Origin of the sequence: Actibacterium naphthalenivorans (assembly GCF_014196965.1) — a bacterium.
Classification (GTDB): Bacteria; Pseudomonadota; Alphaproteobacteria; order Rhodobacterales; family Rhodobacteraceae; genus Actibacterium_A; species Actibacterium_A naphthalenivorans.
The window spans coordinates 1,121,061-1,175,594 of sequence record NZ_JACIEQ010000001.1 but is presented as its reverse complement, the minus strand read 5'-3'; the positions used below and the strand labels follow the sequence as shown (position 1 = coordinate 1,175,594).

Genomic DNA, 54,534 nt, shown 5'->3' with positions numbered 1-54,534 from the left:
CGTTTGCCCAACCAGCCGGCGGTGATGGTGCCCGCTATATTCGCCAGACCGATCAGCGAGATCGAGATCGCCCCCAGTGCCGAGGTCGTGGAAACACCAAGCGCGGCCAGGGTGCCCGACGGGTCGATCGCGCCGCACATTTCCGTGACGAAGGCGGGGAAATGGGCGGTGATGAAGCCAAGCTGATAGCCGCACGAGAAAAAGCCCAGGAAGATCAGCGTAAAGGACGGGTCGCGGAAGGCACGCATCAGGATTGCTCCCATGCCTTCTTCCGGTTCCGCGCGGCTCGCGGTCTGCGGCGCGCGCATCATCGGCAGCGCCAGCAGCGAACACAGGATCACGGCGGCGAAGATCAGGAACACCTGCTGCCACCCCATCATGCCCAGAAGCCATTCCGCGGTGGGGGCGCCGAACACCTGCCCGGCAGACCCGGCCGCAGTGGCGATGCCAAGCGCGAGCGAGCGGTTTTCATCGCTCGCCGCGCGGCCCACGACCGCAAGGATCACGCCAAACCCAGTGCCGGCCACGCCGAATCCCACGAGAATTTCCAGCAACTGGTGCTGCCCGGGGGTGACGGCATAGGACGACAGCACCAGACCTGCCGCATAGGTCAGGGCGCCCAGAATGATCGCCTTGCGGTCTCCGAATTTCTCGGCCATGGCGCTGAACAATGGCTGCCCGATCCCCCAGGCGAGGTTCTGGATGGCAATCGCGAAGGAAAACTCCTGCCTGGCCCAGCCGAATTCCGTGGCGATCGGAATCTGAAAGACACCAAAGCTGGCGCGGATGGCGAAGCTTGCCATGATGATGATGCATCCGGCCACCAGAACCGGTGTGACAAGTGGTGTGCGCGCTGTGCTCATTCTGTCTTCCCTGTGTCGCGACAGGGTTAACCCGCCAGCATACCGCGTCAATCCGGATAACGTATTGGCTGCGCCATCTTTTCATATCTGGCGTGGCGTTTTATGGGTGGGCGCGATGTATGATACGCTGCGACAGAAATATGACCGCCTGGTGACAGAGGGGGCGCTGCACGGCGACCCCGGCCAGATGGCCGTGCTCGACCCTCTGGAACGGGTCCGGCGCGGGCTGGAAAGTTCCGCCGCCGAAAAGCGCGGGTTTCTGCTGCGCCGCAGAAAGCCAGAGCCGGTCAAGGGGCTGTACCTTTGGGGCGGGGTCGGGCGCGGCAAGTCGATGCTGATGGATTTCTTCTTTTCCAACGTCGCGATTCCGGAAAAGCGGCGGGTGCATTTCCATGCGTTCATGCAAGAGGTTCACGCCGATCTGCACAAGGTGCGGCAGAAGGGCGAACAGGATGCGCTCAGGCAGGTCGCCGCGCAGATCGCCACGGACCTGCGGTTGCTGTGTTTCGATGAGATGCAGATCACCGACATCACCGACGCGATGATCGTGGGGCGGTTGTTCGATCTGCTTTTCGAGCATGGCATCACGGTCGTCACCACCTCGAACCGGGTGCCGGACGAGCTCTACAAGGACGGGTTGCAGCGCGATCGGTTCCTGCCGTTCATCGAGGTGCTCAAGCAAAAGCTCGAGGTGCATCACCTCGCCTCGCCGACCGATTACCGGCAGAACCGGCTGTCGGGGGGGGAGGTGTATTTTACCCCTGCCGACGCTGCGTCGCGAGAGGCGATGGCGGAGATCTGGCGCGATTTCACTGATGGCCGGGGCGCGCCGCTGACGCTGACCGTGCAGGGCCGCGCGGTGGAGGTGCCGCAGTTTCACAACGGGGTGGGGCGGGCGACCTTCTGGGATCTGTGCGCCAAGCCGATGGGCCCGGCCGATTACCTTGCGATCGCGGGTGCGGTCCGGGTGCTGATCCTGGAGGATATTCCCTGCCTTGGCCGCTCCAACTTCAACGAGGCAAAGCGGTTCGTGACCCTGATCGACGCGCTTTATGAAGCCAGGGTGCGGCTGATCTGTTCCGCCGCGGCCGAGCCGGAGATGCTATACCTCGAAGGCACGGGCGCCTTCGAGTTCGAGCGCACCGCAAGCCGGTTGCGCGAAATGCAGGATGCCGAATGGGGGCAGGAGTAGGAAGAATTTTCACGAAAATTCTTCGGTCTGAAAAATCTTCGTGAAGATTTTTCTTCCTGCTCAGGCGTTTTCCTGAAGCACGTCACCGGCCAGATACAGAGATCCGCAAATCAGGATACGGGCGTGGGGATCGGTGGCGACGATATCGGAAATCGCTTCGTGAACGGTGTTCGATGTTTTCGCGGCAAGCCCGACTGACGTTGCCGCGGCGGCTGTGTCACCGGCCGGCAATGTCGCCGTCGCGCCGGGAATGGACACCGCGTGCAGGGTTTGCGCGACGCGCGCGAAGGGGCGCAGATAGCCGCTGACATCCTTGGTGTTCAACATGCCGCAGATCAGGTGCAGTGGCCGTGCGGGCAGGCGGGTCAGCGCCTCGACCAGCGCTTCGCCCGCTGCCGGGTTATGCCCGCCGTCGAGCCACAGCTCGGCGCTGTTGGCGGCCTCTGCCAACGGGCCGCGGCGCAGGCGCTGCAGGCGCGCGGGCCAGCTTGCCCGGGTCACTGCCGCCTCACATTCCGCCTCGCCGTAGCCCAGCAGGCGCAGGCCGGCAAGCGCGGCGCCGGCGTTGATCACCTGATGCGCGCCGATCAGCCCGGGCAGGGGCAGATCCAGCAGGCCGGTTTCATCCTGATAGACCATGCGCCCGCGTTCTTCCCACACATGCCAGTGCTGGCCATGCGCCAGCAGCGGCGCGCCCAGCCGGGCGGCCCGTGCCTCGATCACTTCCATCGCGTCGTCCCGCTGGGGGCCGACCACGCAGGGCACGCCGGGCTTCAGGATGCCGGCCTTTTCGCCGGCGATTTCGCGCAGCGTTTCGCCGAGATACTGCTGATGGTCGATCGACACCGGGGTGATGACCGTCAATGCCGGCTTGTCGACCACATTGGTGGCATCCAGCCGCCCGCCCAGCCCGACCTCGAGCAATGTGTAGTCGGCCGGGGTTCGGGCGAAGGCCAGAAGCGCGGCCACGGTCGTGATCTCGAAATAGGTAATGCCCTCGCCGCCATTGGCGCGTTCGCATTCATCCAGAAACGCGGTCAGGGCGGCGTCGGTGATCACCTGTCCGGCCAGGCGGATGCGTTCGTGAAAGCGTACCAGATGCGGAGAGGTATAGGCATGCACGCGCTTGCCGGCCGCCTCCAGCCCGGCGCGTATCATTGCCTGGGTAGAGCCCTTGCCGTTGGTGCCCGCGATATGGATCACCGGCGGCAACTGGCGTTCGGGATGGCCGAGCGCGGCCAAAAGGCGCCAGACACGGTCGAGCGTCAGGTCGATGATCTTCGGGTGAAGGGTCATCATCCGTTCCAGGATGACATCGCTGCCGGGCCGGTTCACGCCTTGGGCTCATCCGTTTGCGGGGCTGCCACGTCTTTTGCCGGAGCGGGGGCCGCCGGGATGGGCTCGGGCGCGGGCAGGCTGCCGCGCACGGCGGGGGGCAGGCCCATCAGCATCCGCACCACGGTAATCAGCTCTTCCCGCAGCTCGGTCCGGGCGGTCACGCGGTCGAGCATGCCGTGGTCCAGCAGGTATTCGGCGCGCTGGAACCCTTCGGGCAGCTTTTCGCGGATGGTCTGTTCGATGACGCGGGGGCCGGCGAAACAGATCAGCGCGTTGGGCTCGGCGATCTGCACATCACCAAGCATCGCGTAAGAGGCCGTGACGCCGCCCGTGGTCGGATGGGTCAGCACGACGATATAGGGCAGCCCCGCCTCTTTCAGCATTTCGACGGCCACGGTGGTGCGCGGCATCTGCATGAGCGAAAGGATGCCTTCCTGCATCCGCGCGCCGCCGGCGGCCGAGAACAGGATCAGCGGCCGGCCAAGTTCTACCGCGCGGGTGGCGGCGGCGATGATGGCATTGCCCACATACATCCCCATCGATCCGCCCATGAAGCGGAAATCCTGCGCCGCGGCGACAATCGGCGCGCCGCCGATCTCTCCTTGTGCCACCAGCATCGCCTCGGCCTCGCCGGTGCTTTTCTGCGCGGCTCTCATGCGGTCGGGGTATTTCTTCTGGTCACGGAAATGCAGCGGGTCTGCCACCGGCTGTGGCACGTCGATCTCGGAGAAGATGCCGCCGTCGAACAGGGCGGCGAACCGGGCGCGCGGCGCGATCGGCATATGGTGGTTGCAGTTGGTGCAGACGTTCTGATTATCGCTCAGCTCGCGGTGGAACAGCATGGTTCCGCATTCGTCGCATTTGGTCCAAAGGTTCTCGGGCACCTCGCGGCGCGAGAAGAGCGAGTTGATCTTCGGACGGACGTAGTTGGAAATCCAGTTCATCGGGCGGGCCCATAGCTGTTCGGTCGCGCCCGAGATAAGCCGGGCCGCGACGAATTGCAATCTGACTAACGCAACAGAACGAAGCGCAGCAGCCGCCAGATCAGCACCATCATCAGCAGATTGAGCACCATGTCCAGCGGAACCGGGCCCGCGTCGGAAACGGTGTAGGGCGTGACATACAGCGACAGACCGGTGATCGTTCCCTGCGTCGACAGGAACAGCAGGCTGACGCTGTTGTTGATGAAATGCAGGCCCATCGCGGCGCCGAGGCTGCCGGTCTGTTCGGTCAGATCCGCCGCGATCAGCGCGAAGGCCAGGGTGACGGCGATGATCATCCAGGCGTTCAGCCCGGCCTCGGGGTTCCAGTGCAGCGATGCGAACAGAACCGCTGGCAGCCCCATCCAGATCCAGCGCGCGGTAAACCGGGCGGCAAGCTGTTGCTGCAGGTAACCCCGGAACAGCATCTCTTCGGCCGAGATCTGAACAAGCAGCAGCACCAGCGCCAGCGGCAGGCACCGCAGCCACAGGCCAAGCGGCAGGTTGAGTTCCGGCGCCGAAAACAGCCACGAACCGGCGGTCACGATCGCGTAGACGGGGATCAGCGCCCCGACCGACACAAGGAAATCGCGCCGCACGTCGGGCCAGGGGCCGAAAAGAGAGCCGGGCCCGCGAAAGTGGCAGGCCGCGGCGGCAAGGACGACGCCAAGCGCCATGCCGACAAAGCTGAGCAGGGCAAACAGCGTGGGGGCAGGTTCGGAGGGCGCGCGCAGCTTTTCCAGAAAGCCGAAATACCCCTCGGCCCCGATGACGGGATAGAGGACAACCAGCATCAGCGCGAAAAACGCGAAGTAGATGAATCCGATCAGCAGAATGCCAATAAGCAGCCGCCAGATCTGGGGATAAAGCCGGGCGGGGCGGATATAGGCCTCGAATTCCGGGGCACGCATGGGCTGTCCTGACTGTCTGCTCGCTTTCGCGGAAGGCTAGCCTGCCTGCCCGCGACCTTCAATCGCGCTTGTGAAAGCGGAATGTGGCGGCTATTCCCGATGCAAGCCAGACCCGAGGAGGACCTCATGCGCAACAGCCGTTTCGACAAATCCACCCTGCCCAGCCGCCATGTGACCGAAGGCCCCGCGCGCGCGCCGCACCGGTCGTACCTTTATGCGATGGGGATCAGCGAAGAGGAGATCCACCAGCCGCTGGTCGGCGTCGCCACCTGCTGGAACGAGGCGGCCCCCTGCAACATCGCGCTGAACCGACAGGCCCAGTCCGTGAAACAGGGCGTCAAGGTGGGCGGCGGCACCCCGCGCGAGTTCACCACCATCACCGTGACCGACGGCATCGCGATGGGGCATGAGGGCATGCGCTCCAGCCTCGCGTCGCGCGAAGCCATCGCCGACACGGTGGAACTGACGATGCGCGGTCATTGCTATGACGCGATCGTGGGCCTTGCCGGCTGCGACAAGTCCCTGCCGGGCATGATGATGGCGATGATCCGGCTGAACGTGCCGTCGGTGTTCATCTATGGCGGGTCGATCCTGCCGGGCCGTCTGAACGGGCGCGACCTGACCGTGCAGGATGTGTTCGAGGCCGTGGGCCAGCATCAGGCCGGCAACATGTCCGACGCCGAACTGGATATCCTCGAGCGTGCCGCCTGCCCCAGTGCCGGCGCCTGCGGCGGCCAGTTCACCGCCAACACCATGGCCTGCGTGTCCGAGGCCGTGGGCCTTGCGCTGATGAACTCCTCTGGCGCGCCCGCGCCTTATGAGAGCCGCGACCAGTATGGCGAGGCTTCCGGCCAGGCGGTGATGAATCTGGTGGAAAAGAACATCCGCGCCCGCGATATCGTCACCCGCAAATCGCTGGAAAACGCCGCGCGCGTGGTGGCCTGCACCGGCGGGTCGACCAATGCCGGGCTGCATCTGCCCGCGATGGCGCATGAGGCCGGGATCGATTTCGACCTGTTCGACGTGACCGACATCTTCCGCGACACGCCCTATTTCGTCGATCTGAAACCGGGCGGTCAGTATGTGGCCAAGGATCTCTACGAGGCCGGGGGCGTGCCGGTGGTGATGAAAGAGCTGCGCAAGGCCGGGCTGATGCACGAAGATTGCATGACGGCCAGCGGCCGCACCATGGGCGAAGAGCTGGACCTGATCGCGCATGAGGCCGATGGCCGCGTGATCTATCCGGTCGAAACCCCGATCAGCGCCACCGGCGGTGTTGTCGGCCTGAAGGGCAACCTTGCGCCCGAGGGTGCCATCGTGAAGGTGGCGGGCATGAGCGAGGAGCAGCAGGTGTTCACCGGTCCGGCCCGTGTGTTCGAATGTGAGGAAGAGGCCTTCGCCGCCGTACAGGCCCGCAGCTACAAGGAAGGCGAGGTTCTGGTGATCCGCAATGAAGGCCCCGCAGGCGGGCCGGGGATGCGCGAGATGCTGGCGACCACTGCCGCCCTTTCGGGCCAGGGCATGGGCAAGAAGGTGGCGCTGATCACCGATGGCCGGTTTTCGGGCGCGACGCGCGGCTTTTGCGTAGGCCATGTCGGCCCCGAGGCCGCGCATGGCGGGCCGATCGCATTGGTAAAGGATGGCGACGTCATCACCATCAACGCGATCACCGGCGAGATTTCCGTCGCGGTCAGCGATGCCGATCTGGCCGCGCGCAAGGCCGATTGGAAGGGCCCGCGCAAGACCAACTATGCCGCTGGCGCGCTGTGGAAATATGCGCAGCTTGTGGGCGATACCCGCCGCGGCGCCGTCACCCATCCCGGAGCGAATGCCGAGACGCATGTCTATATGGACCTCTAAGATCAGGGCGGCGCTGGCCGGGTTTTCGGCGCTGGCGCTGCTTTCGGGCTGCACCGACGGGGGCCTTCTGGCGACCACCGGCCTGGGCGGGCAGGCGTTTTCGCGCCAGGCGCCCGAGCGTCTGCCGGTGCCGGGCAGTGCCGTCGTGGTTGCGGGGCCTGCGGGCTATTGCATCGACACGGGCGCGTCCAGCGTCAGCGAAGGCGACAGTTTCGTGCTGCTGGCAAGCTGCGCCGCCGTGACACACAACCCAGAGGCGCGGCGGCCGCTGTTTCCCGCCCTGCTGACGGTTTCGGTTTTCGAACCGCCCGTCGGCGATACGCCCCTGACGGACGAACATGCGCAGCTTGCAGCCTTTTTCACCTCTGACGAAGGGCGTGCCGCGTTGTCGCGCGATGGCGATCCTGCCACGGTCGAACTGATCAGCACCGATACCCAAGGCGGCGCTTTTTTCCTGCATGCGCGGGAACAGAACAGCGACGCCCGGCCGGGGCTGGGCGCGGATCACTGGCGGGCAATCTTTACGGTGAACGGGCAGCGCGTTTCGGCATCTGTGCTGTCGTTGCGGGATCATCCGCTGGCGGCGGGCGCGGGACGTGGCACGCTGAACACGCTTGTCGCGCGCATCCGCCGCGAAAGCCGTTTGCCCAAAGCGCAGCCGGACGCGTGAGAAGCGCCTGCCAATTGGATGATTTCCAGAAACAAATCAACATTGAGCGGGTGAATCGTTCACTCATTTGCCCTAATGTCGATTCACCGGGTAACACCTTCTGAGCGGAGACAAGGCAAGGCGGAATGGCGGCGAAGTTCGATTCTCTCTTTGACCGGCTGGTGCAGCGGCGCAGCTTGCGACGTTGGACTGTGGCGGCCGACCATGCCGGAGAGCTTGACCTGCAGTCGCTGCGCGCGTTGCGGACCCGTGCCCGGCAGCTGCGCCGGCAGGTGAACCGGCTGATCCATGTGGCCGACGGCCGGCTTGCCCTGCCACTTATCGGCTCGAACGCCTTTCAGCGACCGATGGGTTCTGACTGGGCCTATCGCCCCGAACTGTGGCGTGGCCCGCTGGATTTGCCGGGTGCGGCGGCCGTGGAAAGCAAAACCCAGATCGGGCAGGAAGCCGCCATTTTCCACGATTGCAAGGTTTCGGAACTGACCATCCGGCAGATTCGCAACACGCGCGAGGAGGATCTGGCGCCGTTCGGCCTGCGGATGGATGTCTTCCGTTTCGACGGCTCGTTCCTGTCGCTCGTGATCGAGCTGCCGCCGGACGCCGCGCAGGGGCTGAAACGTCGCCATCTTGTGCGGCTCGATACGATCGTGGAAATGGAAAAGCCGCTGGAGATCTTCGCCCGGCTGAACATCAAGCACGGGCCGAATGTGGAACAGATCGTACGTGAGCTGCCGCTGACCGCCGATGATGTGATGGTCGAATTCGATCTGGCCTATACCAAGCTGAACGAAAAACGGGTCGAGCGCATGTGGCTGGATCTGATCTTCGAAGGGCCCGAAATGAACCAGATCATCCTGCGCGACGTGGCGTTGAGCCGGCGTCCGCGGGCAGAGCTTTGACAGGGGGCGGGATGAGCGGAATGGAGCTTGCGAAAACGCGGATACGCGCGGGTGTGTGGGAAGGCGTTCTGACCGTCTCCGGGCCGCACCGCAGCCTTCCGCAGATCGAAGTGCTGCATCTGGAGACACCGCTCGAGGGCGTGTTGGTGACGGCGGATGACAGCACGCCTGACAGCTATCAGGTGAAGGTGCCGATTCCCTCGGCTCTGTTGTCGGACGGGGTGCAGACCTTTCTGATTCGCACCGCCGGCGATGGCCAGACGCTGGGCAGTTTCACCATCGTCACCGGCGAACCGCTGGAGGATGACATCCGCGCCGAGATGGATCTGCTGCGCGCCGAGCTGGACATGCTGAAGAAGGCCTTCCGCCGCCATTGCCTGGAAACGATGTAGCGCGGGGCCGGGCCATTCGGGGCCGCCCCGAAATATCTGCGCCAATGTCGCAATCTGGCCGCAAACCGGGCCCGCCGGCGTTTCCCCCACCATGACGATCCGCATCAATACCGCAGTATTGTCGGTCGGTTTCCGCATTCTCGCCTGATTTGGCCGCCATAACCTGCGGCAACAATGCGTGTGTTCGAAGGGCTTGAAATGGATCGACTGACCGAAATGGAAGCGTTCGCCACGGTAGTGGATCAGGGTGGTTTCACAGATGCCGCCAAAAAGATGGGGATTTCGAAATCCGCCGTCTCAAAGCATGTATCCTCGCTCGAGGCGCGGCTGGGCGCGCGACTTCTCAACCGGACGACGCGCCGCGTCAGCCCGACCGAGATCGGCCTTGCCTATTACGACCGGGCCCGCCGCGTTCTGAATGACGCGGGCGAGGCGGATGCGCTTGTCACCTCGATGCAATCGGCGCCTTCGGGCCTGCTGCGCATCTCTGTCGCCACGGATTTCGGGGTGAACCACCTGTCGCCGATTCTGGGCGACTTCCTTCAGGAATTCCCGGAAATCACCGTGAACATGGTTCTGAACAACCGCTATGTAGAGCTGATTTCCGAAGGCTTCGACATGGCGATCCGCGTGGGTGAGCTGGAAGACAGCACCCTGCGCGCGCGTAAGCTGACCGACACGTCAAAGCGGATGATCGGCGCGCCGTCGTATTTCCAGAAATACGGCCGGCCGCAGAAGATCGACGATCTGAACGAGCACAAGCTGCTGCATTATTCCAACCAGTCGAGCGGCAATGTCTGGAAGCTGACAGCGCCTTCGGGTGAAAAGCGTCAGGTCCGCACTGCGGGGTGGCTGACGGTGAATGACGGCCAGTCGCTGTTGAACGCCGCGATCTCGGGGCTGGGCATCGCCTATCTGCCCAATTTCCTGTTCCGCGACGCGATGGAACAGGGGTTGGTGGAAGAGGCCATTCCCGACCTGCCGCATGAAAACCTTGGAATCTATGCCGTTTATCCGCCGGGCCGGTTTACCCAGCCCAAGGTGCGTGCCTTCATTGATTTTCTGGTGACGAGCTTTGCCAACAAGACACCCGACGCTTGGTAGTCGGGCCGGTTCTCGGAAGAAAGACGAGGGATTGGTTAGCGGGTCGAGGTCAGGATGACTTCGACCCGTCTGTTTTCGGTGCGGCCCGCGGCGGTCTCGTTGCTGGCCAGAGGTGCGAGATAACCTACGCCCTGTGCCTTTACACGGTTGGCCGACACGCCGAATTCATCGACAAGCCGGCGCACGACCGATCGCGCGCGCCGTTGCGACAGGGCGATATTGCCCTCCAGCCCGCCAATGGCATCAGTATGGCCGACCAGAACCACCGAATGCTCGGGATGGGCCAGAAGATAGCTGGCCAGGGAATCGAGCGATTGGAAATTGCCTTCGCCCAGTTCGGATGACCCGCTGCTGAATTCCAGATCTTCCAGAACCGCGCGGCCGTAGGCCTCGAGCTGTGTATTCACCGGGGTGGACATCAGGTCGGGGCCGGGGGGCAGCGCCGCCGCCTCGGGCTGCGGGGTTTTCGTCGACACGCTGAAGGCCGTGGCCGTATCTTTCTGCTCGGGGCCGACGCGCATCACCTGAACGAAGCATTTCAGCGACGACCGGCTGACCACGAGGCTGACATATTCAGGCTGTTCCGCGCCCATGCGCCGGGCCGACAGGAAACGGTAATCGCCGAGATCGACATGCATCTGCGGCTCGGGCAGCACGTCCGTGGCATAGCGGAAATCGAAGCCGCCGCAGGCGTCGGCATCGCATTCGAACAGGATCTCGAACCCCATATCCCGAAGCTGTTGCCGCAGCGGGGCCAGTATCTGCAGCGTGGTCATCCCGCTGGTGCGGATCTGCCAGGCCTGCCGCGTCACCTCTCCCTCGGCGCTGATTGCCTCTATCCGGTCGTCCTTCCACGGGCCCACCGGAAGCCGGTAGCTGGCCAGCGGATCGACCTGTTCGACCGCCCGGATGGCGGAATGCGGGAATTCAAGGCTCTGCGCGGCGGCGGCAAGGGGCAGCAGCGCAATGGCAGAGGAGAGCAGGGTGGCGCGGATCATCATCCCAAACTCCCGCACAGGGCGGCGCAGTAGTGCATGGCTGAAACATGGGCATCAAGGCGCGCACAGGGGCTGAAATGCACCTGTGTCTGTTTGCTCGGCGGCCAGACCAGATGGCCCGGCACGATTGCGTTTTTGCCTTTGTTCTTCACATGCCCGGCCTCGTTGGGCCCTCACCCGATCCTATAGTGATAGTGTCCCACATCCCGCATCCCCAGGGAAGCATAGAGGGCACGCGCGGGCGCATTTGCCGCTGTGACAAGCGCGCAGAACGTGGTTGCTCCATGATCTTGCGCCCAGAAAGCCGCCTCTCTCATCATATTGACGGCGGTTCTTTGCCGACGCTGCGCCTGTGTGACCGAAACCGCGTGAATCACGGCGATTCCCTGATGAATCGCGACAAAACCCGCCCCGGCCGCGCGATCATTGACCCGGCCCAGCACGGCGGTTTTCGGCCCCGTCACCCGGTCCATCACCGCCAGCCGTTCCGGCCCGATCCCGGTTTCGGCCCAAAGCTCTTTCATGATCGCCAGCGGTTCCCAGATCGTAAAGGTCGATGTGGCGGGCGGATGTTCGGTGGCGATGGCGGCCACCGGCGCGGCGCAGATCACCACCGGATCGATCAGGCGATAGCCGGCGCCGGCCAGCAGGCTGTCCAGCGCGGCGTCGCCGTCACGGATCATGAACAGGGGGGGCTGACCCAATGCGCGCATGGCGGCCTCGGCCGCCGGGATGTCGTCCTGCGTGATCGGGGCATGGGCAGTGGCGGCCGAGACACGCTTGCCGCCGCCCCGGCCTTCGCGGATCGTCCAGGGGCCAGGCGTGTGCGTGCTGGCCGGGGGCCATGTCGCCTCTGCCGCGTCGTAGAACGCTTTGATATCCGTCAAATCACCGCCTCTGGGAACAGCTCGGCAAGCCGGGCCATCGCCGCGTCGATCATCGCCGCGTCGCTGCCCCGGACCACCACATTCACGCCAAAGGCGCCGTCGCGCTGAAACGGGTAGGAGCCGATGGACAGCGCCGGGAATTCATCCGCCAGCGCGGCAAGCTGCGCGGCGATCTCTCCCTCTCCACGGTCGACGCGGATGCTTTGGCTCAGCAGCGGCGCGCCGCCCGTCAGTGTCGGCAGGACAGAGGCCACCATCGCCTGAAAAATCACCGGCACCCCGGCCATCACATGCACGTTTTCCAGCGTGAATCCCGGTGCCGCGGAAATCGGATTGTCGATCAGCGTGGCGTCTTCGGGGATACGCGCCATGCGCAGCCGGGCCTCGTTCAGCTCTGCGCCGGAGGCTTTGTAATGCGTCTCGAGAATCGCGCGGGCGTCGGCGCGCACGTCGATCGGCTTGCCGAAGGCGGCGGCGATCGCCTCTGCGGTGATGTCGTCATGGGTGGGGCCGATCCCGCCCGAGGTGACGACCGTGTCATAGGCCGCGCGCAGGGCGTTGACGCCATCGATGATTGCCTGCCGGTCATCCGAAACGATCCGCACCTCTTTGAGGGCGATGCCGTGTTTCGTCAGCGCGCCGGCAAGATAGTGCATGTTGGCATCACGCGTGCGCCCTGACAGGATTTCATCCCCGATCACAAGCATTGCAGCGGTTGGGTTGGACATGGCGTGCTCCTTGTCGTGGCATGTCTGTGGGTATAGGTGGCGCCCATGCGCTTTCAAACCCCTCTTGTGCCCGGCCGGCTGATCCGCCGCTACAAACGCTTTCTGGCCGATGTGCGGCTGGAGACCGGGCAGGAGGTGATCGCCCATTGCGCCAATCCCGGTTCGATGATGGGCCTGTCCGATCCCGGGCTGCGGGTCTGGCTGGAGCCGAATGACGACCCGCGCAAAAAGCTGAAATACGGCTGGCGGCTGGTCGAACATGCCGACGGGCATTTCACCGGGGTTGATACCGGTGTTCCGAACCGGGCATTGCGCGCTGCGTTGGAAGCGGGGCAGGTGGCCGGGCTGCCTGTTGGCGGAACGCTGCGGGCAGAGGTGAAATACGGCACCAACAGCCGCATCGATTTCCTGCTCAGCGAACCGGGCGGCCCCGATACCTATGTCGAGGTCAAAAGCGTGACGCTGAGGCGCCGCGGCGACTGGGCCGAATTTCCCGACAGCGTGACCGCGCGGGGCACCAAACACCTTGAGGAGCTGACGCGCATGGTGGCCGAAGGCCATCGCGCCGCGATGCTCTACCTTGTCCAGCGCACCGATTGCACCCGGTTCCGGCTGGCCGGAGACATTGATCCGGCCTATGCCCGCGCCTTCGATGCGGCCCGCGCGGCAGGGGTGCGGATGCTGTGCCTCGGCACACGGATTTCACCAACCGGGGTCGAGGTTGCGGGCCCCCTGCCGGTGGATCCGGCGCCCCAAGGCTGAGCCCGCCTCTGGCGTTCGGCGGAAATCGACACTATCTATCGGGAAAGCAGGATGGAGAGCCCATTGGATGAAGGCGCGCGAGGCCGTCTGACGAAAGACGGTATCAGAATTTACGAAGCCGGCGATTTTGCCGGGATGCACGAGGCTGGCCGGCTGGCCGCCCGGATCCTGGACGCGGTGACGCCGCTTGTGGTGCCCGGGCAGACCACCGGCGAGATCGACCGTTTCATCACCGAGCAGGTCGAAGAGGCCGGGGCGACCTCGGCCACCATCGGCTACAAGGGCTATCAGCACGCCTCGTGCATTTCGATCAACCATGTCGTCTGCCATGGCATCCCCGGCGACAAGCGGCTGAAGGATGGCGATATCCTGAACATCGACGTGACGGTCATTGTCGATGGCTGGTTCGGCGATACCAGCCGGATGTATGTGGCGGGCAAGCTCAGCCGCAAGACGGAGCGGTTGATCCAGGTCACGCATGACGCGCTGTTCAAGGGGATCGAGGCGGTGAAGCCGGGCAATACGTTCGGCGATATCGGCTATGCGATCCAGAGCTTTGTCGAAAGTCACCGGATGAGTGTGGTGCGCGATTTCTGCGGCCACGGTCTGGGCCGGGTGTTCCATGCCCCGCCCAACGTGCTGCACTACGGCCGCCCGGGCACCGGGGCCGTGCTGGAAGAGGGCATGTTCTTTACTATCGAGCCGATGGTCAACCTCGGCCGCCCCGAAACCAAGGTGCTGGCCGATGACTGGACGGCGGTCACCCGCGACAAATCGCTTTCGGCACAGTTCGAGCATTCGGTAGGCGTTACCGCCACGGGGTGCGAGATTTTCACGTTGTCGCCGGCCGGCCGGTTTCACCCGACCTGGGGCTAGGGGCCGACCGCTCGCATCAGGGTGATATGCGTATCCCCGTATTTGCGCCGGTCGAGCAGTTCGTACCCCTCGGGCACGTCCTGCGGCGCGTTCTCTTCCCAGACCACGAGCGCCCCGTCGGCCAGCCACCCGCCCGCGCGGGCGGCGGCCAGCGCCTTTTGCCCCAGCTCCTTGCCATAGGGCGGATCGAGAAAGATCAGATCGAACGCCGCATCGCGGTTTTCGCCCAGCCGTGTTGCATCGCGGCGGTTGAGCGCGGTTTCGGCCTGTGCGCGGCATTTCTCCACATTTTCGCGGATCAGCGCGCGGGCTTTCACGCCATCGTCCACGAAGGTCACATGGGCCGCGCCGCGCGACAGCGCCTCCAGCCCGAGCGCGCCGGTGCCGGCAAACAGATCCAGCACCCGCGCGCCGGTCAGCGGATCGCCGTAGCCGCCGTTCACAAGCAGGTTGAACAGGCTTTCGCGCACCCGGTCGGATGTTGGGCGCAGATGCGCCGCGGCATCGCCCTTGCCGACGGAGGCCAGCGTCAGGCCGCGGTGCCTGCCCGCAATGATCCTCACGCCTTGAGCAGCTCCTTGAGGTCGGTCTCGGGATCGGCAATGGCCGTCGGAGAGGGGGATTTCCCCTGCTCCAGCATGCGTTTGCCGATCATGTAGGCGCGCGGATCGTTCATCGCATCCACTGCCAGAAGCGTGTCACCGGCATAATACCAGTTGGATTGCGCCGCGCCCGCGCCCGGGCGGACGACCACGTTGTCATAGCCGGTGTTCAGCCCGGCGATCTGCAGTTTCACGTCATACTGATCCGACCAGAACCACGGATAGGGCATATAGGGCTTTTCGGCGCCCAGCATGTTCGCGGCGACGAGTTCGGCCTGTTCGATGGCATTCTGCACGCTTTCCAGCCGGATGCGCCCGCCCTTGTAGGGGAATGACGCGCAATCGCCCGCCGACCAGATCGACGGGTCCGAGGTGCGGCCGAACGCATCGACCGCGATGCCGTTGTCGATCGTCAGCCCCGCTGCCTCGGCGAGCTCCGTTGCCGGTGTGACCCCGACGCCGGCGATGACGAAATCAAGCTCCAGAATGGTGCCGTCGCTCAGCTCGGCGCCGGTGACGCGATCTTCGCCCAGCAGCCGGGTCAGCCCGACCCCTTCGCGCAGGTCCACGCCATGCGCGCGGTGCAGATCGCGGAAGAAATCGGATGTCTGGGGCGCCGCCACCCGCTGCAGGATGCGGTCGCCCATTTCCACCAGCGTCACCTGCAGGCCGAGCTTGGCGGCAACCGCCGCCGCCTCCAGCCCGATATAGCCGCCGCCGACGATCAGAACGCGGGCGCCTTCGGTAAAGGCGGGGGCCATCGCATCCACGTCGGCCAGGTTGCGGACAACATGCACACCGTCAAGCTCGCCGCCGATGCTGCCGGGCAGCCGCCGCGGCACCGATCCGGTGGTCAGGGCAAGCTGGTCATAGGGGATGGCGGCACCGCCTGCGATCACCACCTTGTCCTTGCGGTCGATCGCGACAGCGGTTTCCGACAGGTGCAGGGAAATTCCATTGTCGGCATAAAAGCTTTCGGGCCGAAGGTAGAGCCGTTTCAGCTCCAACTCGCCCATGAGATATTTCTTGGAGAGCGGCGGACGCTGATAGGGGGGGGCGGCTTCCTCGCCGACAAGCGTAATGGCGCCGGCAAATTCGAGAGAGCGCAGTTTCACTGCCAAGGCGCTGCCCGCCTGGCCGGCACCTATGATAACAATATTCGACATATGAGATGCCCCTTAAGTCTGGTCCGAAGTCCGGCGCACCCTATACTTTGCGGTGATGGCAAGGCAATCCGTGAGGGGGAACGCGCAATGACAATTTCGGTTGGAGACAAGCTGCCCGATGCGACGATGGTGACGATCGGGGAAAACGGCCCCGAACCCGTAGAGCTTTCGGCGAAGCTGGCCGGGCGCAAGGTGGTCGTGTTTGGCCTGCCCGGCGCCTATACGACCGGCTGTTCGACCGTGCACCTGCCAAGTTTCATACGCACGGTCGACCAGTTCCGCGACAAGGGTGTGGACGAGGTGATCTGTGTTTCGGTGAACGATCCGTTCGTGCTGGATGCCTGGGGCCGGGAGACAGGCGCGAAAGACGCGGGGATCACCTTTCTTGCCGATGCCGACGGCAGCCTGACACGGGCGCTGGACATGGCGTTTTCAGCGCCGCAATTCGGGCTCTATGGCCGGTCCGGCCGCTATGCGGTGGTGGCGGATGATGGGGTCGTGACACTCGCCCATATCGACGAGCCCGGCGTTTGCGACGCGTCCACCGGCGAAAGCCTGCTGGAGGCGATGTAGCCGGCCGGGGCACCCGCGCAAGGGCGCCCCGCCACCGTCACGCCTCGGCGCGGACGATCGTCTGCGTGGGAAAGGGGATTTCCACCCCCGCAGCATCGAAGCTTTCCTTCACCGCGCGCGTCAGGTCGAATTTCAGGTTCCAGTAATCGGCCATGTCGCACCAGACCCGCACGGTGAAATCCACCGAACTGTCACCCAGGTTCGAAACCTTCACGAAGGGCTCGGGATCTGTTTTCGCCCGTATGTCGCTTGCAATGCACTGGCGGATCACCTGTTCCGCCTGCTTCAGGTCCGAACCGTAGGAGACGCCGAAAACCAGATCGCAGCGCCGCTGCGCGTGGAAGGAATAATTGGTGATCGAGGATGACCAGACATCGCCGTTCGGCACGATGATCTGCACGTTATCGGGTGTCGTCAGCTCGGTGAAGAACAGGGACACTGCCGAGACCGTCCCCGCTTCCCCGGCCGCCTCGATGTAGTCGCCCACCTTGAACGGGCGAAAGCCGATCAGCATGACCCCCGCCGCCAGGTTCGACAGCGTGCCCTGCAGTGCCAGGCCGATGGCCAGACCGGCGGCACCGATCAGCGCGACCAGCGATGTGGTCTGGATGCCGAAACGGCCCAGAATGAAGACGATCGCGAAGACAATGATCGCATAGCGCGCCAGACTGCCCAGAAAGCTCATCAGCGTCGGGTCGAACCGCGGGTTGCGTAGCGGCAGTTCCGTGATCCGCCGTTTGGCCGTGCCGCTCAGCCAAAGGGCCAGAATGACGATCACGAAGGCATAAACCAGGTTCAGCCCCGCGCCGATGACCCATGCGATGTTTTCTTCCAGAAGTTCGGTCAGGTCTTGCAGATCAAGGTTCACGCCAGCTTGTCCATCTTTGTTGCCAGTTTCACATCACGTTCGGATAACCCATCCACGTCATGGCTGGAAAGGGTTACGTTCACCGTCTTGTAGACATTGAACCATTCGGGGTGGTGGTTCCACTTCTCCGCCCAGATGGCGACGCGGGTCATCCAGCCGAAGGCGTCGATGAAGTTCGGGAAGGTGAAGGTTTTGGTGATGGCGTCGCGCCCCTCCACCATCTGCCAGCCCGCCGCCAGCAACGGGGCAAGCGCGGTGGCGCGTTCCTGCTCGGTCAGTTTTTCGTTCATTCGTCCTCCGAGAGTGTTTTGCGGAATGGGCCGTAGCTGGTCAGCACTTCGATCTCTTCGTCCACGGCCTCGCGTTCGGCCTTCAGATAGTCGGCGATGGCGCGGGCAAAGCTGTCATCAGCCACCCAGTGCAGCGAATGCGTGGCCACGGGCAAATACCCGCGCGCCAGCTTGTGCTCGCCCTGCGCACCGGCCTCGACCCGCGACAGCCCGTGGGCGATGGCAAAGTCGATGGCCTGATAATAGCAGGCTTCGAAATGCAGGCAGGGGTGATCCTCGATCGCGCCCCAATAGCGGCCGTAGAGCGTGTCGCGCCCGATGAAGTTCAGCGCGCCGGCGATCGGGCGCCCGTTGCGTTCGGCCAGCACCAGAAGGATGTCGTCGCGCAGCACCTCGTGCGCGATGTCGAAAAACGCGCGGGTCAGGTAGGGGGTGCCCCATTTGCGCGATCCGGTGTCCTGATAGAAGCGCCAGAACGCATCCCAGTGTTTGGGTTCGATCTGGTCGCCGCTCAGCGCGCGGATCGTGCCGCCAAAGCCCCGGGCCGTGGCACGCTCTTTCCGGATGTTCTTGCGCTTGCGCGACGACAGCGAGGCAAGGAAATCGTCGAAGCTGCCGTAGCCCGCGTTTTCCCAGTGGAACTGTTGGCTGATGCGATGCATCAGCCCCATCTTTGTGCCCGCCTCGGCCTCTGCCTCGGTGCAGAAGGTGCAATGCAGCGATGATACACCGTTTTGAAGCGCGAGCTTCACCGCGCCCTGAACAAGGGCCGGCAGCGCAAGCTCTTCATGCCCCGGGCGCAGCAGAAAACGGCGCCCGGTAGCGGGGGTGAAGGGCACGGAGATCTGCAGCTTGGGGTAATACCGGCCCCCCGCGCGCTCATAGGCATGGGCCCAGTTATGATCGAAGATATATTCGCCCTGGCTGTGCGATTTGGCATAAAGCGGCGTCGCGCCGATGGTCACGCCCCCCAGCCGCGCGATCAGATGACGCGGCTGCCAGCCGGTGCCGGGCCCGACCGATCCGCTGTCTTCCAGCGCCTTCAGAAAGCGGTGCGTGGTGAACGGATCGTACGGCCGCCCGCCATCCGCCGTTTCGGGGCAGGCGCAGGCGTCCCACTCCTGTGCCGGGATGTCGGCCAGGCTGGTCAGCACGTCAATCTCGATCCGGGTGTCCCGCATGGGCCCTTTGCCTTGGTTCCTGCTTATTACTTGTGCCGCACTGCGGCGCGGTCAAGCGTCGGGATGGGCGGCGGCGTAGCCCTCGAAGGTCACGTTCTGCGCGATCCGCCGTGCCTGCGCCTCGGCCTGGGGCGAGCGGATCGTCCAGCACAGCACTGCGGCACCGGCTGATTTCAGCGCCGCAACGCGGGCGCGGCCAAGGTCTTTCGCGTTGTGGCTGATGAACGAGGCACCGACCGCATCGAAATCGGCGATCGCGCGCAGCAGGGCGCGGGTGGCGCGGGGCAGGCGCGGCCAGTCCTTCATCTGATAGCCGCAGGTTGTCAGCCCGCGCGGGAGATCGCGCGCGGCCTCGGCCAGGGTGGCCACGGCATGCGGGTTGAACGACATCAGCGCGACATCCCCGCCATAGCCGCGCAGCACGGCGGCGACGGCCCGTTCCAGCGCGCCCACCTGCGGCCCCATCGCGCCGTCCTGATCCTTGATCTCGATCAGCAGGGGCACGCGGCCCGCCACCTCTGCCAGCACCTCGGCCAGGGTGGGGATGCCCTCGTCGCCGCCCAGCAGGCCGATCTTGGCCAGTTCGGACGCCTTGCGCTGCCGGATAGCGCCCTTCGCGCCGGTCAGGCGCTTCAGATCGTAATCGTGAAACACCATCGGTTCGCCATCGGCGGAGGGCTGAATATCGATCTCGATCCCATAGCCGGCGGCCACCGCCGCCCGGATCGCGGCGCGCGAATTTTCGGGCCGGCCCGCCCTGATGTCGTGAAAGGCGCGATGCGCGACGGGGTGGCGCAGAAAGGACGGGGGCAGGGCGATCATCTGATCTGGAAGATCCCCTCGATCTCTACCGCCACGCCGAAAGGCAGCGACGCGGCGCTGACGGCCGAGCGGGAATGGCGGCCCGGCTCGCCCAGGGCGGCGACCAGAAAATCGGAGGCGCCGTTGATCACCTTCGGCTGGTCGCCGAAATCGGGGGTGGAGTTGACGAAACCGGTCAGCTTGACGACGCGGAGCAGCCGTTCCAGATCGCCGCCGCAGGCCGCCTTGAGTTGCGCCAGCAACCCGATGGCGCAGGTCTTTGCCGCCTGCGCGCCCGCCTCCACGGCCATATCCGCGCCCAGCTTGCCCTTGATCAGCCCGTTTTCATCCATCGACACCTGCCCCGACACGAAGACCAGATCGCCGGCCATGACATAGGGCACGTAGTTGGCCGCCGGGGCGGGCGCGTCGGGAAGTGTTACGCCCAGCTCCGCCAGCCTTGCTTCGAATCCACCGCTCATCCTGTCGCTCCTTCTTGCATTCGCGCGAAAGCTAGCGGGGCGGGGCGGCGTGGGAAACCCGGAAATCAGGTCTCGCGGAAGGCCCGGTTGAAATACTCCGCCAGCGGCTTGACCAGATAGGCCAGCGGCGAACGGTCGGCGGTGCGGATGAAGGTTTCCACCGGCATGCCCGGCACGATCTTCAGCTCGCCCAGCTTGTCGGCCTCACCCTCGCTCAGGATGATCTCGGCCCGGTAATAGCTTTGCTGGGTGCGGTCATCCACGAAGGCGTCGGCCGACACTTTGGTGACCTGTCCGAAAAGTTCCGGTGTGGTGCGCGCGTCGAAGGTTGCGAACCGCAGGTTCACGGGCTGGCCCACGAAGACCTCATCCACGTGAATCGGATCGACGCGGGCGGCGATGACCAGCGGCCGGTCTTGCGGTACGAGATACAGCACCGGTTCGGCCGCGCGGATCACCGAGCGGGGGGTGAACACCGTCAGCCCGTAGACGATGCCCGACACCGGCGCGCGGATTTCCAGCCGGTCAAGCTGTTCGAGCAGGGATTGCCGGCGCTCGGCCAGCTCCAGCTCGCGGTACTGCAGTTCGCGCAGCTCGGTGATCGCCTCCTCGCGGCGGGTCGTCTGCAACTTCAGGATCTCGATGTCCAGCTCGGTGATTCGCCCCTGCGCCTGCGCGACAGAGGCGGTCAACTCGCCGACCTCGCCGCGCAGCCGGGCCTCTTCGCGCTGCAGCGACAGCACGCGCGAAGCCTGGGCGAGGCCCTTGTCCAGCAGGCCTTGCTGGGTTTCCAGCTCCTGGCGGATCAGTGCGAGCTGGCTTTCCAGCGCGTCTTGCTGGGCGACGATGCCGATCACCTGATCGGCGATCTGGCCACGGCGTTTCTCAAGCTGCGCGCCTTCCTTCGCGAGGGTTTCGGCGCGGGCGGCGAACAGCCGGCTCTGGCCATCGGTCAGTTCCTGTACCTCGGGGCGGGTCGCGGCGATCTCCATCAGGTCATCGTCGAACCGCACCGATGGCGCCCCGTCGCGCTCGGCCCGCAGCCGCCCGCGCCGGGACATCAGTTCAAAGAGCTGGCTTTCGACGATGGACAGTTCGGAATGCAGCAGCGACGCGTCGAGCGCGATCAGCACGTCGCCCGCTTCGACCAGGTCACCCTCTTCCACCTCGAGCCGCGCCACGACGCCGCCGTCGGGATGTTGCACCACCTGCCGGTTCTGGTCCACCTCGACCCTGCCGCTGGCCACGATCGCGCCCGAGATGCTGGCGACAACCGACCATGTGCCGAACCCGCCGATCAACAGGGCCAGCGCCAGGAACCCGATCAGAAGCGGCCGGCGCGCGGGCCAGGGTGTTGCGTTGGGGCGGGTCATGAGACACCTCCGGTGCCGGTGGATCTTTGGATATCGGAGTGGTTCTTGACCGTGCCGCGCAGCACCTCGTCGCGCGGGCCGAAGGCCTTGCGCGTGCCGCCGTCGAGCACCAGCAGCAGGTCGCATTCCTGAATGGCCGCCGGACGGTGCGCCATGATCAGGATCGACGCGCCCTCGGCTTTCATCTGGCGGATCGCGCTGTTCAGCGCCTGAGAGCCTTCGTTGTCGAGATTCGAGTTCGGTTCGTCCAGCACCAGCAGCACCGGGTCGCCATACATGGCGCGGGCCAGGCCGATACGCTGGATCTGGCCGCCCGAGAGCCGCCCGCCCGCAGTGGTCACCCGCGTGTCATAGCCATCGGGAAGCTGCACGATCATGTCATGCGCCGCCGCTTTCTTGGCCGCGGCCACCACTTTTTCGGCATCCGGCTGCAGTGCCAGCTTGGCGATATTTTCGGCGATGGTTCCGTCGAACAGCGTCACCCGCTGGGGCAGATAGCCGATATGGCTGCCCAGCACATCGGGATCGTATTGATCGAGCGTGGCGCCATCCAGCCGGATGCGCCCGCCGGCCGGCCGCCAGACCCCGGTCAGAGCCCGTGCCAGCGTTGATTTTCCCGATCCCGACGGGCCGATCACGCCCACGGCCGTGCCCGGCTCCAGGCTGAACGACACCATCCGCAACGAGGCCTGATGTTCGCCCGGCGGCACGACGGTCAGCTGTTGCACGTCCAGCTTGGCCTTCGGGCGGGGCAGGGCGGTGCGCGGTGCCTCTTGCGGCACGTCCGACAAAAGCTCTCCCAGGCTGCGCCAGCCCTTGACCGCGGTCTGCAGCAGGGCCCATTGGCTGATGGCCAGCTCGACCGGTGCCAGTGCCCGGCCGAGCATGATCGATCCGGCGATCATGCCGCCGGCGGTCATCTGCCCTTGCAGCACCAGAAAGGCGCCCAGGCCCAGCATCGCCGACTGAAGGAACATGCGCAGCGTCTTGGTGAGTACCGAAAACCCGCCGGCGCCATCCGACGCGGAAAGCTGAAGCTGCTGCGCGCGCAGCCGCGCCTGCTGCCAGCGCGAAAAGGCCGCGCCCTGCATGCCGAGGCTGCGCACGGTTTCGGCCTCTGAGCGCAGCTGCCCGGCCATGTGATCGGCCTGCGCGGCGGCGGTGCCGGCCTCGAGCACCGGGTTTCTGGTGCGGATCTGGTTCAGCAGCGCGATGATGACCAGCGTGACCCCGCCCCCCAGCGCAAGCACGCCTAGCCAGGGCTGGAACATGAAAATCGCGAGCAGGAAGAAGGGCGTCCACGGAACATCAAAAAACGCCATGAGCGCGGGCGAGCCCATCAGCCGCTGCACCGCCTCCAGCTCGCGCAGCCCGTTGCCGGAGGATTGCGTGCCCTTGGCCAGCGCCGCCTGCCGCAACACGGCGGAAAAGACCCGCCCGTCAAGCAGCGACTGGAACCGCGCCGCCGCGCGCGCCATGACGCGCCCGCGGGCATAATCCAGAAGGCCCATGATCAGAAACAGAAAGGCCACCAGGATCGACAGCGCCAGCAGGGTCTCTTCGGACCGGCTGCTGAGCACCCTGTCATAGACCTGAAGCATATAAAGCGGCGCGGTGAGCATCAGCAGGTTGACGAACGTGCTGAAGACCAGAACAGCGGCGAAAAGCCCGCTACCGGACCGCCGGGCCGCGCGCAGTTCCCTCAGGCCGTTGGACGGGTTCGAGTGTCGCTCTGCCATTCACAGTTCCGCTTCTTGCGTGCCATTGATGCAAAGACCCGCCTATGTCACCTGTTCGCCACAGCGCGCAGTTGCATCACCATTCGCTCTGGGCTTCTTTAGCCTCATAACTATGTTGCACTGATCAATGAACCCCATCTTGAGTTTTCCATTGTTTAATCCCACACAAAAATGCAACGTCCGTATGCTGCGTTGGGCCGCCGTCCTTGCGGCTGGGCTGCTTTCCGCCTGCTCGTCGCCCGAAGGGGCGGCAGAGTTTCATGATCCGTTCGAAGAGCAGAACCGCGAGGTTCACAACGCCAACCGGGATCTGGACAGGACCGTGGTGCGCCCGGTTTCGCGTACTTACGGTACGGCTGTTCCGGCGCCGGTGCGCAAGGGGGTCAGCAATTTCTCGTCGAATCTGGATCTGCCCGGCATGGTCGTGAATGACCTGCTGCAGTTCCGCCCGGTGGATGCCATGACCAATGCCGCGCGGTTCCTGTTCAATTCCACCGTCGGTATCGCCGGTCTGTTTGATCCGGCAACGTCGATTCACCTTTACGAACGGGATACCGATTTCGGCGAAACCCTGAATGTCTGGGGTTTCGGCGAAGGCGCCTATGTGGAACTGCCGCTGCTGGGTCCATCGACCGAGCGGGACGCGGTGGGCAAGATCGTGGATGTCGCCCTGAACCCGACTCGGCTGTTCCTGCCCGTGGGGGTGCGGAACACGGGCACCGGGGCGGGCATCGCCAAACAAATTGGTGATCGGTACGAGTATTCGGATACGGTCGATTCCGTCCTATATGAAAGCGCAGACAGTTATGCCCAGGCGCGGCTCTTGTACCTGCAGAACCGCCGCTTTGAACTGGGCGCCAACAGCGAATCGGAACCTGACTATGCCGACCCCTATGAGGATCTCTATGCTGAATAACCCAAGCCGCCGCGCAGCCCTGGCTGGCCTGATCGCCCTGCCTGCCGCATTTGCGCTGCCCCGTTCGGCCTTTGCCCTGAACACCGCCGAGGCCCGCGCGCTGATTGACGGGCTGGTGGCCGAAATCAACCGGGTGATCAATTCCGGCATGTCCGAAGCGAAGATGTTCGTGGCATTCGAGAATATCTTCATCAAATATTCGGATGTGCCGATCATCGCGCGCTCCGCGCTTGGCATCGCCGCGCGCAGCGCGACCCCCAGCCAGATGGAGGCTTTCACCGTCGCGTTTCGCGGTTATCTCTCGCGCAAGTACGGGCGGCGGTTCCGCGAGTTCATCGGCGGGCGGCTGGAAGTCAACGAAGCCCGCGCCGTCAAAAGCTTCTACGAGGTCAAGACCACCGCCTATCTGAAAGGCGAGGCACCGTTCGACGTGACCTTCCTCGTCTCGGACAAGAGCGGCCGGGATCTGTTCTTCAACATGTATATCGAAGGCGTGAACATGGTCGCCTCGGAGCGGACAGAGATCGGCGCGATGCTGGATCAGCGTCGCGGCAATATCGATCTGCTGACCCAGGACCTGCGAAAGGCGGGCTGAGCCGCCACAGGCTCAGCGTTTGCCCAGTATCGCGTCCAGCACCTCGCGCAGGATGCGCTCGGGCTGATTGGCCGCCGGCCGGCCCGTCGTGCGGGCCGCGGTGTTCTGCGGCGCGGGCGCGGCGACCGGCGCGGGCACATCCATCGGCAACGGTGACGCCGGCAGCCCTTCATGCACCCGTACCATGGTTTCGTGCCATATCTCCGCGGGCAGCCCGCCGCCGGTCACGCCGGTCAGCGGGGTGTTGTCGTCATAGCCCATCCAGACGCCCGCAACGTAGTCGGCGGTGAAGCCGATAAACCAGGCATCGCGCGCGGCCTGAGTCGTGCCGGTCTTGCCCGCGGCCTCGCGCCCGGGCAGTTTGGCGCGCTGGCCGGTGCCGCCTTCGATCACCTGATTCATCATGTAGGTCAGGCCGCGCGCCGCCTTTTCCGTAATCACACGCTCGCCCATGCCGCCCTGCTGATCGAACAGCGGCGTGTCATCGCCCTGAAGGCGCAGCTCGATCAGGCCATAAGGCTTGACGCTGCGCCCGCCGTTCAGGATGCCGGCATAGGCGCCCGTCATCTCAAGCAGAGTCGATTCAGAAGTGCCGAGCGCCAGCGCGGGGCCCGGCGCCAGATCACTCTTGATTCCGAATTCCGAGGCGATCACCCGCACATTCTCGCGCCCCACCGATTCCGAAACCCGGACGGCGGGGATGTTCAGCGAATGTTTCAGCGCTTCGGTCAGGGTGACCTTGCCCTTGAAATCCTTGGTGTAATTGCGCGGGGAATAGGGGCCGGAGCCGGGAACGTTGATGGTGATCGGCTCGTCCACCACGGTGGCGTTGGGCGTAAAACCAAGATCGAGTGCCGCGGCATAGACGAAGGGCTTGAAGGCCGATCCGGTCTGCCGCAGCGCCATTGTGGCGCGGTTGAAGGCGCCCGACACCCTGGTCTTGCGCCCGCCGACCATGGCGCGCACGGCGCCGTCCGCCGACATCACCACAATCGCCGCCTGCGCCTTTGATCCTTCACGCACCTTGTTTTCGAAGATGAAATTCATCGCGTCTTCGGCGGCCTGCTGCAGGCGCGGATCAAAGGTGGAGCGGATGATCACGTCTTCGGTGGTGTCGCGGGTCAGAAAGGAGGGGCCGCTTTCCATTACCCAGTCGGCGAAATAGCCGCCGGCACGGGCGGCGGCGGCGTCCGACAGCTCTGCCGGGTTGGCGCGGGCATCGGCGGCCTGGGCGGCGGTCAGATATCCCTGATCCTCCATCAGCCCGACGATTACGTTGGCCCGGTCCTGCGCGCGCTGCAGGTTGTTCGTGGGCGCGTAGGTCGACGGAGCCTTCAGCAGCCCGGCCAGCATCGCCGCCTCTGCGGCGTTCACCTTGTTCGCGGATTTGCCGAAATAGCGCTCGCTCGCGGCCTCGAAGCCGCGCGCGCCGGCGCCCAGATAGGCGCGGTTGAGATAGATCGTCAGAACTTCGTTCTTGGTGTAGCGCACCTCCATCGCCATGGCATAGACCGCCTCCTTCACCTTGCGCCAAAGCGTGGTGCGGCGGCAGTCAGCCTCATATTCCGCCTCGCTTTTCCACAGAGCGGCGTCAAAGGGCACGCCGAGGCACAACAGCTTTGCGGTCTGCTGCGTGATGGTCGATCCGCCATTGCCCGACAGCGGCCCGCGCCCTTCGCGCAGGTTGATGCGCACGGCGCTGGCGATGCCGCGCGGACTGACCCCGAAATGTCGGTAGAACCGCTTGTCTTCGGTCGCGATCACGGCGTTGCGCAGCGCGGGGGCAACGGTTTCGGCGCTGATCTGCCCGCCGAACTGATCGCCGCGCCAGGCAAACACCGTGCCGTACCGGTCAAGCAGCGTGACAGAGCCGCGTGTGCGGGCGTCGAGCAGCTCGGCCACAGGGGGCAGGGTCGAATGAAAATAGAACACCGCCGCCGCAAGCAGCATCGCCAGCACCGCGCCCATGCGCCAGGTCAGCCGCCAGACAAGGCGCAATATCCAGCCGAAAATGCTCTGAAAAAAGGCGATGATCGGATTTCGCGACCGTTTCCCGGGCTTTCTGGGGCGCCGCGCTGCCGAACGGGCCGGCTTGGCCGCCGGCTTTTTGCGGGCGGTCGGCCGGCGCTCTGCCACGAGCGCGGGTTTCTTCTTGCCTGTACCGCTCATGCGGACCTCGATTTTGTTTCTTCTGTTTGGCTGCAGGATACCCCGCCCCGCCGGATTTGTGGAGCGACGACGGCGCCCAGTTTCCGCCTTTTTATTTTGCACAAAAAACGCGCACCATGCCCAAAATGTGCAAAAGTTGTGCATGTCGTGGGCGATTCTGTCGCCAGATCGTTACACGATTTCTTGAGTCGTCGGCGGTAAGGCGTCCTTGTTGCCGACGTGAAATCCCCGCAGGGCGACCTGCCAAACGGAAGGGAAACGACGTGAAACTGATCATTGCAGCAATCAAGCCGTTCAAGCTGGAGGAGGTAAGGGAAGCCCTCACCGCCATCGGCGTACGCGGCATGATGGTGACCGAGATCAAGGGCTTCGGCTCGCAGTCCGGACACACCGAAATTTACCGTGGCGCGGAGTACGCCGTAAATTTCGTACCCAAAGTCAAGCTGGAGATCGTGGTTACCGCCGCGATGGCCGACCAGGTGGTGGACACCATCGCGACCACTGCCAAAACCGACAAGATCGGCGACGGCAAGATCTTTGTCCTCGACGTGAGCCAGGCGGTTCGTGTGCGTACGGGCGAAACGAATGATGATGCGCTTTGAGACGCTCTCGGGAAAGGATGTAATGCAAATGAAACTGACCAAGATCCTCACGCTCGGGGCCACACTTTCGCTAGTGTCGTTGCCCGTGCTCGCGCAGGAGGCCGATGTAACGCCTCCGAACGAAGAGATCGGCTATATTTTTACCACGTTCATGTTCCTGGTCACCGGCTTCCTGGTGATGTGGATGGGCGCGGGCTTCTCGATGCTCGAGGCCGGCCTCGTGCGCACCAAGAACGTGACCATGCAGCTGATGAAGAACGTTGCTTTGTTCTCGATTGCCGCGATCATGTACTATCTGATCGGTTACAACCTGATGTACCCCGGCGATGGCTGGTCCATTGACGGTGTTCTTGGCGCCTTCGCAAGCACCTCGCTCGAGCCGGTGGGCGGCAGTGCCGACACGGATCTGACCTATGCGTCGGTCGGGTCGGATTTCTTCTTTCAGCTGATGTTCTGCGCCACCACCGCGTCGATCGTTTCGGGCACCCTGGCCGAGCGGATCAAGCTGTGGCCCTTCCTGATCTTCACGGTCATCCTGACCGCGCTGATCTACCCGATCCAGGCGTCCTGGAAATGGGGCGGCGGTTTCCTTGACGCCAACTACGGCTTCCTGGACTTCGCCGGTTCCACCGTTGTGCACTCGGTTGGCGGCTGGGCGGCTCTGGCCGGCGCGCTGATCCTTGGTCCGCGTATCGGCAAGTACAAGGACGGCAAGACCGTTCCGATGCCGGGCTCGAACCTGACGCTGGCGACACTGGGCATGTTCATCCTGTGGCTGGGCTGGTTCGGCTTCAACGGCGGTTCGCAGCTGTACATGGACACGGCCGGTAACGTCGCCGACATCAGCCGTATCTTCGCCAACACCAACACGGCGGCAGCCGGTGGCGCGATCGCGGCGCTGATCCTGACGCAGGTGCTCTACAAGAAGCCCGACCTGACCATGGTGCTGAACGGCGCGCTGGCCGGTCTGGTGTCGATCACCGCCGAACCGCTGACCCCGTCGCTGGGCGCGGCGACGCTGATCGGTGCTGTCGGTGGCATCCTGGTGGTCTTCGCGGTGCCGATGCTGGACAAGCTGAAGATCGACGACGTTGTCGGCGCGATCCCGGTTCACCTGGTCTGCGGTATCTGGGGCACCCTCGCGGTGGTTCTGACCAATGGCGACGCCACCCTTGGCGGCCAGCTGATCTCGATCATCATCGTCGGTGTCTTCGTCTTCGTGGTGTCCGCCATCGTGTGGTTCATCCTGAAGATGACGATGGGCATCCGCGTTCCGGAAGAAGACGAGATCAACGGGCTCGACATGGCCGAACTCGGTATGGAAGCGTATCCGGAATTCTCGAAAGGCTGACATCCCTTCCTGTCGGTCTGAGATCAACTGCCCGGGCGTTCGCGCCCGGGTTTTTTTCATGCTTGAACGCCCGTGGCTTCTTTTTCGTGTAAATATCCCCGCCGGAGGCAAGGAAGTTTCTGTCAGGGCATCAGAGTCAATGCCTCCGGCGGGGATATTTCAGCGAAGATGAAAGCCTTCAGATACCGCAGGCGGCGATCGCGGTGGCGAGGGCCGGGACGGTGGCGGGGCTGAGGCCCGCGATATTCATCCGGCTGTCGCCCACCATGTAGATGCCATGCTCGTCGCGCAGCCGCGCGACCTGCTCCGGTTTGGCGCCCAGGCGCGAGAACATGCCGCGATGCTGGGCGAGAAAGCCGAACCTGTCGGATCCGGTTCGCGCCCGCAATTCGTCGGCCAGTTGCCGGCGCAGGCCCAGCATGGAGGTGCGGATGTCTTCAAGTTCTGCCTGCCAGTCGGCGCGCAGGGCGGGGCTTTCCAGTACCATGGTCACCAACCGCGCGCCGTGATCCGGCGGGAAGGAATAGGTCAGGCGGTTGAGCGCGGCCAGATTGCCCTGAACAACGCCCTGCGCCGCCGCATCCGGCGTCACTGCCAGCACAATGCCCGTGCGTTCGCGGTAGATGCCGAAATTCTTGGAACAGCTCGCCGCGATCAGCGTGTCGGGGCAGGCAGCCGCGACAAGCCGCGTGGCGGCGGCATCTTCTTCGAGGCCATCGCCGAAACCCTGATATGCCAGGTCAATCAGCGGCAATGCGCCGGTCTGCGTCAGCAGGCGCGCGACCTCCTGCCATTCGGGCAGGGTCAGGTTGGCGCCGGTGGGGTTGTGGCAGCAGCCGTGCAGCAGCACCACGTCGCCGGGGGCGACCCGTGCCAGATCTTCCATCATGGCGCTGAAATTCACCGCGCGGTTTTCGGCATCGAAATAGCGGTACACATTGCTGGCCAGGCCGCACTTGCCGATGATCGGCACGTGGTTGGGCCAGGTCGGGTCGGAAACCCAGACCGTGGCCCCGGGTGCGGCGCGTTTCACCAGATCAAGCGCGATGCTCAGCGCGCCGGTGCCGCCCACGGTGGCCGCCGCCGCGACGCGGGTGTGATCGACCGCATCGCCAAGCACCAGATCGCGCATCACCTTGTGAAACCCGGGATCCCCCGCGAGCGAGGTGTAGCTTTTGCTGGTTTCATCCTGCCAGAGCTGCTTTTCGGCGGCTTTCACCGCGCGCATGACGGGCGTTTGTCCGGCGGCATTGCGGTAGACGCCGACGCCGAGATCCAGTTTGACCGGGCGGGGATCATCGCGGAACAGCGCCGTGAGTTTCAGAATCTGGTCTTCGGGCTGCGGGTGCAGATGGCTCAGAATGCGGCTCATCCCTTTGCCACCTTCAGATCGCCATACATGCCCCATTCGGCCCAGGAGCCATCATAGAGCGCGTGGTTGCGATGCCCGATCCGCTCCAGCCCCAGGTTGAGGATCGCGGCGGTGACGCCTGACCCGCATGTGGTGATGGCGGGTTTCGACAGGTTGACGCCTGCGGCCTCGAATTCCGCCGTCACGGCCTGCGTGTCCTTCATCGTGCCGTCCTCGTTCAGCAGCCGTGTGAACGGCAGGTTCCGCGAATTCGGGATGTGGCCGGCGCGCAGACCGGGCCGGGGTTCGGGCACCTCGCCGCGGAACCGCTCGGCCGCGCGGGCATCGATGATTTCGTAGTCGCCCAGCTTGGAGGCCGCCGCCACCTGCGTGACGTCCTTGATCAGCCCGGCCTGGCGCTGCACGGTCATGTGCCGGTCGCGCACCATGGGCGGCAGATCCTCGACCGGGCGCCCTTCGGCCTGCCATTTCGGAAAGCCGCCGTCCAGCACCGCGATATCCGTCTTGCCCATCAGCCGGAACAGCCACCACACGCGCGCGGCCGAGAACAGGCCCAGCCCGTCATAGACCACCACCTGATGCCCGTCGCCGACGCCCATGGCGCGCATCCGGCTCATGAATTTCTCGACCGGGGGCGCCATATGCGGCAGGGCCGACCGGTGATCGCTGATCTCGTCTATGTCGAAGAAGCGCGCGCCGGGGATGTGGGCCGCCTCGTACTCGGCCTTCGCATCGCGGTTCATGTCGGGCATGTACCACGAGGCATCGAAGATACGCAGGTCCGGGTCGTTCAGATGGGCGGCCAGCCAATCGGTGGACACAAGGGTTTGGGGATCATCTGTGGGCATCTGGGCCTCCGGCACGGGCGATTGTCCGCCTTTGATTAATCTTCTGCCGGGTCCGAAGCAAGGCCGGGCGCCCGCAGGTGGTGCGGGACCCGGCCGGGGTTGTCTTACTTGGCCATCATATTCCTGACCACGCCGACCAGTGCCATCACCACGGCACCGCCAACGCCGCCCGAGGCGACCTGCCCGACGATCGCGCCGATATCCAGCCCGCCCGCCGCCGCCGCATCGGCCATGCCGCCGGTGCCGAGCGCCGCCAGGATCTGCCCGCCGATCCCGCCCCCCACGATGCCCGCGACGGAATTGCCGACCGTGCCCAGACTGAGGTTCTTCAGAAGCCCGCCGGCAACATTGCCGCCGACAGCGCCGGAAATCAGGCTGATGATGAGTTGTTCCATGATATTGTCCCTTGCCTACGGGCCAATGTCATTGTTGTTGTGTGCGAAGTCCGGCCCCCCCTTCGACCCGGACAGTATGCCACAGTATGGCGGAAACGCGGCAGGGGATGTTTGCGGGCCTATTCCCCGTGGCGCAGAAGGCGGGCCTTCTGGCGCTGCCAGTCGCGCTTGGCTTCGGTCGCGCGCTTGTCCTGATTCTTCTTGCCCTTGGCGATGCCGATCTTCAGCTTGGCAATGCCCTTGTGATTGAAATACAGCACCAGCGGCACCAGGGTCATGCCCTTGCGCTGGGTATCGCTCCACAGCCGCGCGAGTTCCTTGCGCGAGACCAGCAGCTTGCGCTTGCGCCGTTCTTCGTGCCGGAAGGTCTTGGCCTGTTCATAGGGCGGGATATAGCTGTTGATCAGCCACAGCTCGCCCTCTTCGACGTTGGCGTAGCTTTCGGCGATATTGGCGCCGCCCTCGCGCAGCGCTTTCACCTCGGAGCCATGCAGGATGATGCCGCATTCTATGTCATCCTCGATGGCATAGTCGTACCGCGCGCGCCGGTTCTCGGCGACGACCTTGTAGTTGGGGTCTGTCTTTGCATTGGCCATGGTTGCACGGATATAGGGCATCGCACCGGGCGGGGAAAGGCGGCTTTGGCATATGCCGCCCCGCCCGCCAAGGCGCCGGTGGGCGCGTGTTAGTTCAACAGCCCCGCGTGCCGCATCGCATCATCGATCTTCGCGCGGGTGGGTTCGGACACCAGAGTCAGCGGCGAGCGGACCTCTTCGGCGCATTTGCCAAGCCGCGACAGCGCGTATTTGGCTCCGGCGACGCCGGGTTCCAGGAAGATCGCCAGATGCAGCGGCATCAGCCGGTCCTGATAGTCGAGCGCCTTGGCATAGTCGCCGGCCAGCGTCGCCTCCTGAAATTCGGCGCACAGGCGTGGCGCAACGTTTGCGGTGACAGAGATGCAGCCGCGGCCGCCGTGGGCATTGAACCCCAGTGCGGTGCCGTCTTCACCCGACAGTTGAATGAAATCGGTGCCGCAGGTGATGCGCTGTTGCGGCACGCGGCTCAGGTCTCCGGTGGCGTCCTTCACCCCGATGATGCGCGGCAGCTTTGACAGTTCGCCCATCGTCGCGGGCGACATATCCACGGCGGAGCGGCCGGGGATGTTGTAGATGATGATCGGCAGTTCACAGCAGTCATGCGCGGCGGTGAAATGCGCGATCAGCCCGGCCTGGGTGGGCTTGTTGTAATAGGGTGTGACCACCAGCGCCGCATCGGCGCCGACCTTTTCGGCATGCTGCATCAGGCGCACGGTTTCGGCGGTGTTGTTGGAGCCGGCCCCGGCGATTACCGGCACCCGGCCCGCGGCGGCCTGCACCACCTCTTCGACCACCATTTCATGCTCGGCATGGCTGAGGGTCGGGCTTTCGCCCGTCGTGCCCACCGGCACCAGCCCGCGGGAGCCTTCGGCGATATGCCACTCAACCAGCGCCTTCAGCGCAGCGCGATCCACGGTGCCGTCCTTGAACGGCGTCACCAGGGCTGGAATGGACCCTCTGATCATGACACGCTTCCTCCTGTGATTCAGTGGCGTGGGGTGAGTCGCCCCATTGCAAACGCGGCGGACCCTAGCGGCCCTATGGGGGCTTGCCAAGTTTGTGTATTGCAGCCTGATAGGGCGAAGTGAGAGTTTTGGCAAATCATCTGACTTTGCGGGTTCCCATGCGCATCTCCGGCCTTGTTCTGTTTCTTGCCCTGCTTCTGGCATTCCCCGCGATGGCGGGCGATGTGCCGTTGACGCAGGTCATGCGCGATGTGCGCGCCGACAAATGGGATATGGCCCGCGCCCGTGCCCGTGGCGAAGGCCGGGTCGTGCGCGACATCGTGGAGTGGCGCTATCTGCGCGCCGGCGAAGGCGCGTTCGATGACTATCGCGAGTTTCTTGCGCGCAATCCCGACTGGCCGGGGCTGGACCGGATGCGCGCGCGTGGCGAAGGCAAGATCGGGGCGGATGTCGCCCCGGCGGAGGTGCTGGAGTATTTCGCCGAAAATCCGCCGGTGACGGGCCTTGGCGCCGTGCGCCTGGCCCTGGCCTATGCCGCGCTTGGCCGCAGGGGCGACGCCGAGGCGCAGGCCGTGCTGACCTGGCGCAGCCTGCCGCTGTCGGACATGACCCACGCCATCCTTCTGGATGAGTTTGGCCCGCTTCTGGCCCCGCATCATGTGGCCCGGCTGGACGCGATGCTGTGGCGGGGCGATGCCGCTTCGGCCCGGCTGATGTTGCCGCTGGTGCCCGAGGGCTGGCGCACGCTGGCCGTGGCCCGGATGACCCTGCGCAATCAGGGCCCCGGCGTCGACAAGCTGATCGCCGCGGTGCCGGCCGACCTGCAGGATGACGCGGGCCTGGCCTATGAGCGGTTCGGGTGGCGGGTCGCCAAGGGGCGCTATGACGATGCCGCCGTCCTGCTGGATGATCGCAGCACCGCCGCCGACCGGCTTGGCCAGCCCGAGCGCTGGGCCAACTGGCGGCGCATCCTGGCGCGCCGCGCGATGCGCGAGGGCAAGGTCGAACTCGCCTACCGCCTGGCCGCGCGTCACTACCTGACCGAAGGCGCCGATTTCGCCGATCTAGAATGGCTGGCCGGGTTCGTCGCGCTGCGGCTGAAACATCAGCCGGAGCTTGCGCTGACCCATTTCCGGCGTTTCGACGCGGGTGTGGAAACCCCGATCAGCCTTGGCCGCGCCGGCTACTGGCAAGGCCGCGCGCTCGAGGCGCTGGGGCGCCTGCCCGAGGCGCAGGCGGCCTATGCCAGCGGCGGGCAGCACCAGTCCGGCTTTTACGGTCAGCTCGCCGCCGAACGCGCCGGCCTGCCGATGGACCCGGCCCTGACCGGCGGCGAAACCTACCCCGACTGGACGACAGCCCCCTTCGCCGGCTCCTCCGCGCTGAAAGCCGCGCTGTTGTTCGTGCAGGCGGGCGAACGCAACCTGGCGGAGATGTTCATGACCCATATCGCCGAAACCGCCGGGCCCCAGGGCCAGGCGCAGCTTGCGGGTCTTGCCCTGTCGGTGCATGAGCCGCATATCGCCCTGCGTATCGCCAAGGTCGCCGCGGGTCAGGGTACCATCCTGCCGCGCGCCTATTTCCCGCTGACCCGGCTGACCGCCGCGAAGCACCCCGTGCCGGACGAGCTGGTCCTGTCGATCGCCCGGCGCGAAAGCGAGTTCAACGCCAGCGTCGTCAGCGGTGCGGGGGCGCGCGGGTTGATGCAGCTTATGCCGGGCACGGCGCGGTCGGTGGCGCACAAGCTTGAAATCGCCTATTCCAGCGACGCGCTTTTGACCGATCCGGAATATAACGCCCGCCTCGGCGCGGCGTATCTGGCCGAGCTGGTGGAAGAGTTCGGTGACAATTACGTGCTGGTCGCGGCCGGCTACAACGCCGGCCCCAGCCGCGCCCGGGCCTGGATCGCAGAGCGTGGCGATCCGCGGTCGGCCGGAACCGATGTGATCGACTGGATAGAGATGATCCCCTATCGCGAAACCCGCAACTATGTGATGCGGGTGATGGAATCGCTGCCCATCTATCGCGCGCGCCTGTCCGGGCGGGCAGCGGCCCTGCGCCTGTCGGAAGAGCTGCACGCGGATTAGGCGCCGCGCCGGCCATTCCACAGGGTGAACAGCCCCGCGCCGATGACGATGACCGCGCCGATGGCCACGTTCGGCTCCAGCCTTTCGTGAAATACAGACAGTCCGATGGCAGTCGCGAACACCAGTTGCAGATAGGCGAAGGGCTGTACCGCGCTGGCCTCGGCGACCTCATAGCACCGGATCAGCAGGTAATGCCCCAACGCGCCGGTGATGCACAGCAGGCCCATCCAGCCCCAGTCGCCCATACTCATCGGCTGCCAGTGCCACAGGCCGATGCCGGTCATCGCCACGGCGCCGGTCGTGCCGGTCCAGAAGAAACTGGTGGCGGAGGTGTCGGCCCGCGCGGCATAGCGCGTCAGCAGCCCGTAAAGCGCGAACATCAACGCGGCGGCCAGCGGAACAAGTGCGGCGGGGGCGAACACGCGATACCCCGGTTCGAGGATGACAAGCACCCCCACAAAGCCGGTGCCGATCGCCACCCAGCGCGGCCAGCCGACCTTTTCGCCCAGAACAGGCCCCGACAGCGCCGCGACAAGCAGCGGATAGCTGGTGAAAACCGCGTGGCTTTCCACCAGGCCGAGCACCACGAAGGCCGTGACCATCACGCAGATCTCGGCCGCCAGCAGCAACCCGCGAAATATCTGAAGCACCGGCTGGCGCGTGGCAGCCGCCGCCCGCACGCCGCCCGCCTTGCGCGCCGCCACCACGATAACGAATCCGGCGAAGAACCAGTAGCGGATCATCACGATCATCAGCACGTTGTACTGGCCGGCCAGATGGCGCGAGATCCCGTCCTGCAGGGCAAACACGAAGGTCGTGACAACCATCAGCAGGATGCCGAGCCGGGTGTTCTGTTCGGTCATGCGGGCATCCGCCCCACCGTCATGTGACGCTTGCGCCCGAAGCCTGAACGCCGTTCAACCTCAAACCCGGCCGCGCCCAGGGCGCGGCGCACATGGCCCGCCGCGGTATAGGTGGCCAGCGTGCCGCCCGGCGCGGTATTGCGCGCGACAGCGCCCATCAGTTCCGTATCCCAAAGCTCGGGGTTCCTGGCCGGGGAAAATCCGTCAAGAAACCACGCATCGGCCCGCCCGCCCCAGCGCGGCACAGTCTCGCGCGCATCGCCGACAATGATCTCCGCACGCAGGTCACCGGTCTCGAACACCGGCTGCCCGGCGGCCCAGGCGGCCAGAAACGGCCCGGCCACGGCCTTGGCCTCGGGAAAAGCGTCAAGCGCGCGGGATATGTCATCGGGGCACATCGGAAACGCCTCGAAACTGGTGAAACGCAGCGCGCCTTTCTGCCCGCTGTGCCGCCAGGCGATCAGCGCGGCCAGCATGTTCAGCCCGGTGCCGAACCCGAGCTCTGCTATGTGAAAGCCCGGGGCGAAGCGCGCGGGCAGATCGTTGCCCGCCAGAAACACATGGCGCGTCTCCTCCAGCCCGTTCTCGAGCGAGAAATAGGGATCGTCAAAGCGGCGCGACACCGGCGTGCCGCCCTCTTTCCACTCAAGCTCTGCCGGCTGGTCTGTTCGCATGGGATGCCTTAGACGAAGGACGCATGGCGCGAGAATGCGGAAGGGCGCGGGGAATGGCAACGGTTGACGTCACGGTGATGGGGGCAGGCGCGTTCGGCCTGTCGGTGGCCTTCGCCTGCGCCGAAAAAGGCGCCAGGGTGCGGCTGATCGAAAAGCGGCACGTGGGGGCGGGCGCCTCGGGCGGTATCGTCGGCGCGCTGGCCCCGCACACGCCGGAAAACTGGAACGACAAGAAGGCGTTTCAGTTCGACAGCCTGGTGCTGGCCGAAGCCTTCTGGAGGCGGGTACAACAGGCCTCGGGCCTCTCGCCCGGCTATGGCCGCACCGGCCGGCTGCAACCGATCGCCGACGCGCGCGCCATGGATCTGGCGCAGGCGCGGGCGGCGCGGGCGAAGGATCTCTGGCAGGGCCGGGCGTCGTGGCGCGTCACCCCCGCCGCCGCGTTCCCCGACTGGGCGCCGCACAGCCCGACCGGATACCTGATCCACGACACGCTGACCGCCCGCCTGCACCCGGCGCATGCCTGCGCGGCACTGGCCGGGGCGCTGCAGGCTCTGGGCGCAGAGATCACGGATAGCGGCCCCACACAGGGTTTGGTCCTCTGGGCCACGGGTTACGAAGGCCTGCGGGCCCTGTCCGAAGAGCTCGGGCGCCCGGTCGGCAACGGCGTGAAGGGCCAGGCGATCCTGCTGGCCCATGACATGCGGCACCAGCCGCAGCTGTTCGCCGACACGCTTCACTTCGTGCCACACGCCGATGGGACGCTTGCCATCGGCTCCACCTCCGAACGCGAGTTCGACACGGCCGACAGTACGGATGCAAAGCTCGACGATCTTCTAACCCGCGCCATCACCGCCCTGCCGCAGCTCGCAAACGCCCCCATCCTGCAACGCTGGGCCGGCGTCCGGCCCCGCGCCAGAAGCCGGGCCCCGATGCTGGGCCATTACCCCGGCCGCGCCGGTCAGTTCATCGCCAACGGAGGGTTCAAGATCGGCTTCGGAATGGCGCCCAAGGTCGCGCAGGTGATGGCCGACCTGATGCTCGACGGCAAGGACACCGTCCCCGATGCCTTCCGGGTGGCGGCAAGCCTCTGACCCTTTCGCCTTTCCGGAAATATCCCCGCCGGAGGCATGAAACTTTTCTGGCGCCGCGCCGGCGGTTGCACTTCGCCGCCGCCCCGATGCATGCTGAGGCAACCCCTTTGTGAACTGCAGGAAGCCCGCATGGCGCCAACACTTGCATCCCTTGACCATCTGGTGCTGACCGTCACCGACATCGACCATACAGTTGCGTTCTACCAGACCGTTCTGGGGATGGAACGGCTGGAGTTTCACCCGGCCGACGGGTCCACCCGCACCGCGCTGAAATTCGGCGATCAGAAGATCAACCTGCATCCGCATGGCACGGAATATGACCCCAAGGCCGCCAGCCCCACGCCCGGGAGCGCCGATCTGTGTTTCCTGTCCGATACCCCGGTGGCCGAGTGGGTGCTGCATCTGGGCGGCTGGGGTATCGCGGTCGAAGAGGGGCCGGTGCGGCGCACCGGGGCGAGGGGGCCGATCATCTCGATCTATATCCGCGATCCCGACGGCAACCTGATCGAGATCGCGAACCGGGCCTGAGCGTCCGCGCGCGCGCTGGTGCAAACCCTCACCGGCTCAGAACAGCAGGCGCACCACGATGGGCGCCAGAATCGCCGTCAGCATCGCATTCAGCCCCATCCCGATCCCGGCAAAGGCCCCGGCGGTCTCGTTCACCTGAAACGCGCGGGCGGTGCCGATGCCATGCGCGGCCACGCCCACGGCAAAGCCACGCGCGCGCCAGTCGCGAATGCGCAGCAGGTTCAGAAGCGGGGTCACCACGATCGCGCCGATGATGCCCGTGGTGATGACCAGCACGGCGGTCAGCGTGGGCGAGCCGCCGATGCTTTCCGATATCCCCAGCGCCACCGGCGCGGTCGCCGATTTCGGCACGAGCGACAGCAGCACCTCGCCCCGGATCCCCAGCGCCCAGCCCAGCCCCACCGCGCTCAGCATCGCGGTCAGCGATCCGGCCAGCAGCGCCGCCAGCAGCGGCAGCGCGCTTTTGCGGACCCGCGCGAGATTGGCGTGCAGCGGCACCGCCAGCGCCACCGTGGCCGGGCCGAGCATGAAATGCACGAACTGCGCGCCCTCGAAATAGATCGCATAGGGGGTTTGCGTGACCCGCAGCAACACCGCCAGCAGGATCACCGCGATCAGCACCGGGTTGGCAAACGGCCGCCGCCCCGCCGCGCGGAACAGCGTGTCGCCGATGACATAGGCGATCAGCGTCGCGGTCAGCCAGATCAGCGGATCGCGGGCCAGATAGCTCCAGATCTCGGGAAACTCAGGCATCTCCGGCCCCGCTCTTGCGCGCCACCAGCGTAAAGGTCAGCGCGGCCACGGCAATGGCCGCGGTGGTCGAGATCACGAGCACCGCGAAGATCGGCCCGCCCTGGGCGCCCAGCAGATCAAGATGCCCGACCACGCCCACGCCCGCCGGCACGAACAGCAGCGAAAGGTGCGACAGCAGCCCCTGCGCGGTGGTCCGCAGCGGCAGCGCCACACGCGGCGCGGCCGCGAGAAAGCACAGCAGCAGCGCCATGCCGATCACCGGGCCGGGAAGGGGCAGGGCAAAGACACGGCTGATCACCGCGCCGGTCAGTTGGAAGGTCAGCAAAAGGGCAAGGTGCAGGATCACGCGCGGGCTCCGTCTGGTTGCGGGGTGCCGGCGGATCGTAGCGGCGGGCGGCGGGTGATCAAGCGGATAGACAAAAACAGGGGGCGCCCGCCCCCCGTTTCTTGATCTTCCCATCGCGCCCCGGCTATTCGGCCGGCACCGCAACCGTTTTGCGGCCCTGCCCGAAATGACGCCGGTTCAGGTGGAACACCAGCCGGATCATTGACATCTGGAAGGCGATGGCGATGGCGGTGATCAGCCAGTAGCCCGCGCTGAACTTTGCGACCAGCCCGGCGGCGACAAGCCCCTTGTTCAGCCAGAACTGGGTCATCACCGACAGCGCGACGCCGGGGCAGATCAGCGCATAGGCACCCGGGGAATTGTCGGCTCCAAAGACATATTGCTTGAAATACTCCTGACGGCGCAGCACCAGCAGGCCGAGCATCAGAAAGACCACCTGCACCGACATCAGCCGCGTCAGGGTTACAAGCGTTTCCACCGCCACCGCATGGGCATCGAAGGCGACATGCAGCCCATGTTCCTGCCGCAGCAGCAGGATGCCCAGCACGGTCATGATCGGCACCACCACAAGCAGGGTCGGGCCGGATTCCTTCGCGGTGCCGTAATGCAGCATCGAATTGAACCCGGTGATCGCCGCGACCACCGCGTAAAGCACCGAAGCCACGCCAAAGAAGGTGGACCCGATCACAGAGATGCCAATGGTCAGCGGCGTCACGCTCATCGCGGCGGGGGCGGCAAAGCCCACGGCGACCATCGACAGGGCAAAGGCCGGCAGAAGCTGCGCGAAGGAGTTATGCGCCGTCACGTCGAACACGCCGCCCTTGGTCAGCACCCGGCCCAGAAAATCCCCCAGAAACCGGAAGGCCAGCCAGCCGATAGCGGCGAAGGCCACCAGCGCGAAGGGGAACAGGTACTCGATGATGCTCCACAGGCCCGGCATGAAAACCATGCCGGCGATGAAGGCGGCGTTGACGCTCATCGCCATCGCGAGCGGCATGGCCAGAAGCTGTGTCTCGGCATTGGTGCTGACGAGTTGCCTGAAGGCTTCGGTCTGCCGGAAACTGCGGTACCGGGTGATGTTCCAGACCAGCGACCGGAGGTTCAGCACCACGAATACGGTGATGCCGATATAGGCCGCCACGATGCCAAGCTGCATTGGCAGGCCGCCGGCGGCGAAGGCCGCGGCCACATCCTCGAACACCGGCACCGGGCGTGTCGGGTGCGGCACCCAGAACATCAGATACATGAAGAACGTCACCGCCAGGCCGCCCGCCCCGAGCGAGACGAGGAAATACAGGGGTGAATAGCGATCTGCCGGGCGTGTCATCGTCGGGTGCATGGCTGATTCCAATTGAATTCAATATTTGGAATATGATGGGGAATGGCGGCCGGCCTGCGAATGCGTCAATTCGAAGCGGTCCTTTTGCCCTGTTAAGCCCCGGTTAACCCAAATGATCTTCCATGGCGCGAAACGGGCAATGGCGGGGGCTGCGATGCGCAACGGGATCCTGGCGGCGGTGTTGCTGATGGCGGGGTGCAACAGCCCTTCGATTGATCTTTACGGCTTCCCGGCGCGAAAGGTGACGGTCGGCTCCAGCCAATTCAGCGTGTTTACTGATGGGAGAACGGCACAGGCGGTGCGCACCAGCGTGGAATTCGGCCCGGCCGCCGCAGGGGTGATCGCGCGCGGCCACCGTGCCATCGAACTGGCGACGGGCTGTCAGATCATTCCGGGAAGCTTCGGCGGTGATCCGGCCCTGATGCGGGCAAAGCTGTTTTGCCCGAACCCTGTCTGACAAAACTTCCGATGGATTTCCCAAGAAACAGGTTCGACGGGATATCGGGGTAGTCACCGAACGCGTCGCACACGTAAAAGCCCATGGTTCGGTACAGGTTCACCGCCTCGGTCAGCGCGTGCCCGGTTTCCAGGCGCAGGCAGGTCAGGCCGATATCCTCGGCCGCCGCCTCAAGCGCTGACATGAGGGCCCGCGCCAGGCCAAGCCCGCGCGCCTCGGGCGCGACGAACAGCCTTTTGACCTCGCCATAGAACACCTGATCGACAAGCGCGACGCAGCCATGCGCCTGCCCGTTCAGGCGGGCGACCAGGAACTGGGTGTTGGGCATGGCCAGTTCCTCGGCCGAAAAGCTGAAACATTCCTCGGGCGGAAAAACCGCGCGCAACGCGGCTTCGCTTTCGTCGATCAGGCGGCGGCTGTCCGGTGTCAGCGGGCTTTCGGTCCGGATCTTGATGCTCATCCTGAAATGCCCCCAAGGCACTGACTTTAAACTGTTAATTTCTTAACCCGCACACCCCGGACCGGGCCAATGAAAAACTGTCGCGCTGCCGTAACGTAAAGCGAGCCAACAACATGCGTGAGTTTCATCGATATATTGTGGAAAACCGCCGATTGGCGCGCAGATACGGTGGTCTTTGCTTGACTTGCGGGGCCACAACCCAAAGGATTTGAGACTTCTTGGAATCACGGACGCCCGCAGTTGCGCTTTACCCGCCTCAGACTCAACGGCTTCAAAAGCTTTGTTGACCCCACCGATCTCGTGATCGCCGAGGGGCTGACAGGCGTGGTTGGCCCCAACGGCTGCGGCAAGTCCAACCTGCTCGAGGCGCTGCGCTGGGTGATGGGCGAAAACCGCCCGACCGCGATGCGCGGCGGCGGGATGGAGGATGTGATCTTTGCCGGCGCCGCCACGCGGCCCGCGCGCAACTTCGCAGAGGTCAGTCTGACCATCGACAATACCGAGCGGCTGGCGCCCGCCGGGTTCAACGATCACGATGCGCTGGAGATCGTGCGGCGGATCACCCGCGATGCCGGATCGGCCTACAAGGCCAACACCAGGGACGTTCGCGCCCGCGATGTGCAGATGCTGTTCGCCGACGCCTCGACGGGGGCGCATTCCCCGGCGCTGGTGCGGCAGGGGCAGATCGCAGAGCTGATCAACGCCAAGCCCAAGGCGCGGCGGCGCATTCTGGAAGAGGCCGCCGGGATTTCCGGCCTGTACCAGCGCCGACACGAGGCCGAGCTGAAGCTCAAGGGGGCAGAGGCCAACCTTACCCGCGTGGATGACGTGGTCGAACAGCTTGCCGGCCATCTGACGCAGCTCGCCCGGCAGGCCCGGCAGGCCGCCCGCTATCGCGAGATCGGTGAAAGCCTGCGCAGGGCCGAGGGGCTGTTGCTCTATCGTCGCTGGAAAGAGGCCGACGAGGCCCGCGCGGGCACCGAGGCCGAACTGACCGAGCGAACGAAGGCCGCGGCGCAGGCCGAGGCGGCGGTGCGCCAGGCCGCGAAGCTGCGGCAGGAGGCAGATGACAAGCTGCCCGCCCGCCGCGAGGAAGAGGCGATCGCCGCCGCCGTGCTGCAACGTCTGCAGGTGCAGCACGACACGCTGAACGATCAGGAGGCGCGCGCCCGGAAGACCATCGAGACCCTGACCGCCCGCATCGGTCAGCTCACCCGCGACATGGAGCGCGAGGCCGGGCTGAACCGCGATGCCGGTGAGACCATCGGCAAGCTGGAATGGGAACAGGCGCAGCTTGAAAAGCTGAGCGATGGTCATGACGCCGCGCTGGAGACGGCCGCTGCGACGGCGCAAGAGGCGGCGCAGGTTCTGCAAGACCGCGAAACGGCTCTGTCGGCCCTGACGGAGGATGTGGCGCGGCTGGCCGCCCGGCACCATTCGGCGCATCGCCTGATGGAAGATGTCACCCGGACGCTCGCCAAGAACGAGGCCGAGGCCGGGCGCGCCCGTGCGACCGTGGCGCAGGCCGAGGCGGCGCTTGCCCGATCGGCCGAAGAGGTCGCGGCGGCCGAGGCGGCGCAGGCCGAGGCTGTGCGCACCGCCGAAAACGCCGAGGCCACGCTGGTGCAGGCCGATCAGGCCCGCGCCGACACACAGGCGCGCGAGGCAGACGCCCGCGCCGGTCATTCCGAGGCCGAGGGCGAGGCCAGCGCCCTGCGGGCCGAGGTGGCGGCGCTGGCCCGGCTTGTCGATCGCGACACGGCCGAAGGGGGCCAGATCCTTGATCGGTTCCGGGTGGCGCCGGGGTATGAAAAGGCGCTCGGCGCGGCGCTGGGCGATGATCTGCGCATCCCCGAGATCACGCCGGACGCGCCCTCCGGCTGGGTGCTTTTGCCCGGCTACAACGCGTCGCAGCCGTTGCCGGAAGGGGCCACGCCGCTTTCGGCCCATGTGACCGCACCGGGCGTGATGGCCCGCCGCATGGCGCAGATCGGGCTGGTCGATCCGGCGGATGGCGCGCGCCTGCAGCCGCATCTGAAGCCGGGGCAACGGCTGGTCAGCGTCGAGGGTGATCTGTGGCGCTGGGACGGGTTTCGCGCCGGCGCCGAGGATGCGCCCTCCGCCGCCGCGCTGCGCCTGCAGCAGCTCAATCGCCTGGTCGAGCTCAAGCGCGATCTGGAAGAGGCCGCCGCCCGCGCCGCCGGTGCTGCGCAGGCGCATGAGGTTCTGAAAAAGCGGCTGGCCGACCTGACCGAGGCTGACCGTCTGGCGCGCCAGGCCCGCCGCGACGCCGACCGTCTGGTGGCCGATACCGGGCGGGCGTTGTCGCGGGTGGAGGCCGATCGCTCGATCGCCGGAACCAAGCTGGAAAGCGCGCAACTGGCCGTCGCCCGCCACGAGGAAGAGGCGATGGCCGCCCGCGCCCGCCAGAAAGAGGCCGAGGCGGCGGTGGCCGAACTGGGCGATCTGGACAGCGCCCGGGCCGAGGTCGAAGATGTGCGGATGACGGTCGAGGCGGCGCGGATGACGATGCTCGCCAAACGCTCGGCCCATGATGAGCTGCGCCGAGAGGGTGAGGCGCGCACGAAGCGCCGGCAGGAGGTAACGAAGGAGCTGAGCGGCTGGCGCCACCGGCTGGAAACGGCCGGCAAACGCATCAGCGAGCTGGCCGAGCGCAAGGAAAGCTCTGAGGCCGATTTGAAAGGCGCCGCCGCCGCGCCGGAGGAGATCGCCGCCAAACGCGCCGAACTGGCGAGCGCCATCGCCGCGGCGGAGGCCCGGCGTCAGAAGGCCGCCGATGCGCTGGCCGAGGGCGAAACCGCCCTGCGCGAGGCGACGGTGGCCGAGCGCGAGACCGAACGCGCCGCCTCGGAGGCGCGCGAGGCCCGCGCCCGCGCCGAAGCGCGCGCCGATGCCGCCCGCGCCACGGTCAGCCAGGCCGCGCTGCGCATCGAGGAAGAGCAGGACATTACCCCGGACGCGCTGTTGCAAAGCCTGGAGGCCGATCCCGAGCGGATGCCGTCGGCAGAGAGTATCGAGCATGACGTGAACCGCCTGAAGCGCCAGCGCGATGCCTTGGGCGCGGTCAACCTGCGCGCCGAGGAAGATGCGAAAGAGGTGCAGGAGGAACATGACACGCTGGTCAATGAAAAGCGGGATCTGGAAGAGGCGATCAAGGCGCTGCGCAGCGGCATCGCCAGCCTGAACCGCGAAGGGCGTGAACGCCTGCTGACCGCGTTCGAACAGGTGAACAGCAATTTTTCCCTGCTCTTCACGCATCTTTTCGGCGGCGGCGAGGCCAAGCTGGTGCTGGTGGAATCCGACGATCCGCTGGAAGCGGGGCTGGAGATCATGTGCCAGCCGCCGGGCAAGAAGCTGGCCACGCTTTCGCTATTGTCGGGCGGTGAACAGACGCTGACGGCGATGGCGCTGATCTTTGCGGTGTTTCTGGCCAACCCGGCCCCGATCTGCGTGCTGGACGAGGTGGACGCACCGCTGGATGACGCCAACGTCACCCGGTTCTGCGACCTGCTGGACGAGATGGCCCACCGCGCCGACACGCGGTTTCTGGTCATCACCCACCATGCCGTGACGATGAGCCGGATGGACCGTCTGTTCGGCGTCACCATGGCCGAACAGGGGGTCAGCCAACTGGTGTCGGTGGATCTGAAAAAGGCCGAGCAGCTGGTGGCCTGACGCGGGGCGGGCGAGAAAGCCTGTCAGGGCCGACAAGCAGCGGGTCAGAGCCGGTTCAGAAGCGCCGGCGTCGGCCAGGCGTCGGCCGGCAGGCCCAGCCGCGATTGCTCTGCCTGAACCGCGTCGCGCGTCTTGGCGCCCAGGATGCCGTCGATCCCGCCAACATCATGCCCGTGCGCGGTCAGCTTTTGCTGCAGCGCCTTCAACTGCGGGCCGGTCAGCCCCGGCTCGGGCGTGCCTGCGTTGAATACCGGGGCGCCTTCCAGCCGGGTGGCGAAATAGGCGGCGGTGGTGACGTAGACGAAGCTTTTGTTCCATTCGAAATAGATGTCGAAATTCGGATAGGCGAGGAAGGCCGGCCCGTTGCGCCCCATCGGCAACAGCACCGAAGCGGGCAGGTTGCCCGGCCCGAATGTGCCCGTGCGCGGCCGGATGCCCAGCCTTGCCCAGTCGTCCACGCGCATCTTGTGGTTCAGCCCGGTCTTCGCCCAGTCGAGGGTCGGGGGCACAACGATCTCTTGCAACCACGGCTCGCCCGCGCGCCAGCCCAGATCGCGCAGCATGTTCGCCCCCGACATCAGCGCATCGGGCGGCGAGGTCTTCAGGCTGACATGGCCGTCGCCATCGCCATCGACACCGTTTTCCAGGATGTCGCCCGGCAGCATCTGCACCATGCCGATCTCTCCGGCCCAGGCGCCGGTGGTTGTGGCCGGGTCGAACTCGCCCTTTTCGAACAGGGTGAGCGCGGCAAAGATCTGCGGGCGGAACAGTTCGGGGCGGCGGCAATCATGGGCCAGCGTCACCAGCGAATTGAGCGTGTTGAAATCGCCCTGCACCGCGCCGTAATCGGTTTCCAGCGCCCAGAAGGCCAGAAGCACCCCGCGCGAGACCCCGTAGTCACGCTCGATCCTGTCGAAGACCCGCGCCCATTTCTGGGCGTTGCGCTTGCCGTTGTCGATGCGGTTCTGGCTGATCACCCGGCGCGAGAAGGTGATGAAATCAAGCTGAAACACGCCCTGTGCCCGATCGGCGCGCAGGGTTCGGGGATCGTGTCGCACGGGCGCCAGGAAGCGGTCGACGCTGGCGGGGCTGTGGCCCATCGCCACCGCCTCTTTCTTCAGGCCCGACAGAAAGCTGCCGAAACTGCCGCCGCAGGGGGTGGCGGCATGGGCCAGCGGGGCGGACAGAAGGCTGGCCAAGAGTGGCAGGATCAGGCGCATCGGGTTCTCCGGGTTCAGGTCCGGCGAACCTTAGCGATGTCGCGGGGGCTGGCAACCGCTCAGGCGGCTTTCAGCGTTTCGCGGCCATGCGGCGCCGCCCAGTCGAGCACCGGGTTGATCGGAATGATGCGGTTGGGATTTATCATGTCGTGGCTAAAGTGATAATGGCGGACGATATGATCGAAGTGAACAGTGTTCGCAACGCCGGGCCATTGATACAGCTCGCGCGTATAGGCCCAGAGGTTGGGGTAGTCGATCAGGCGCTTGCGGTTGCACTTGAAATGCAGGTGATAGACCGGATCGAACCGCACCAGCGTGGTGAACAGCCGCCAGTCGGCCTCTGTCACGCGGTCGCCCATCAGGTAGCGATGCGTGGAAAGCCGCTGTTCCAGCCAGTCGAGCCCGTCGAACAGGTCGGTGACGGCGCTGTCATAGGCGCTTTGCGTGGTCGCGAAGCCGGATTTGTAAACGCCGTTGTTGATCTTGTCGTAGACGCGGGCGTTCACCGTTTCGATCCCGGCGCGCAGCGGTTCGGGCCAGAAGTCACCTGTGTTGCCGGTCAGCCCGTTGAAGGCGCTGTTGAACATGCGGATGATCTCGGACGATTCGTTGGAGACGATCGTTTCGCGCTGCTTGTCCCAGAGCACCGGCACCGTGACGCGGCCCGACACGTCGGGCACGGCTTTCGTATAGATGTCACGCAGGAAGGGCAGGCCATAGAGCGTATCGCCGGTCGCGCCGGGGAAATCGGCTGCGAAGGTCCAGCCGTCGTTCAGCATGTCGGGGTGGACGACGGAAACGCTGATATGATCCTGCAAGTCCTTCAGGGCCCGGAAAATCAGGGTGCGGTGGGCCCAGGGGCAGGCATAGGAAACATAAAGATGGTAGCGCCCGCTTTCGGCGGGAAACCCGCCCGTGCCGCTCGGCCCCGCGCTGCCGTCGGGGGTGATCCAGTTGCGGAACCCCGCCGTCGTGCGCTCGAACCTGCCGCCGCTTTTCCTGGTGTCGTACCAGGCGGGGTTCCAAGTGCCGTTTTCCAGATATCCCATCACGCTCTCCTTTTCGGGGATTGACCTAGGTTTGTGCAGACCTTGGGTAAACCCGGCAAAAATGCGCTAATCCCCTGCATGAACGCACGTTGGTGAAAAACCGGAAACCGCAAAAGGGTTTGCTTGACGAAATGAGGCTTTTTGACGACCCTCGACGCGGAAGGGATGCTGCCATGTCCGAGTTTCTGCCGAGTGAGGTCCGCGAGGGTCTGGAAAAGGCGCGCAAGGCCGCGCTGAGAAAGAAGAACCGCCTGCGGGTGCGTGCCGGTGGCGAGAGCTATCCGGTGCTGCGATTCTGGTCGCGCGGCTTCGCGCTCGATGCCGATGTCGCGCCGCATCTGCGCGGGCTGGTCGATGTCTATGATGGCACGCGGCACCTCTATCAGGCGCTGATCGTAGCATCGTCGCAGGAAGAGGGCGAGTTGCTGTTCGAGTTCAAGCGAAACACCCCCGCCGTCGACAAGGCGCCGCTGGATTTTGTGCGCGACCCGGATGCGCCGGTGGCTTATCTGACGCGCTGAACGGCGTTCACACCGCTTATTGCAGGTCCCCGAAGGCCTTTTCCAGCCGCGCCACCGCGTCGTGAATGCGGGTGCGCGGCATGCCCAGGTTGAAGCGCAGGAAGGCCTCTCCACCCGTGCCGAAGGTTGTGCCCAGATTGGCGGCGATTTTCGCGTCTTGCTCCACCCGGCGGGTGAACTCTTCGGGCGCCATGCCGGTGCCGGAGAAATCGACCCAGGCCAGATAGGTCGCCTCCAGCGCCATCGCCGACAGGCCGGGAATGGCATTCACGCCCGCGTTGAAAACCCGCTGATTCTCGGCCAGATAGGCGGTCAGCGCGTCCACCCATTCGGCGCCTTCGGGGCTGTAGGCCGCCGTCGTCATCTGAATGCCGAACATGTTGGGGGAAATCCCCAGCGCGGCCATGGTATCGGCGAAGCGGGCGCGCAGATCCGCATCCTCGATGATGACATTGCCGGTGTGGCTTCCGGCGATGTTGAAGGTCTTGGATGGCGCGGTCAGCATCACCAGCCGGTCTTTCACCGACATGTCCACCAGCGCCATCGGGATGTGTTTCGCGCCCGCGAGCACCAGATCGTGGTGGATTTCGTCGGACAGGATGATCAGATCGTGTCGCTTGGCGAAATCGGCAACCCCCTGAAGCTCATCCCGAGTCCAGACCCGCCCGCCGGGGTTGTGTGGCGAACACAGGATAACGACCTTTTCCGCCCCGGTCATCTGTGCGTCATAGGCGCTGAAATCCATTTCATACCGGCCGCCCTCGACGGCCAGCGGGCATTCCACAACCTCGCGCCCCGCCGCGGCGATGACCCGCGCGAAGGCGTGATAGACCGGGGTGAACAGCACCACCCCGTCGCCGGGTGCGGTAAAGGCGTTCAGGCACAGGGCAACGCCGTTGACGAGGCCATGCGTGGCGAAAATCCATGACGGATCGACCGCCCAGCCGTGGCGGTTTTCCATCCACCAGCAGATCGCATCGCGATAGGGCGCATCGACGCCGAGATAACCATAGACGCCATCATCGGCCAGCGCGCGGACCGCATCGGAAATGCACTGGGGCGAGCGGAAATCCATATCGGCGACCCACATCGCCAGCCCGTCATCGGCGGAGACACCGAAGATCTGCTCCATCTTGTCCCACTTGGCGCAAAGGGTGCCGCGGCGATCGATGATCTCGTCGAAATTCATGCCTGTCTCCTTTTTCGATCAAGCTAGCCGACGCTTGCGCGGGTGCAAGCCCTAACGGACGTTGCGAAATGCCGCGCCTTGGCCTACATCCCTGCGCATGACAATTCGACCGATCCTCATCCATCCCGACCCGCGCCTGAAAACGGTGGCGGAGCCTGTCGGCGAGATCACCGCAGAGCTGCGCGCGCTGGCCGACGACATGCTGGAAACCATGTATGATGCGCCGGGCATCGGCCTTGCCGCGCCGCAGATCGGCGTGCTCAAGCGGCTGCTGGTGATGGATTGCATCAAGGAAGAAGGCGCCGCGCCGCGCCCCATGGCCCTGTTCAACCCGGAAATCATCTGGGCGTCGGACGACATGAACACCTATGAGGAAGGCTGCCTGTCGATCCCCGAGCAATATGCCGAGGTCGACCGCCCCGCCGAGGTGCAGGTGCGCTGGATCGACCCGAGCGGCGCACAGCACGAAGAGCATTTCAAGGGCCTGTGGGCGACCTGCGTGCAGCATGAAATCGACCATCTGAACGGCAAGCTGTTCATCGACTATCTCAAGCCGATGAAGCGTCAGATGATCACCCGAAAGATGGTCAAGCTGAAGCGGGAACGGGCGCGGGCGTGACGGTCCGGCCTTTCGTCCCCTGGCCCGACAAGCGGCTGAAAACCCCCGCCGCCCCGGTGGCCGGGATCACCGACGAGATTCGCGCGATCTGGAACGATATGGTGGAGACCATGGATGCGATGCCCGGTTATGGGCTGGGCGCGCCGCAGATCGGGGTGATGCTGCGGCTCGCGGTTGTCGATTGCTCTCAGGAACGGGGCCGGGCGGTGCGGCTGGCCAACCCAGAAATCCTGCATGCCTCGGCCCAGCCGCGCGCGCATGAAGAGGCGAGCCCCAATCTGCCCGGCGTTTCCGCCGTCGTCACCCGTCCGCGCGCGGTGACGGTTCGGTTCCTGAACGTCGAGGGCGTGATCGAGGAACGGGATTTCGTCAATCTTTGGGCCACGTCGGTGCAGCACCAGATCGATCACCTGGATGGCCGGATGTATTTCGACCGCCTGTCGCGGATCAAACGCGAGCGTTTGCTGAAGCGGTTCGCCAAGATGGGAAAACGCTGATGCGCGTGGTCTTCATGGGAACGCCCGAGTTCTCGGTGCCGGTGCTCGAGGCGCTGGTGGCCGCCGGGCATGATATCGCCTGCGTCTACTGCCAGCCGCCCCGCCCCGCCGGACGCGGCAAGAAAGAGCGCCCCAGCCCGGTGCAGGCCAAAGCCCGGGAGCTGGGTCTGCCGGTGCGCCACCCCAGGACGCTGCGCAACGACGACGCGCAGGCGGAGTTCGCCGCGCTGAATGCCGAGGTGGCGGTGGTGGTGGCCTATGGTCTGATCCTGCCGCAGCCGGTGCTGGATGCGCCGGAGCATGGTTGCCTCAACATCCATGCCTCGCTCCTGCCGCGCTGGCGCGGCGCGGCGCCGATTCACCGGGCGATCATGGCGGGCGACGCGGAAACGGGCATCTGCGTCATGCAGATGGAAGCGGGGCTCGATACCGGCCCGGTGCTGCTGCGCGAGGCCACGCCGATCGGGGCCGGGGAAACCACCGCGCAATTGCACGACAGGCTGTCGGCGATGGGCGCGCGGCTGATTGTCGAGGCGCTCCGGCGCCTGCCCGAACTGGTGCCCCAGCCGCAGCCCGAGGCGGGCGTGACCTATGCGTCGAAGATCGACAAGGCCGAGGCGCGGGTGGATTGGGCCCGGCCCGCCGTCGAGGTCGACCGGCAGATCCGGGGCCTGTCGCCCTTTCCCGGCGCCTGGTGCGAGATCGGCGGCGAGCGGGTCAAGCTCCTGCGCTCACGGGTTGCGCCGGGTGACGGCACGCCAGGGCAGGTTCTGGGCGGGCTGACCATCGCCTGCGGGACAGGCGCGGTCGAGGTGCTGCAGGCGCAGCGGCCGGGCAGGCGGGCGATGGACGCGGATGAATTCCTGCGCGGAATTGATCTGCCCGACCGGCTGAACTGACCTTTCCAAATCCCGGCGGCACAGGCATAGTCGCGCCATGAATGTGCTGTTCCTGATCATCATCGGCGCCGCCGCCGGTTTCATCGCCACCCGGGCGATGAAGGTCGAGACAGATGTCATCACCACAATCGTGATCGGCATCGCCGGCGCGCTGATCGGCGGGCTGGTGCTGCGCTTCATCCTGATGCTGACAGGCCTCGCCGCGGGCTTCGTCGGCGCCATACTCGGCGCGCTGCTGCTGATCTGGCTCTACCAGACCTATATCCGCAAACCCTGACCTGCCCCGTTCTTCTCGGCAAAAATACTCAAATCCGAAGCTGGCCGCCCGTCTGCCGCTTGAAAGGCGCCATGCCGGCGCGGGCCAGCGCGTCGGCGCGCTCGTTCTCGGGGTGGCCGGCGTGGCCCTTCACCCATTCCCAGGTCACATCATGCTGTTCGCGCGCCGCGTCCAGCCTTTGCCACAGTTCGGCATTCTTCACCGGTTTCCGGCCCGCGGTTTTCCAGCCGTTCCGCTTCCAGCCGTGGATCCAGCTCGTGACCCCGTTCTTCACATAGGCGCTATCGGTCACGATGGTGATCGCGGTGCCGCGCGTCAGGCTTTCCAGCGCGTTGATCGCGGCCAGAAGCTCCATCCGGTTGTTCGTGGTCTGCGCCTCGCCGCCCGACAGCTCGCGCTCTTTCACGACGCGGCCCCCCTCTTTCGCCTGAAGCAGCGCGCCCCAGCCGCCGGGTCCGGGGTTTCCGCTGCAGGCGCCGTCGGTATAGGCAAAATACTCAGGCATGGGCCCTCATGTAGATGGCGGAGGCGCGGGTACCGTCGAAGCCCTTGATGGCCTCGGTCTGCTCTCCGGTCAGGGTAAAGCCGGCGCGGCGCAGATGCGTCCGCAGCTCGTCGGCGGTGAAATAGCTGTAGAACCGGTCAAGCCGGTCACGGCCCTCTCCGGTGCCGAGCTTCATCGCGAGGAAAAGCTGCCCGCCGGGCCGCAGGGCACGGTGCAGCGCCGCGAGGTGGGCAGGGAAATCGGCACGCGGGGCGTGCAGCAGGCTGAAATGGGCCCAGATGCCATCATAGGCCGCAACTTGCGTCACCGCGTCGAATGTCGCCACGGTGACAGACAGCCCGTAACGTGCCTGCGCGACCTCGGCCATGGCCGGCGCGGCGTCGAGCGCGGCAACCGTCAGGCCCGCGTCGCGCATCGCGGCTGCGGCCCAGCCCGGCCCGCAGCCAAGGTCGAGCGCGCTGCCGCCTGCGGGAAGCGCCGCGATGAACGCGTCCAGCCGCGCGCGCGTGTCCGGCGTCAGCGCGATGTCGGCGTAATCCGCCGCGCGCTGGTCGTAGACCGCCACTGTCGTCTGGTCGGCGCCGCTCATGCTGCCCTGGCTCCCGCCTGCCGCATCAGGCCGGTTCCCGCAGCACGCGGGGCACCTTGAATTCGACATTCTCCTGCGCGGTTTCGACCACCTGCAGCGTCACATCGAACCGGTCGTGAAAGGCGTCGATCACTTCCTCGATCAGCACTTCGGGCGCGGACGCGCCCGCGGTCAGCCCCAGCGCGGTGATCCCGTCCAGCGCGCGCCAGTCGATCTCGCCCGCGCGCTGCACCAGCTGCGAATAGGCGCAGCCGGCCGAGCGCGCGACCTCGACCAGACGGCGCGAATTCGAGGAGTTCGGCGCACCGATCACCAGCATCGCATCCACCTTCGGCGCAATCGCCTTCACCGCCTCCTGCCGGTTGGTGGTGGCATAGCAGATGTCTTCCTTATGGGGTCCGATGATGGCCGGGAACCGCGCCCGCAACGCCGCGACGATGCCCGCCGTGTCATCGACCGAGAGGGTTGTCTGGGTGATGAAGGCGAGCTTTTGCGGGTCGCGCACCCGCAGCCCGGCGACGTCATCGGCGGTTTCCACCAGCAGCACCTCGCCCTCGGGCAGCTGGCCCATGGTGCCCACGGTTTCGGGATGCCCGGCGTGGCCGATCATCACCATCTGAAGCCCGGCGGCATGGTGCCGCTCGGCCTCGATATGCACCTTGCTGACCAGCGGGCAGGTGGCATCGACATAGATCATGTGCCGCCGCGCGGCCTCTGCCGGGATCGCCTTGGGCACGCCATGGGCCGAGAAGATCACCGGCCGGTCGTCGGGGCATTCCTCCAGCTCTTCGACAAACACTGCGCCCTTGGCGCGCAGCCCGTCGACCACGTATTTGTTATGGACGATCTCGTGTCGCACAAACACCGGCGCGCCCCATTTGCGCAGCGCCAGTTCGACGATCTTGATGGCGCGGTCCACGCCGGCGCAGAACCCGCGCGGGGCGGCGAGGAAAAGGGTCAGCGGGGGCTTGGGCATCGGCGCTCTCCTGTCGCGGCAAGACCTAGGGCGAAGCGATGCAAAGGTCCAGCCCCCGGGGCTGGTGGTGCCAGGGGGCCGCAACGGAAAACCGGGGCGCGGGGCCCCGGTTTCTGTTTACTCTTCGGCGGCCATCTCGACCGGGGCATCGGCCCGCGGTTCGCGTGGCGGGCGCCCGATCACATCGCGCAGCTCGTCCAGCTCGATGAAATTGTCGGCCTGGCGGCGAAGCTCGTCGGCGATCATCGGCGGCTGCGAGCGAATCGTCGATACGACCGACACCCGGACCCCCTTGCGCTGCAGGCTCTCGACCAGCGGGCGGAAATCGCCGTCGCCGGAGAACAGCACGATGTGATCGACATGCGGCGCCAGCTCCATGGCGTCGACCGTCAGCTCGATGTCCATGTTGCCCTTGATCTTCCGCCGGCCCTGGCTGTCGGTATATTCTTTGGCCGGTTTGGTGACCATGGAAAAGCCATTGTAATGCAGCCAGTCCACAAGTGGTCGGATCGGGGAATATTCGTCATTTTCCAGCAATGCGGTATAATAAAA

General features: G+C 65.4%; 58 protein-coding genes (2 of these 58 running past the window's edge). 23 read left to right on the top strand and 35 right to left on the bottom strand.

The window, feature by feature from the left end:
- A protein-coding gene (locus GGR17_RS05850; RefSeq protein ID WP_054537733.1) for an MFS transporter crosses the window boundary here: on the bottom strand, window positions 1–863 show its 5' portion. Its footprint begins 385 nt before the window's first position; only the first 863 of its 1,248 coding nucleotides appear in the window; it begins with the start codon at window positions 861–863; the stop codon falls past the left edge of the window.
- 115 nt (window positions 864–978) lie between these two features.
- Between GGR17_RS05850 and zapE the strand changes: the two genes are divergently transcribed.
- Complete coding sequence (zapE, locus tag GGR17_RS05845) at window positions 979–2,055, top strand: cell division protein ZapE (RefSeq protein ID WP_054537734.1); 1,077 nt, start codon at window positions 979–981, stop codon at window positions 2,053–2,055.
- 60 nt (window positions 2,056–2,115) lie between these two features.
- Here the strand turns inward: zapE and GGR17_RS05840 are convergent, their stop codons facing one another.
- The 3 genes from GGR17_RS05840 to GGR17_RS05830 form a co-directional block, all read right to left on the bottom strand.
- Window positions 2,116–3,390, bottom strand: coding sequence for a bifunctional folylpolyglutamate synthase/dihydrofolate synthase (locus GGR17_RS05840; RefSeq protein ID WP_054537735.1), 1,275 nt, complete (start codon window positions 3,388–3,390; stop codon window positions 2,116–2,118).
- Window positions 3,387–4,337, bottom strand: coding sequence for an acetyl-CoA carboxylase, carboxyltransferase subunit beta (gene accD / locus GGR17_RS05835; RefSeq protein ID WP_037206839.1), 951 nt, complete (start codon window positions 4,335–4,337; stop codon window positions 3,387–3,389). The genes GGR17_RS05840 and accD overlap by 4 nt, the downstream gene beginning before the upstream one ends.
- Before the next feature lie 65 nt (window positions 4,338–4,402).
- Window positions 4,403–5,284, bottom strand: coding sequence for a CPBP family intramembrane glutamic endopeptidase (locus tag GGR17_RS05830; protein ID WP_054537736.1), 882 nt, complete (start codon window positions 5,282–5,284; stop codon window positions 4,403–4,405).
- A 126-nt stretch (window positions 5,285–5,410) separates the two neighbouring features.
- Here GGR17_RS05830 and ilvD point away from each other — a divergent pair, with 126 nt between their 5' ends.
- The 5 genes from ilvD to GGR17_RS05805 all read left to right on the top strand — a co-directional run bounded on the left by ilvD (window position 5,411) and on the right by GGR17_RS05805 (window position 10,209).
- On the top strand, window positions 5,411–7,144 hold the full coding sequence (gene ilvD / locus GGR17_RS05825; RefSeq protein ID WP_054537737.1) for a dihydroxy-acid dehydratase: 1,734 nt from the start codon (window positions 5,411–5,413) through the stop codon (window positions 7,142–7,144).
- Window positions 7,125–7,814: a hypothetical protein gene (locus GGR17_RS05820; RefSeq protein WP_054537738.1), complete on the top strand. Its 690-nt coding sequence runs from the start codon at window positions 7,125–7,127 to the stop codon at window positions 7,812–7,814. Before ilvD ends, GGR17_RS05820 begins: the two co-directional genes overlap by 20 nt.
- A gap of 125 nt (window positions 7,815–7,939) precedes the next feature.
- Window positions 7,940–8,713 (top strand): DUF6478 family protein, encoded by a 774-nt coding sequence (locus GGR17_RS05815; RefSeq protein ID WP_054537739.1) that lies wholly within the window; start codon window positions 7,940–7,942, stop codon window positions 8,711–8,713.
- 20 nt (window positions 8,714–8,733) lie between these two features.
- Window positions 8,734–9,105, top strand: coding sequence for a hypothetical protein (locus GGR17_RS05810; protein WP_328705643.1), 372 nt, complete (start codon window positions 8,734–8,736; stop codon window positions 9,103–9,105).
- A gap of 198 nt (window positions 9,106–9,303) precedes the next feature.
- Entirely contained in the window at window positions 9,304–10,209 is a 906-nt protein-coding gene (locus tag GGR17_RS05805) for a LysR family transcriptional regulator (RefSeq protein WP_054537741.1), read from the top strand.
- Window positions 10,210–10,244: 35 nt separating this feature from the next.
- Here GGR17_RS05805 and GGR17_RS05800 read toward each other — a convergent pair whose 3' ends face one another.
- From GGR17_RS05800 to GGR17_RS05790, 3 genes are all read right to left on the bottom strand, one after another.
- A complete protein-coding gene (locus GGR17_RS05800; RefSeq protein ID WP_054540275.1) occupies window positions 10,245–11,207 on the bottom strand; it encodes an OmpA family protein in 963 nt (320 codons plus the stop codon).
- A gap of 173 nt (window positions 11,208–11,380) precedes the next feature.
- Window positions 11,381–12,094, bottom strand: a complete 714-nt coding sequence (locus GGR17_RS05795; protein ID WP_082386491.1) for a GNAT family N-acetyltransferase — start codon at window positions 12,092–12,094, stop codon at window positions 11,381–11,383.
- Window positions 12,091–12,822 (bottom strand): competence/damage-inducible protein A, encoded by a 732-nt coding sequence (locus tag GGR17_RS05790; protein WP_054537742.1) that lies wholly within the window; start codon window positions 12,820–12,822, stop codon window positions 12,091–12,093. The genes GGR17_RS05795 and GGR17_RS05790 overlap by 4 nt, the downstream gene beginning before the upstream one ends.
- Before the next feature lie 45 nt (window positions 12,823–12,867).
- On the opposite strand from GGR17_RS05790, the gene sfsA reads away from it, so the two are divergent.
- Window positions 12,868–13,584: a DNA/RNA nuclease SfsA gene (gene sfsA, locus GGR17_RS05785; RefSeq protein WP_054537743.1), complete on the top strand. Its 717-nt coding sequence runs from the start codon at window positions 12,868–12,870 to the stop codon at window positions 13,582–13,584.
- Between the two features lie 51 nt (window positions 13,585–13,635).
- Window positions 13,636–14,460 (top strand): type I methionyl aminopeptidase, encoded by an 825-nt coding sequence (map, locus tag GGR17_RS05780; protein WP_054537744.1) that lies wholly within the window; start codon window positions 13,636–13,638, stop codon window positions 14,458–14,460.
- Here map and rsmD read toward each other — a convergent pair.
- A complete protein-coding gene (gene rsmD, locus GGR17_RS05775) occupies window positions 14,457–15,023 on the bottom strand; it encodes a 16S rRNA (guanine(966)-N(2))-methyltransferase RsmD (RefSeq protein ID WP_054537745.1) in 567 nt (188 codons plus the stop codon). The two genes, map and rsmD, sit on opposite strands and share 4 nt — an antisense overlap.
- Complete coding sequence (locus tag GGR17_RS05770; protein WP_054537746.1) at window positions 15,020–16,228, bottom strand: NAD(P)/FAD-dependent oxidoreductase; 1,209 nt, start codon at window positions 16,226–16,228, stop codon at window positions 15,020–15,022. The genes rsmD and GGR17_RS05770 overlap by 4 nt, the downstream gene beginning before the upstream one ends.
- Before the next feature lie 87 nt (window positions 16,229–16,315).
- Between GGR17_RS05770 and GGR17_RS05765 the strand changes: the two genes are divergently transcribed.
- Window positions 16,316–16,801: a peroxiredoxin gene (locus GGR17_RS05765; protein WP_054537747.1), complete on the top strand. Its 486-nt coding sequence runs from the start codon at window positions 16,316–16,318 to the stop codon at window positions 16,799–16,801.
- A gap of 37 nt (window positions 16,802–16,838) precedes the next feature.
- Here GGR17_RS05765 and GGR17_RS05760 read toward each other — a convergent pair whose 3' ends face one another.
- The 7 genes from GGR17_RS05760 to GGR17_RS05730 form a co-directional block, all read right to left on the bottom strand.
- Entirely contained in the window at window positions 16,839–17,669 is an 831-nt protein-coding gene (locus GGR17_RS05760) for a mechanosensitive ion channel family protein (RefSeq protein WP_255353363.1), read from the bottom strand.
- Window positions 17,666–17,959 carry a 4a-hydroxytetrahydrobiopterin dehydratase gene (locus GGR17_RS05755; RefSeq protein WP_037206824.1) on the bottom strand — a complete coding sequence of 98 codons (294 nt, stop codon included), beginning with the start codon at window positions 17,957–17,959 and terminating at the stop codon, window positions 17,666–17,668. The genes GGR17_RS05760 and GGR17_RS05755 overlap by 4 nt, the downstream gene beginning before the upstream one ends.
- The gene (locus tag GGR17_RS05750; protein WP_054537748.1) at window positions 17,956–19,140 is read right to left on the bottom strand and encodes a GNAT family N-acetyltransferase; all 1,185 of its coding nucleotides are present in this window, start codon (window positions 19,138–19,140) and stop codon (window positions 17,956–17,958) included. Before GGR17_RS05750 ends, GGR17_RS05755 begins: the two co-directional genes overlap by 4 nt.
- Window positions 19,141–19,191: 51 nt before the next feature.
- Complete coding sequence (locus GGR17_RS05745; RefSeq protein WP_054537749.1) at window positions 19,192–19,962, bottom strand: glycerophosphodiester phosphodiesterase family protein; 771 nt, start codon at window positions 19,960–19,962, stop codon at window positions 19,192–19,194.
- Window positions 19,959–20,423, bottom strand: coding sequence for a RidA family protein (locus GGR17_RS05740; protein ID WP_037206819.1), 465 nt, complete (start codon window positions 20,421–20,423; stop codon window positions 19,959–19,961). The genes GGR17_RS05745 and GGR17_RS05740 overlap by 4 nt, the downstream gene beginning before the upstream one ends.
- A gap of 65 nt (window positions 20,424–20,488) precedes the next feature.
- Entirely contained in the window at window positions 20,489–21,796 is a 1,308-nt protein-coding gene (locus GGR17_RS05735) for an HlyD family type I secretion periplasmic adaptor subunit (protein ID WP_054537750.1), read from the bottom strand.
- Complete coding sequence (locus GGR17_RS05730; protein WP_054537751.1) at window positions 21,793–23,535, bottom strand: type I secretion system permease/ATPase; 1,743 nt, start codon at window positions 23,533–23,535, stop codon at window positions 21,793–21,795. The genes GGR17_RS05735 and GGR17_RS05730 overlap by 4 nt, the downstream gene beginning before the upstream one ends.
- A gap of 184 nt (window positions 23,536–23,719) precedes the next feature.
- Between GGR17_RS05730 and GGR17_RS05725 the strand changes: the two genes are divergently transcribed.
- Window positions 23,720–24,451 carry an MlaA family lipoprotein gene (locus tag GGR17_RS05725; protein WP_082386492.1) on the top strand — a complete coding sequence of 244 codons (732 nt, stop codon included), beginning with the start codon at window positions 23,720–23,722 and terminating at the stop codon, window positions 24,449–24,451.
- Window positions 24,441–25,046 (top strand): MlaC/ttg2D family ABC transporter substrate-binding protein, encoded by a 606-nt coding sequence (locus GGR17_RS05720; RefSeq protein WP_037206813.1) that lies wholly within the window; start codon window positions 24,441–24,443, stop codon window positions 25,044–25,046. Before GGR17_RS05725 ends, GGR17_RS05720 begins: the two co-directional genes overlap by 11 nt.
- 12 nt (window positions 25,047–25,058) lie before the next feature.
- Here the strand turns inward: GGR17_RS05720 and GGR17_RS05715 are convergent, their stop codons facing one another.
- Window positions 25,059–27,215 carry a transglycosylase domain-containing protein gene (locus GGR17_RS05715; protein WP_054537753.1) on the bottom strand — a complete coding sequence of 719 codons (2,157 nt, stop codon included), beginning with the start codon at window positions 27,213–27,215 and terminating at the stop codon, window positions 25,059–25,061.
- Window positions 27,216–27,478: 263 nt separating this feature from the next.
- Between GGR17_RS05715 and GGR17_RS05710 the strand changes: the two genes are divergently transcribed.
- Entirely contained in the window at window positions 27,479–27,817 is a 339-nt protein-coding gene (locus GGR17_RS05710) for a P-II family nitrogen regulator (protein ID WP_037206811.1), read from the top strand.
- A 28-nt stretch (window positions 27,818–27,845) separates the two neighbouring features.
- Window positions 27,846–29,168, top strand: coding sequence for an ammonium transporter (locus GGR17_RS05705; protein WP_037206809.1), 1,323 nt, complete (start codon window positions 27,846–27,848; stop codon window positions 29,166–29,168).
- Between the two features lie 178 nt (window positions 29,169–29,346).
- On the opposite strand, the gene GGR17_RS05700 is transcribed toward GGR17_RS05705, so the two are convergent.
- The 5 genes from GGR17_RS05700 to dapA form a co-directional block, all read right to left on the bottom strand.
- Entirely contained in the window at window positions 29,347–30,531 is a 1,185-nt protein-coding gene (locus GGR17_RS05700) for an amino acid aminotransferase (RefSeq protein WP_369817419.1), read from the bottom strand.
- A 5-nt stretch (window positions 30,532–30,536) separates the two neighbouring features.
- Window positions 30,537–31,388, bottom strand: a complete 852-nt coding sequence (gene sseA / locus GGR17_RS05695) for a 3-mercaptopyruvate sulfurtransferase (RefSeq protein WP_037206806.1) — start codon at window positions 31,386–31,388, stop codon at window positions 30,537–30,539.
- A 104-nt stretch (window positions 31,389–31,492) separates the two neighbouring features.
- Window positions 31,493–31,783 carry a hypothetical protein gene (locus GGR17_RS05690; protein WP_054537755.1) on the bottom strand — a complete coding sequence of 97 codons (291 nt, stop codon included), beginning with the start codon at window positions 31,781–31,783 and terminating at the stop codon, window positions 31,493–31,495.
- A gap of 119 nt (window positions 31,784–31,902) precedes the next feature.
- A complete protein-coding gene (smpB, locus tag GGR17_RS05685) occupies window positions 31,903–32,379 on the bottom strand; it encodes an SsrA-binding protein SmpB (protein WP_037206899.1) in 477 nt (158 codons plus the stop codon).
- 89 nt (window positions 32,380–32,468) lie between these two features.
- On the bottom strand, window positions 32,469–33,344 hold the full coding sequence (gene dapA, locus GGR17_RS05680; RefSeq protein WP_054537756.1) for a 4-hydroxy-tetrahydrodipicolinate synthase: 876 nt from the start codon (window positions 33,342–33,344) through the stop codon (window positions 32,469–32,471).
- A 158-nt stretch (window positions 33,345–33,502) separates the two neighbouring features.
- Here dapA and GGR17_RS05675 point away from each other — a divergent pair, with 158 nt between their 5' ends.
- Entirely contained in the window at window positions 33,503–35,431 is a 1,929-nt protein-coding gene (locus GGR17_RS05675; RefSeq protein WP_054537757.1) for a lytic transglycosylase domain-containing protein, read from the top strand.
- Here GGR17_RS05675 and GGR17_RS05670 read toward each other — a convergent pair.
- Together GGR17_RS05670 and mnmD are read right to left on the bottom strand one after the other, a co-directional pair.
- Window positions 35,428–36,294 carry a DMT family transporter gene (locus GGR17_RS05670; protein ID WP_054537758.1) on the bottom strand — a complete coding sequence of 289 codons (867 nt, stop codon included), beginning with the start codon at window positions 36,292–36,294 and terminating at the stop codon, window positions 35,428–35,430. The genes GGR17_RS05675 and GGR17_RS05670 overlap by 4 nt on opposite strands.
- Window positions 36,291–36,968 (bottom strand): tRNA (5-methylaminomethyl-2-thiouridine)(34)-methyltransferase MnmD, encoded by a 678-nt coding sequence (gene mnmD, locus GGR17_RS05665; protein ID WP_054537759.1) that lies wholly within the window; start codon window positions 36,966–36,968, stop codon window positions 36,291–36,293. Before mnmD ends, GGR17_RS05670 begins: the two co-directional genes overlap by 4 nt.
- 53 nt (window positions 36,969–37,021) lie before the next feature.
- Between mnmD and GGR17_RS05660 the strand changes: the two genes are divergently transcribed.
- Together GGR17_RS05660 and GGR17_RS05655 are read left to right on the top strand one after the other, a co-directional pair.
- Window positions 37,022–38,062 carry an NAD(P)/FAD-dependent oxidoreductase gene (locus GGR17_RS05660; RefSeq protein ID WP_054537760.1) on the top strand — a complete coding sequence of 347 codons (1,041 nt, stop codon included), beginning with the start codon at window positions 37,022–37,024 and terminating at the stop codon, window positions 38,060–38,062.
- A 129-nt stretch (window positions 38,063–38,191) separates the two neighbouring features.
- A complete protein-coding gene (locus GGR17_RS05655) occupies window positions 38,192–38,590 on the top strand; it encodes a VOC family protein (RefSeq protein WP_054537761.1) in 399 nt (132 codons plus the stop codon).
- A gap of 36 nt (window positions 38,591–38,626) precedes the next feature.
- Here GGR17_RS05655 and GGR17_RS05650 read toward each other — a convergent pair whose 3' ends face one another.
- From GGR17_RS05650 to GGR17_RS05640, 3 genes are all read right to left on the bottom strand, one after another.
- Entirely contained in the window at window positions 38,627–39,343 is a 717-nt protein-coding gene (locus tag GGR17_RS05650) for an LrgB family protein (protein WP_054537762.1), read from the bottom strand.
- Window positions 39,336–39,689, bottom strand: coding sequence for a CidA/LrgA family protein (locus GGR17_RS05645; RefSeq protein WP_054537763.1), 354 nt, complete (start codon window positions 39,687–39,689; stop codon window positions 39,336–39,338). Before GGR17_RS05645 ends, GGR17_RS05650 begins: the two co-directional genes overlap by 8 nt.
- Before the next feature lie 124 nt (window positions 39,690–39,813).
- Window positions 39,814–41,016 carry a TsoY family (seleno)protein gene (locus GGR17_RS05640; protein WP_235974403.1) on the bottom strand — a complete coding sequence of 401 codons (1,203 nt, stop codon included), beginning with the start codon at window positions 41,014–41,016 and terminating at the stop codon, window positions 39,814–39,816.
- A 166-nt stretch (window positions 41,017–41,182) separates the two neighbouring features.
- Here GGR17_RS05640 and GGR17_RS05635 point away from each other — a divergent pair, with 166 nt between their 5' ends.
- Entirely contained in the window at window positions 41,183–41,485 is a 303-nt protein-coding gene (locus tag GGR17_RS05635) for a hypothetical protein (protein ID WP_157445491.1), read from the top strand.
- On the opposite strand, the gene GGR17_RS05630 is transcribed toward GGR17_RS05635, so the two are convergent.
- Window positions 41,415–41,945: a GNAT family N-acetyltransferase gene (locus GGR17_RS05630; RefSeq protein WP_054537765.1), complete on the bottom strand. Its 531-nt coding sequence runs from the start codon at window positions 41,943–41,945 to the stop codon at window positions 41,415–41,417. The two genes, GGR17_RS05635 and GGR17_RS05630, sit on opposite strands and share 71 nt — an antisense overlap.
- Window positions 41,946–42,185: 240 nt before the next feature.
- Between GGR17_RS05630 and GGR17_RS05625 the strand changes: the two genes are divergently transcribed.
- Complete coding sequence (locus GGR17_RS05625; RefSeq protein WP_054537766.1) at window positions 42,186–45,641, top strand: chromosome segregation SMC family protein; 3,456 nt, start codon at window positions 42,186–42,188, stop codon at window positions 45,639–45,641.
- A 44-nt stretch (window positions 45,642–45,685) separates the two neighbouring features.
- Here GGR17_RS05625 and GGR17_RS05620 read toward each other — a convergent pair whose 3' ends face one another.
- Window positions 45,686–46,861, bottom strand: coding sequence for a lytic murein transglycosylase (locus tag GGR17_RS05620; RefSeq protein WP_054537767.1), 1,176 nt, complete (start codon window positions 46,859–46,861; stop codon window positions 45,686–45,688).
- Between the two features lie 59 nt (window positions 46,862–46,920).
- Window positions 46,921–47,910, bottom strand: a complete 990-nt coding sequence (locus GGR17_RS05615; protein ID WP_054537768.1) for a glutathione S-transferase family protein — start codon at window positions 47,908–47,910, stop codon at window positions 46,921–46,923.
- 173 nt (window positions 47,911–48,083) lie between these two features.
- On the opposite strand from GGR17_RS05615, the gene GGR17_RS05610 reads away from it, so the two are divergent.
- Window positions 48,084–48,431 carry a hypothetical protein gene (locus GGR17_RS05610; RefSeq protein WP_054537769.1) on the top strand — a complete coding sequence of 116 codons (348 nt, stop codon included), beginning with the start codon at window positions 48,084–48,086 and terminating at the stop codon, window positions 48,429–48,431.
- A 16-nt stretch (window positions 48,432–48,447) separates the two neighbouring features.
- Here the strand turns inward: GGR17_RS05610 and GGR17_RS05605 are convergent, their stop codons facing one another.
- Window positions 48,448–49,620 (bottom strand): MalY/PatB family protein, encoded by a 1,173-nt coding sequence (locus tag GGR17_RS05605; protein ID WP_054537770.1) that lies wholly within the window; start codon window positions 49,618–49,620, stop codon window positions 48,448–48,450.
- A 97-nt stretch (window positions 49,621–49,717) separates the two neighbouring features.
- On the opposite strand from GGR17_RS05605, the gene def (GGR17_RS05600) reads away from it, so the two are divergent.
- The 4 genes from def (GGR17_RS05600) to GGR17_RS05585 are packed head-to-tail and all read left to right on the top strand — an operon-like array spanning window position 49,718 to window position 51,912.
- Window positions 49,718–50,239, top strand: coding sequence for a peptide deformylase (def, locus tag GGR17_RS05600; RefSeq protein WP_054537771.1), 522 nt, complete (start codon window positions 49,718–49,720; stop codon window positions 50,237–50,239).
- Window positions 50,236–50,736, top strand: coding sequence for a peptide deformylase (gene def, locus GGR17_RS05595; protein ID WP_054537772.1), 501 nt, complete (start codon window positions 50,236–50,238; stop codon window positions 50,734–50,736). Before def (GGR17_RS05600) ends, def (GGR17_RS05595) begins: the two co-directional genes overlap by 4 nt.
- Window positions 50,736–51,635 carry a methionyl-tRNA formyltransferase gene (gene fmt / locus GGR17_RS05590; RefSeq protein ID WP_054537773.1) on the top strand — a complete coding sequence of 300 codons (900 nt, stop codon included), beginning with the start codon at window positions 50,736–50,738 and terminating at the stop codon, window positions 51,633–51,635. Before def (GGR17_RS05595) ends, fmt begins: the two co-directional genes overlap by 1 nt.
- Before the next feature lie 37 nt (window positions 51,636–51,672).
- Window positions 51,673–51,912 (top strand): GlsB/YeaQ/YmgE family stress response membrane protein, encoded by a 240-nt coding sequence (locus tag GGR17_RS05585; RefSeq protein WP_037211293.1) that lies wholly within the window; start codon window positions 51,673–51,675, stop codon window positions 51,910–51,912.
- A 28-nt stretch (window positions 51,913–51,940) separates the two neighbouring features.
- Here GGR17_RS05585 and rnhA read toward each other — a convergent pair whose 3' ends face one another.
- The 4 genes from rnhA to GGR17_RS05565 all read right to left on the bottom strand — a co-directional run.
- Window positions 51,941–52,417, bottom strand: a complete 477-nt coding sequence (gene rnhA, locus GGR17_RS05580) for a ribonuclease HI (RefSeq protein WP_054537774.1) — start codon at window positions 52,415–52,417, stop codon at window positions 51,941–51,943.
- Window positions 52,410–53,006, bottom strand: coding sequence for a class I SAM-dependent methyltransferase (locus tag GGR17_RS05575; protein ID WP_054537775.1), 597 nt, complete (start codon window positions 53,004–53,006; stop codon window positions 52,410–52,412). Before GGR17_RS05575 ends, rnhA begins: the two co-directional genes overlap by 8 nt.
- A gap of 25 nt (window positions 53,007–53,031) precedes the next feature.
- The gene (gene ispH / locus GGR17_RS05570) at window positions 53,032–53,982 is read right to left on the bottom strand and encodes a 4-hydroxy-3-methylbut-2-enyl diphosphate reductase (protein WP_054537776.1); all 951 of its coding nucleotides are present in this window, start codon (window positions 53,980–53,982) and stop codon (window positions 53,032–53,034) included.
- 117 nt (window positions 53,983–54,099) lie between these two features.
- A protein-coding gene (locus tag GGR17_RS05565; protein ID WP_037210072.1) for a LabA-like NYN domain-containing protein crosses the window boundary here: on the bottom strand, window positions 54,100–54,534 show its 3' portion. Its footprint extends 138 nt past the window's final position; 435 of the gene's 573 nt are visible here — the last part of the coding sequence; its start codon lies beyond the right edge, outside the window; the stop codon is at window positions 54,100–54,102.

What these genes read in the sequence shown, in the direction of transcription:
- zapE (WP_054537734.1), top strand. Translation starts at nt 979, where the DNA reads ATGTATGATACGCTGCGACAGAAATATGACCGCCTGGTGACAGAGGGG.
- accD (WP_037206839.1), bottom strand. Translation starts at nt 4,337, where the DNA reads ATGAACTGGATTTCCAACTACGTCCGTCCGAAGATCAACTCGCTCTTC.
- GGR17_RS05830 (WP_054537736.1), bottom strand. Translation starts at nt 5,284, where the DNA reads ATGCGTGCCCCGGAATTCGAGGCCTATATCCGCCCCGCCCGGCTTTAT.
- ilvD (WP_054537737.1), top strand. Translation starts at nt 5,411, where the DNA reads ATGCGCAACAGCCGTTTCGACAAATCCACCCTGCCCAGCCGCCATGTG.
- GGR17_RS05820 (WP_054537738.1), top strand. Translation starts at nt 7,125, where the DNA reads ATGTCTATATGGACCTCTAAGATCAGGGCGGCGCTGGCCGGGTTTTCG.
- GGR17_RS05815 (WP_054537739.1), top strand. Translation starts at nt 7,940, where the DNA reads ATGGCGGCGAAGTTCGATTCTCTCTTTGACCGGCTGGTGCAGCGGCGC.
- GGR17_RS05810 (WP_328705643.1), top strand. Translation starts at nt 8,734, where the DNA reads ATGGAGCTTGCGAAAACGCGGATACGCGCGGGTGTGTGGGAAGGCGTT.
- GGR17_RS05805 (WP_054537741.1), top strand. Translation starts at nt 9,304, where the DNA reads ATGGATCGACTGACCGAAATGGAAGCGTTCGCCACGGTAGTGGATCAG.
- GGR17_RS05800 (WP_054540275.1), bottom strand. Translation starts at nt 11,207, where the DNA reads ATGATCCGCGCCACCCTGCTCTCCTCTGCCATTGCGCTGCTGCCCCTT.
- GGR17_RS05790 (WP_054537742.1), bottom strand. Translation starts at nt 12,822, where the DNA reads ATGTCCAACCCAACCGCTGCAATGCTTGTGATCGGGGATGAAATCCTG.
- sfsA (WP_054537743.1), top strand. Translation starts at nt 12,868, where the DNA reads ATGCGCTTTCAAACCCCTCTTGTGCCCGGCCGGCTGATCCGCCGCTAC.
- map (WP_054537744.1), top strand. Translation starts at nt 13,636, where the DNA reads ATGGAGAGCCCATTGGATGAAGGCGCGCGAGGCCGTCTGACGAAAGAC.
- GGR17_RS05770 (WP_054537746.1), bottom strand. Translation starts at nt 16,228, where the DNA reads ATGTCGAATATTGTTATCATAGGTGCCGGCCAGGCGGGCAGCGCCTTG.
- GGR17_RS05765 (WP_054537747.1), top strand. Translation starts at nt 16,316, where the DNA reads ATGACAATTTCGGTTGGAGACAAGCTGCCCGATGCGACGATGGTGACG.
- GGR17_RS05755 (WP_037206824.1), bottom strand. Translation starts at nt 17,959, where the DNA reads ATGAACGAAAAACTGACCGAGCAGGAACGCGCCACCGCGCTTGCCCCG.
- GGR17_RS05750 (WP_054537748.1), bottom strand. Translation starts at nt 19,140, where the DNA reads ATGCGGGACACCCGGATCGAGATTGACGTGCTGACCAGCCTGGCCGAC.
- GGR17_RS05745 (WP_054537749.1), bottom strand. Translation starts at nt 19,962, where the DNA reads ATGATCGCCCTGCCCCCGTCCTTTCTGCGCCACCCCGTCGCGCATCGC.
- GGR17_RS05740 (WP_037206819.1), bottom strand. Translation starts at nt 20,423, where the DNA reads ATGAGCGGTGGATTCGAAGCAAGGCTGGCGGAGCTGGGCGTAACACTT.
- GGR17_RS05735 (WP_054537750.1), bottom strand. Translation starts at nt 21,796, where the DNA reads ATGACCCGCCCCAACGCAACACCCTGGCCCGCGCGCCGGCCGCTTCTG.
- GGR17_RS05730 (WP_054537751.1), bottom strand. Translation starts at nt 23,535, where the DNA reads ATGGCAGAGCGACACTCGAACCCGTCCAACGGCCTGAGGGAACTGCGC.
- GGR17_RS05725 (WP_082386492.1), top strand. Translation starts at nt 23,720, where the DNA reads ATGCTGCGTTGGGCCGCCGTCCTTGCGGCTGGGCTGCTTTCCGCCTGC.
- GGR17_RS05720 (WP_037206813.1), top strand. Translation starts at nt 24,441, where the DNA reads ATGCTGAATAACCCAAGCCGCCGCGCAGCCCTGGCTGGCCTGATCGCC.
- GGR17_RS05715 (WP_054537753.1), bottom strand. Translation starts at nt 27,215, where the DNA reads ATGAGCGGTACAGGCAAGAAGAAACCCGCGCTCGTGGCAGAGCGCCGG.
- GGR17_RS05705 (WP_037206809.1), top strand. Translation starts at nt 27,846, where the DNA reads ATGAAACTGACCAAGATCCTCACGCTCGGGGCCACACTTTCGCTAGTG.
- sseA (WP_037206806.1), bottom strand. Translation starts at nt 31,388, where the DNA reads ATGCCCACAGATGATCCCCAAACCCTTGTGTCCACCGATTGGCTGGCC.
- GGR17_RS05690 (WP_054537755.1), bottom strand. Translation starts at nt 31,783, where the DNA reads ATGGAACAACTCATCATCAGCCTGATTTCCGGCGCTGTCGGCGGCAAT.
- smpB (WP_037206899.1), bottom strand. Translation starts at nt 32,379, where the DNA reads ATGGCCAATGCAAAGACAGACCCCAACTACAAGGTCGTCGCCGAGAAC.
- dapA (WP_054537756.1), bottom strand. Translation starts at nt 33,344, where the DNA reads ATGATCAGAGGGTCCATTCCAGCCCTGGTGACGCCGTTCAAGGACGGC.
- GGR17_RS05675 (WP_054537757.1), top strand. Translation starts at nt 33,503, where the DNA reads ATGCGCATCTCCGGCCTTGTTCTGTTTCTTGCCCTGCTTCTGGCATTC.
- GGR17_RS05670 (WP_054537758.1), bottom strand. Translation starts at nt 36,294, where the DNA reads ATGACCGAACAGAACACCCGGCTCGGCATCCTGCTGATGGTTGTCACG.
- mnmD (WP_054537759.1), bottom strand. Translation starts at nt 36,968, where the DNA reads ATGCGAACAGACCAGCCGGCAGAGCTTGAGTGGAAAGAGGGCGGCACG.
- GGR17_RS05660 (WP_054537760.1), top strand. Translation starts at nt 37,022, where the DNA reads ATGGCAACGGTTGACGTCACGGTGATGGGGGCAGGCGCGTTCGGCCTG.
- GGR17_RS05655 (WP_054537761.1), top strand. Translation starts at nt 38,192, where the DNA reads ATGGCGCCAACACTTGCATCCCTTGACCATCTGGTGCTGACCGTCACC.
- GGR17_RS05650 (WP_054537762.1), bottom strand. Translation starts at nt 39,343, where the DNA reads ATGCCTGAGTTTCCCGAGATCTGGAGCTATCTGGCCCGCGATCCGCTG.
- GGR17_RS05640 (WP_235974403.1), bottom strand. Translation starts at nt 41,016, where the DNA reads ATGACACGCCCGGCAGATCGCTATTCACCCCTGTATTTCCTCGTCTCG.
- GGR17_RS05635 (WP_157445491.1), top strand. Translation starts at nt 41,183, where the DNA reads ATGCGCAACGGGATCCTGGCGGCGGTGTTGCTGATGGCGGGGTGCAAC.
- GGR17_RS05630 (WP_054537765.1), bottom strand. Translation starts at nt 41,945, where the DNA reads ATGAGCATCAAGATCCGGACCGAAAGCCCGCTGACACCGGACAGCCGC.
- GGR17_RS05620 (WP_054537767.1), bottom strand. Translation starts at nt 46,861, where the DNA reads ATGCGCCTGATCCTGCCACTCTTGGCCAGCCTTCTGTCCGCCCCGCTG.
- GGR17_RS05615 (WP_054537768.1), bottom strand. Translation starts at nt 47,910, where the DNA reads ATGGGATATCTGGAAAACGGCACTTGGAACCCCGCCTGGTACGACACC.
- GGR17_RS05610 (WP_054537769.1), top strand. Translation starts at nt 48,084, where the DNA reads ATGTCCGAGTTTCTGCCGAGTGAGGTCCGCGAGGGTCTGGAAAAGGCG.
- GGR17_RS05605 (WP_054537770.1), bottom strand. Translation starts at nt 49,620, where the DNA reads ATGAATTTCGACGAGATCATCGATCGCCGCGGCACCCTTTGCGCCAAG.
- def (WP_054537771.1), top strand. Translation starts at nt 49,718, where the DNA reads ATGACAATTCGACCGATCCTCATCCATCCCGACCCGCGCCTGAAAACG.
- fmt (WP_054537773.1), top strand. Translation starts at nt 50,736, where the DNA reads ATGCGCGTGGTCTTCATGGGAACGCCCGAGTTCTCGGTGCCGGTGCTC.
- GGR17_RS05585 (WP_037211293.1), top strand. Translation starts at nt 51,673, where the DNA reads ATGAATGTGCTGTTCCTGATCATCATCGGCGCCGCCGCCGGTTTCATC.
- rnhA (WP_054537774.1), bottom strand. Translation starts at nt 52,417, where the DNA reads ATGCCTGAGTATTTTGCCTATACCGACGGCGCCTGCAGCGGAAACCCC.
- GGR17_RS05575 (WP_054537775.1), bottom strand. Translation starts at nt 53,006, where the DNA reads ATGAGCGGCGCCGACCAGACGACAGTGGCGGTCTACGACCAGCGCGCG.
- ispH (WP_054537776.1), bottom strand. Translation starts at nt 53,982, where the DNA reads ATGCCCAAGCCCCCGCTGACCCTTTTCCTCGCCGCCCCGCGCGGGTTC.